General features: G+C 71.0%; 52 protein-coding genes and 11 pseudogenes (2 of these 63 cut by a window edge). 30 read left to right on the top strand and 33 right to left on the bottom strand.

The annotated features are described in order from the left end of the window. The 6 genes from LG395_RS32145 to LG395_RS32120 all read right to left on the bottom strand — a co-directional run. Positions 1–431: the 5' portion of a hypothetical protein gene (locus tag LG395_RS32145; RefSeq protein ID WP_225812183.1), read on the bottom strand. Its footprint begins 232 nt before the window's first position; the window shows 431 of its 663 coding nt (coding positions 1–431); the start codon lies at positions 429–431; its stop codon lies beyond the left edge, outside the window. A gap of 50 nt (positions 432–481) precedes the next feature. Then, positions 482–799, bottom strand: coding sequence for a hypothetical protein (locus LG395_RS32140; RefSeq protein ID WP_225812182.1), 318 nt, complete (start codon positions 797–799; stop codon positions 482–484). Positions 800–842: 43 nt separating this feature from the next. Next, positions 843–1244, bottom strand: coding sequence for a hypothetical protein (locus LG395_RS32135; protein ID WP_225812181.1), 402 nt, complete (start codon positions 1242–1244; stop codon positions 843–845). 11 nt (positions 1245–1255) lie between these two features. After that, positions 1256–1534: a hypothetical protein gene (locus tag LG395_RS32130; RefSeq protein ID WP_225812180.1), complete on the bottom strand. Its 279-nt coding sequence runs from the start codon at positions 1532–1534 to the stop codon at positions 1256–1258. Positions 1535–1539: 5 nt separating this feature from the next. Further along, positions 1540–1746, bottom strand: coding sequence for a hypothetical protein (locus LG395_RS32125; protein ID WP_225812179.1), 207 nt, complete (start codon positions 1744–1746; stop codon positions 1540–1542). Between the two features lie 410 nt (positions 1747–2156). Then, positions 2157–2738, bottom strand: coding sequence for a hypothetical protein (locus LG395_RS32120; protein ID WP_225812178.1), 582 nt, complete (start codon positions 2736–2738; stop codon positions 2157–2159). A 118-nt stretch (positions 2739–2856) separates the two neighbouring features. Between LG395_RS32120 and LG395_RS32115 the strand changes: the two genes are divergently transcribed. The 7 genes and pseudogenes from LG395_RS32115 (at position 2857) to LG395_RS32080 (ending at position 10331) form a co-directional block, all read left to right on the top strand. Continuing rightward, positions 2857–3933, top strand: coding sequence for a fatty acid desaturase family protein (locus tag LG395_RS32115; RefSeq protein ID WP_225812177.1), 1077 nt, complete (start codon positions 2857–2859; stop codon positions 3931–3933). Positions 3934–3956: 23 nt separating this feature from the next. Continuing rightward, a pseudogene (locus LG395_RS32110) lies at positions 3957–4400 on the top strand (transposase); the annotation flags it as partial. A 101-nt stretch (positions 4401–4501) separates the two neighbouring features. Further along, the gene (locus LG395_RS32105; protein WP_225812176.1) at positions 4502–6514 is read left to right on the top strand and encodes a S9 family peptidase; all 2013 of its coding nucleotides are present in this window, start codon (positions 4502–4504) and stop codon (positions 6512–6514) included. 657 nt (positions 6515–7171) lie between these two features. Continuing rightward, positions 7172–7744 carry a GNAT family N-acetyltransferase gene (locus tag LG395_RS32095; RefSeq protein ID WP_225812175.1) on the top strand — a complete coding sequence of 191 codons (573 nt, stop codon included), beginning with the start codon at positions 7172–7174 and terminating at the stop codon, positions 7742–7744. 452 nt (positions 7745–8196) lie between these two features. Beyond that, a pseudogene (locus tag LG395_RS32090) lies at positions 8197–8582 on the top strand (sigma factor-like helix-turn-helix DNA-binding protein); the annotation flags it as partial. A gap of 124 nt (positions 8583–8706) precedes the next feature. Then, the gene (locus tag LG395_RS32085) at positions 8707–9030 is read left to right on the top strand and encodes an effector-associated constant component EACC1 (protein WP_308071455.1); all 324 of its coding nucleotides are present in this window, start codon (positions 8707–8709) and stop codon (positions 9028–9030) included. Continuing rightward, on the top strand, positions 9027–10331 hold the full coding sequence (locus tag LG395_RS32080; RefSeq protein WP_225812173.1) for a caspase family protein: 1305 nt from the start codon (positions 9027–9029) through the stop codon (positions 10329–10331). Before LG395_RS32085 ends, LG395_RS32080 begins: the two co-directional genes overlap by 4 nt. Here the strand turns inward: LG395_RS32080 and LG395_RS32075 are convergent. The 6 genes and pseudogenes from LG395_RS32075 to LG395_RS32050 all read right to left on the bottom strand — a co-directional run. Further along, positions 10302–10681: pseudogene (locus LG395_RS32075) on the bottom strand (hypothetical protein); the annotation flags it as partial. The gene LG395_RS32080 and the pseudogene LG395_RS32075 sit on opposite strands and share 30 nt — an antisense overlap. 31 nt (positions 10682–10712) lie before the next feature. Continuing rightward, on the bottom strand, positions 10713–11312 hold the full coding sequence (locus tag LG395_RS32070) for a DUF6058 family natural product biosynthesis protein (RefSeq protein ID WP_225812172.1): 600 nt from the start codon (positions 11310–11312) through the stop codon (positions 10713–10715). 436 nt (positions 11313–11748) lie between these two features. Next, positions 11749–12015, bottom strand: a pseudogene (locus tag LG395_RS32065) (IS481 family transposase); the annotation flags it as partial. A gap of 598 nt (positions 12016–12613) precedes the next feature. After that, complete coding sequence (locus LG395_RS32060) at positions 12614–13516, bottom strand: glycerophosphodiester phosphodiesterase (protein ID WP_225812171.1); 903 nt, start codon at positions 13514–13516, stop codon at positions 12614–12616. A 492-nt stretch (positions 13517–14008) separates the two neighbouring features. Then, the gene (locus LG395_RS32055; RefSeq protein WP_225812170.1) at positions 14009–14584 is read right to left on the bottom strand and encodes a GNAT family N-acetyltransferase; all 576 of its coding nucleotides are present in this window, start codon (positions 14582–14584) and stop codon (positions 14009–14011) included. A 399-nt stretch (positions 14585–14983) separates the two neighbouring features. After that, entirely contained in the window at positions 14984–15694 is a 711-nt protein-coding gene (locus LG395_RS32050; protein ID WP_225812169.1) for a DUF4232 domain-containing protein, read from the bottom strand. 321 nt (positions 15695–16015) lie between these two features. Here LG395_RS32050 and LG395_RS32045 point away from each other — a divergent pair, with 321 nt between their 5' ends. Beyond that, a complete protein-coding gene (locus tag LG395_RS32045) occupies positions 16016–18325 on the top strand; it encodes an ATP-binding protein (RefSeq protein ID WP_225812168.1) in 2310 nt (769 codons plus the stop codon). A gap of 216 nt (positions 18326–18541) precedes the next feature. Here LG395_RS32045 and LG395_RS32040 read toward each other — a convergent pair whose 3' ends face one another. Both LG395_RS32040 and LG395_RS32035 read right to left on the bottom strand, forming a co-directional pair. Further along, positions 18542–19186: a dihydrofolate reductase family protein gene (locus LG395_RS32040; RefSeq protein WP_225812167.1), complete on the bottom strand. Its 645-nt coding sequence runs from the start codon at positions 19184–19186 to the stop codon at positions 18542–18544. Positions 19187–19851: 665 nt separating this feature from the next. Then, positions 19852–22041 (bottom strand): MMPL family transporter, encoded by a 2190-nt coding sequence (locus tag LG395_RS32035; protein WP_225812166.1) that lies wholly within the window; start codon positions 22039–22041, stop codon positions 19852–19854. A gap of 257 nt (positions 22042–22298) precedes the next feature. Here LG395_RS32035 and LG395_RS32030 point away from each other — a divergent pair, with 257 nt between their 5' ends. Next, positions 22299–23561 (top strand): sensor histidine kinase, encoded by a 1263-nt coding sequence (locus LG395_RS32030; protein WP_225812165.1) that lies wholly within the window; start codon positions 22299–22301, stop codon positions 23559–23561. Next, positions 23558–24265: a response regulator gene (locus tag LG395_RS32025; RefSeq protein WP_372463497.1), complete on the top strand. Its 708-nt coding sequence runs from the start codon at positions 23558–23560 to the stop codon at positions 24263–24265. The genes LG395_RS32030 and LG395_RS32025 overlap by 4 nt, the downstream gene beginning before the upstream one ends. A 575-nt stretch (positions 24266–24840) precedes the next feature. Here the strand turns inward: LG395_RS32025 and LG395_RS32020 are convergent. The 4 genes and pseudogenes from LG395_RS32020 to LG395_RS32005 all read right to left on the bottom strand — a co-directional run bounded on the left by LG395_RS32020 (position 24841) and on the right by LG395_RS32005 (position 26155). Further along, the gene (locus LG395_RS32020; protein WP_010040284.1) at positions 24841–25044 is read right to left on the bottom strand and encodes a cold-shock protein; all 204 of its coding nucleotides are present in this window, start codon (positions 25042–25044) and stop codon (positions 24841–24843) included. 347 nt (positions 25045–25391) lie between these two features. Beyond that, positions 25392–25622: a hypothetical protein gene (locus LG395_RS32015; RefSeq protein WP_225812164.1), complete on the bottom strand. Its 231-nt coding sequence runs from the start codon at positions 25620–25622 to the stop codon at positions 25392–25394. After that, positions 25600–25824 (bottom strand): annotated as a pseudogene (locus LG395_RS32010) (transcriptional regulator); the annotation flags it as partial. The pseudogene LG395_RS32010 and the gene LG395_RS32015, both read right to left, overlap by 23 nt. Positions 25825–25852: 28 nt before the next feature. Continuing rightward, positions 25853–26155 carry a DnaB-like helicase C-terminal domain-containing protein gene (locus LG395_RS32005; protein ID WP_225812163.1) on the bottom strand — a complete coding sequence of 101 codons (303 nt, stop codon included), beginning with the start codon at positions 26153–26155 and terminating at the stop codon, positions 25853–25855. On the opposite strand from LG395_RS32005, the pseudogene LG395_RS32000 reads away from it, so the two are divergent. Further along, positions 26147–26239, top strand: a pseudogene (locus LG395_RS32000) (IS5/IS1182 family transposase); the annotation flags it as partial. The gene LG395_RS32005 and the pseudogene LG395_RS32000 sit on opposite strands and share 9 nt — an antisense overlap. A 37-nt stretch (positions 26240–26276) precedes the next feature. Here the strand turns inward: LG395_RS32000 and LG395_RS31995 are convergent. Then, positions 26277–26759, bottom strand: a complete 483-nt coding sequence (locus LG395_RS31995; RefSeq protein ID WP_225812162.1) for an SRPBCC family protein — start codon at positions 26757–26759, stop codon at positions 26277–26279. Positions 26760–26848: 89 nt separating this feature from the next. On the opposite strand from LG395_RS31995, the gene LG395_RS31990 reads away from it, so the two are divergent. Next, positions 26849–27583: a TetR/AcrR family transcriptional regulator gene (locus LG395_RS31990; RefSeq protein WP_308071454.1), complete on the top strand. Its 735-nt coding sequence runs from the start codon at positions 26849–26851 to the stop codon at positions 27581–27583. 128 nt (positions 27584–27711) lie between these two features. Next, positions 27712–28094 (top strand): annotated as a pseudogene (locus tag LG395_RS31985) (transposase); the annotation flags it as partial. A gap of 238 nt (positions 28095–28332) precedes the next feature. Here LG395_RS31985 and LG395_RS31980 read toward each other — a convergent pair. Then, the gene (locus tag LG395_RS31980) at positions 28333–28911 is read right to left on the bottom strand and encodes a TetR/AcrR family transcriptional regulator (protein ID WP_225812161.1); all 579 of its coding nucleotides are present in this window, start codon (positions 28909–28911) and stop codon (positions 28333–28335) included. Between the two features lie 86 nt (positions 28912–28997). Here LG395_RS31980 and LG395_RS31975 point away from each other — a divergent pair, with 86 nt between their 5' ends. The 3 genes from LG395_RS31975 (at position 28998) to LG395_RS31965 (ending at position 31372) form a co-directional block, all read left to right on the top strand. After that, positions 28998–29879 (top strand): SDR family oxidoreductase, encoded by an 882-nt coding sequence (locus LG395_RS31975; RefSeq protein ID WP_225812160.1) that lies wholly within the window; start codon positions 28998–29000, stop codon positions 29877–29879. 549 nt (positions 29880–30428) lie between these two features. Beyond that, entirely contained in the window at positions 30429–31037 is a 609-nt protein-coding gene (locus LG395_RS31970) for a DUF6232 family protein (RefSeq protein WP_225812159.1), read from the top strand. After that, complete coding sequence (locus LG395_RS31965) at positions 31034–31372, top strand: hypothetical protein (RefSeq protein ID WP_225812158.1); 339 nt, start codon at positions 31034–31036, stop codon at positions 31370–31372. The genes LG395_RS31970 and LG395_RS31965 overlap by 4 nt, the downstream gene beginning before the upstream one ends. Positions 31373–31548: 176 nt before the next feature. Here LG395_RS31965 and LG395_RS31960 read toward each other — a convergent pair whose 3' ends face one another. Continuing rightward, positions 31549–31731, bottom strand: a complete 183-nt coding sequence (locus LG395_RS31960) for a hypothetical protein (protein ID WP_225812157.1) — start codon at positions 31729–31731, stop codon at positions 31549–31551. A 96-nt stretch (positions 31732–31827) separates the two neighbouring features. Here LG395_RS31960 and LG395_RS31955 point away from each other — a divergent pair, with 96 nt between their 5' ends. Then, positions 31828–33075, top strand: a complete 1248-nt coding sequence (locus tag LG395_RS31955; RefSeq protein ID WP_225812156.1) for a tyrosine-type recombinase/integrase — start codon at positions 31828–31830, stop codon at positions 33073–33075. A gap of 148 nt (positions 33076–33223) precedes the next feature. Beyond that, the gene (locus tag LG395_RS31950; protein ID WP_225812155.1) at positions 33224–35488 is read left to right on the top strand and encodes a tyrosine-type recombinase/integrase; all 2265 of its coding nucleotides are present in this window, start codon (positions 33224–33226) and stop codon (positions 35486–35488) included. Positions 35489–35525: 37 nt separating this feature from the next. Here LG395_RS31950 and LG395_RS31945 read toward each other — a convergent pair whose 3' ends face one another. Continuing rightward, entirely contained in the window at positions 35526–36404 is an 879-nt protein-coding gene (locus LG395_RS31945) for an acyl-CoA thioester hydrolase/BAAT C-terminal domain-containing protein (protein ID WP_225812154.1), read from the bottom strand. Positions 36405–36500: 96 nt separating this feature from the next. On the opposite strand from LG395_RS31945, the gene LG395_RS31940 reads away from it, so the two are divergent. After that, positions 36501–36995, top strand: coding sequence for a diguanylate cyclase domain-containing protein (locus LG395_RS31940; protein WP_225812153.1), 495 nt, complete (start codon positions 36501–36503; stop codon positions 36993–36995). A gap of 554 nt (positions 36996–37549) precedes the next feature. Here the strand turns inward: LG395_RS31940 and LG395_RS31935 are convergent. Continuing rightward, positions 37550–38458, bottom strand: coding sequence for a LysR family transcriptional regulator (locus tag LG395_RS31935; protein ID WP_225812152.1), 909 nt, complete (start codon positions 38456–38458; stop codon positions 37550–37552). Positions 38459–38553: 95 nt separating this feature from the next. Between LG395_RS31935 and LG395_RS31930 the strand changes: the two genes are divergently transcribed. Continuing rightward, positions 38554–39711: a nuclear transport factor 2 family protein gene (locus tag LG395_RS31930; protein WP_225812151.1), complete on the top strand. Its 1158-nt coding sequence runs from the start codon at positions 38554–38556 to the stop codon at positions 39709–39711. On the opposite strand, the gene LG395_RS41770 is transcribed toward LG395_RS31930, so the two are convergent. The 4 genes from LG395_RS41770 to LG395_RS31915 all read right to left on the bottom strand — a co-directional run bounded on the left by LG395_RS41770 (position 39706) and on the right by LG395_RS31915 (position 42359). Continuing rightward, positions 39706–40113 (bottom strand): SDR family NAD(P)-dependent oxidoreductase, encoded by a 408-nt coding sequence (locus LG395_RS41770; protein WP_372463496.1) that lies wholly within the window; start codon positions 40111–40113, stop codon positions 39706–39708. The two genes, LG395_RS31930 and LG395_RS41770, sit on opposite strands and share 6 nt — an antisense overlap. Then, complete coding sequence (locus LG395_RS41765; protein WP_372463495.1) at positions 40077–40466, bottom strand: SDR family NAD(P)-dependent oxidoreductase; 390 nt, start codon at positions 40464–40466, stop codon at positions 40077–40079. The genes LG395_RS41770 and LG395_RS41765 overlap by 37 nt, the downstream gene beginning before the upstream one ends. 359 nt (positions 40467–40825) lie before the next feature. Beyond that, positions 40826–41599 (bottom strand): XRE family transcriptional regulator, encoded by a 774-nt coding sequence (locus tag LG395_RS31920; RefSeq protein WP_225812150.1) that lies wholly within the window; start codon positions 41597–41599, stop codon positions 40826–40828. A 211-nt stretch (positions 41600–41810) separates the two neighbouring features. After that, positions 41811–42359: a hypothetical protein gene (locus tag LG395_RS31915; RefSeq protein WP_225812149.1), complete on the bottom strand. Its 549-nt coding sequence runs from the start codon at positions 42357–42359 to the stop codon at positions 41811–41813. A gap of 290 nt (positions 42360–42649) precedes the next feature. On the opposite strand from LG395_RS31915, the pseudogene LG395_RS31910 reads away from it, so the two are divergent. Beyond that, positions 42650–42793 (top strand): annotated as a pseudogene (locus LG395_RS31910) (NADP oxidoreductase); the annotation flags it as partial. A 597-nt stretch (positions 42794–43390) separates the two neighbouring features. Here LG395_RS31910 and LG395_RS31905 read toward each other — a convergent pair. Together LG395_RS31905 and LG395_RS31900 are read right to left on the bottom strand one after the other, a co-directional pair. Further along, positions 43391–43717, bottom strand: coding sequence for a hypothetical protein (locus LG395_RS31905; protein ID WP_225812148.1), 327 nt, complete (start codon positions 43715–43717; stop codon positions 43391–43393). 286 nt (positions 43718–44003) lie between these two features. Continuing rightward, complete coding sequence (locus tag LG395_RS31900) at positions 44004–44717, bottom strand: SDR family oxidoreductase (RefSeq protein WP_225812147.1); 714 nt, start codon at positions 44715–44717, stop codon at positions 44004–44006. A gap of 70 nt (positions 44718–44787) precedes the next feature. On the opposite strand from LG395_RS31900, the gene LG395_RS31895 reads away from it, so the two are divergent. Continuing rightward, the gene (locus LG395_RS31895) at positions 44788–45603 is read left to right on the top strand and encodes a helix-turn-helix transcriptional regulator (protein ID WP_225812146.1); all 816 of its coding nucleotides are present in this window, start codon (positions 44788–44790) and stop codon (positions 45601–45603) included. A 539-nt stretch (positions 45604–46142) separates the two neighbouring features. On the opposite strand, the gene LG395_RS31890 is transcribed toward LG395_RS31895, so the two are convergent. The 3 genes and pseudogenes from LG395_RS31890 to LG395_RS31880 all read right to left on the bottom strand — a co-directional run bounded on the left by LG395_RS31890 (position 46143) and on the right by LG395_RS31880 (position 48183). After that, complete coding sequence (locus tag LG395_RS31890; RefSeq protein ID WP_225812145.1) at positions 46143–46676, bottom strand: VOC family protein; 534 nt, start codon at positions 46674–46676, stop codon at positions 46143–46145. Positions 46677–46877: 201 nt separating this feature from the next. Then, positions 46878–47078: pseudogene (locus tag LG395_RS31885) on the bottom strand (hypothetical protein); the annotation flags it as partial. Between the two features lie 40 nt (positions 47079–47118). After that, a complete protein-coding gene (locus LG395_RS31880; RefSeq protein WP_225812144.1) occupies positions 47119–48183 on the bottom strand; it encodes an aldo/keto reductase in 1065 nt (354 codons plus the stop codon). A 123-nt stretch (positions 48184–48306) separates the two neighbouring features. Between LG395_RS31880 and LG395_RS31875 the strand changes: the two genes are divergently transcribed. From LG395_RS31875 to LG395_RS31840, 8 genes and pseudogenes are all read left to right on the top strand, one after another. Then, positions 48307–49152, top strand: a complete 846-nt coding sequence (locus LG395_RS31875; RefSeq protein ID WP_225812143.1) for a helix-turn-helix transcriptional regulator — start codon at positions 48307–48309, stop codon at positions 49150–49152. Between the two features lie 606 nt (positions 49153–49758). Continuing rightward, positions 49759–50325 carry a TetR/AcrR family transcriptional regulator gene (locus LG395_RS31870; protein ID WP_225812142.1) on the top strand — a complete coding sequence of 189 codons (567 nt, stop codon included), beginning with the start codon at positions 49759–49761 and terminating at the stop codon, positions 50323–50325. Between the two features lie 87 nt (positions 50326–50412). Then, positions 50413–50880, top strand: a pseudogene (locus LG395_RS31865) (MFS transporter); the annotation flags it as partial. 73 nt (positions 50881–50953) lie between these two features. After that, the gene (locus tag LG395_RS31860; RefSeq protein ID WP_308071452.1) at positions 50954–51898 is read left to right on the top strand and encodes an MFS transporter; all 945 of its coding nucleotides are present in this window, start codon (positions 50954–50956) and stop codon (positions 51896–51898) included. Between the two features lie 75 nt (positions 51899–51973). Further along, positions 51974–52414, top strand: a complete 441-nt coding sequence (locus LG395_RS31855) for an SRPBCC family protein (protein WP_225812141.1) — start codon at positions 51974–51976, stop codon at positions 52412–52414. Positions 52415–52455: 41 nt separating this feature from the next. Further along, entirely contained in the window at positions 52456–53829 is a 1374-nt protein-coding gene (locus LG395_RS31850) for a carotenoid oxygenase family protein (protein WP_225812140.1), read from the top strand. Positions 53830–53927: 98 nt separating this feature from the next. Continuing rightward, on the top strand, positions 53928–54512 hold the full coding sequence (locus tag LG395_RS31845) for an SRPBCC family protein (RefSeq protein ID WP_225812139.1): 585 nt from the start codon (positions 53928–53930) through the stop codon (positions 54510–54512). Between the two features lie 277 nt (positions 54513–54789). Continuing rightward, positions 54790–55167, top strand: a pseudogene (locus tag LG395_RS31840) (LLM class flavin-dependent oxidoreductase); the annotation flags it as partial. A 168-nt stretch (positions 55168–55335) separates the two neighbouring features. Here LG395_RS31840 and LG395_RS31830 read toward each other — a convergent pair. Continuing rightward, positions 55336–55430: the 3' end of an NAD-dependent epimerase/dehydratase family protein gene (locus LG395_RS31830; RefSeq protein ID WP_225812138.1), read on the bottom strand. Its footprint extends 760 nt past the window's final position; the window shows 95 of its 855 coding nt (coding positions 761–855); the start codon falls outside the window, past its right edge — the gene reads right to left on this strand; it ends in the stop codon at positions 55336–55338.

Below are 55430 nucleotides of genomic sequence, written 5' to 3'. Positions count from 1 at the left end.
AGTACGAGCCGGGCCACCACCCGTTCGGCGAGTGCCCCGGCCGCCTCCCGCTCCAGCCCGCTCTCCACGGCGAGCCGGGCCACCCGGGACCGTACGGCTTCCAGTTGTTCGGGCGTCAACGGCGGGAGTGGACGGGACTGTGCCGGCTCTGCCGGCCGGCGCCTGATCCGGCGCAGCCACGGACCTGCCCGCCGGCCGGCGGAGGCGACGGTGGTCGACACGACTTGCCGTGCCGCTTCGTCCAGCGCCATCCACACCACGGGAGTCAGCAGGGTCGCGGCCTCGCCCAGCCCGAATCCCAGAGGGTCCCGGTGCCGACCGCGGGCGAGTCGCCGCAACGCGGTGTCGTCGTCCACCAGAAGCAGAGCGTCGAGCACGATCAGCTCATGCGGCGCCAGCTCGGCGACGATGTCCCGGACGACGTTTCGCACCGGTGTGCCCGCAGGCGTTTCCGGTCCTCCGTTCATCACATCCCCCGTCGTCACTTCCGTTGCACCAGGGCCAAGGTAATGCAGGAGGGCGTCCGGCTGGCCAAAATCGCCCACGGCGAGGGCCAGTTGACGTGAATTGCTCTCGCAGGAGGAACGGCGGCCAGTGCGACGGGCGGAGGCAGTTGGGTGATCTGCTGTGGGCTGCGCAAGTGCATGATGTCGTCGTGCTGGGCGGCAAGGCGGGACAACGCAAGCTTCTTGAACGCGGCCAGTTCCTCGAGGTTCTTATCTCTCTCGGCAACGCGGTCCTCCAGTTCGGTGTTCTTGGCCTTCAGGCGCTCGATCTCGGCGTCTCTGGGGTCTGGCACCTCCCCGGCCTCCTGGAGGGCCGCCAGACGGCGTACGAACTCGTCACCGAGGTGCCGGTAGGGCCCTTCTCGGACGGTGCCGTCGCGGTCCTTTCTTCGGATAGAAGCCGGTGCGGGTCACTCCCGCCTCTGCCGCCAGGGTCTTGAGGTTGCAGCGGCCACCGGGCGGGAGTTCGCCACGAAGGAGCCGGTCCATGGCGGCCCGGATCGCTTCCTCCTTTCGGACCGGTCGGTGCCACTGATCCTGCCCATGCACTCCTCCAGTGACGGTGGTCAGGGCCGCATCGATGGCGGCGACGACGTGGTCGGCCCGCTCGGCCTCGGCCGTGAGTCGTGCCTTCTCGCCTTTCTGGAATCGGCCGATCTCGCCGATGAAGGTCCTGCTGCTGGCGGTGGCCGACGCCAGACGGGCCTTTGGCAGGGGTGGTGGGTGGCTTGCGGGCATCGGGACTCCCATCACTCCAGGAGGCAGTCCAGCGCGCGCACCGCCGGGTGAGCGTCCAGCAGCCTGCGGGCAGCTCCTGTTCCTCCCCGGCCGCGCGGCCGGCGGCGGGCGGCCGGGCGGCCGGGCGGCCGGGCGGCCGGGCCGGTGGCGGGCGTTGCCGGAGCGGCCGCCGCCGCAGTCGGCGGCGGGGCGGCGGGGTGGGTGAGCGGCTCTGTGAGGTCGTGCAACTGGTCCAGGACGGCCGGCAGGTCACCGCCGAGATCGCCGAGGCCGTCACCGGTGCGCCACACGAAGGTCAGCAGGCCGGACCTCGCCCGGCCGGCGTACTCGCCCGCGTTAGGGACGTCGGGTCGGCGGGCGCGGGCAGGGCGCGGCTGAGCGCGAGGGCGGCGAGCACGGCCTCGGCCGGGCCGGCGGGGAAGTCCTCGGAACGGCGCGCGGCGGCTGCGGCGGCGGCGAGGTGGAACGCGCCGAACTCCGGCAGGGCGAAGGCGGCGAGCACGACGGAGACTGATGGCGCGACCGCGGGCGGACGGCACTGCGCGGGTCGGGCGGGCCCTCCGGCCGGGCCCGGCGCAGCGCGGCCAGCAGCGGAGCGAAGCCGGCCAGCAGCGGCACGGGCAGGACCGGTGACCAGGCCCACGCCCGCAGCCAGGACGCCGGCGGCTCCACGGCCTCACCGGCCCGGCCGCACTGCTCGCCCAGGCCGGCGCCGGGCAGGACTCGGTCGATCCCTTCGACGGCGGGGGCCGGGCCGAGTGCCGCGCGGGCCCGCTGGGCAGTCCGGCGGCCCGGCCGGGCGGGCAGGTGTCCAGCACCAGAGCGGCCGGCCGGGCGCCTTCCGGCGTCGGGCGGCCCGCCAGCAGCCGGACGGTGGCCTCGACCGCCAGGTCCCACCACTGCTGTGCCCCTTCATCCCCGGCGTTGGGGGGCGGCGGGTGCGCGGCCAGGTGAGGCGGCGAGCACCCGGTCGGGCACACCTGCGTCCGCAGCCGCGATCCTCGGCCACGCCCGCAGCCGGTCGGCCAGCGGCAGGCCGGCCGCGGCGTCCGCCGCGGCGAGGTCGAGGACCGCGCGGGCCGGCAGCGGGCCCATGTCCAGGGCCGGGCCCAGGAAGACCGTGGCGTCAAGGACACGGACCTCGTCCAGGTCGACGTACACCGGCCAGGGCCGCCTGTCGGACGTCTCGATGTCGCGGCGCAGCAGGTCCGCCAGCGCGCCGCGGACAGCGCGGTCCCAGCGGAACGGGCCGCCGGCGTCGGCGTGGACGGTCACCACCGGCTCGCGCAGCAGGCCCGTGATGTCGTGCTCGGGCAGCCGGGCCGCCCACTCCCGCCAGAGGACCTCGGTCAGCTCGGGCAGCGGCCGCTGCTCGGCGTGCGCGCGCCGACGCTCATCCCGGTAGGCCCGGGAACCGGCGTGCCCCAGGTCGACGGCGTCCTTCAGCAACTCCTCGGCGACCAGGACCCAGTCCCCGTCACCGGCCCCGGGCATTGCCCCCAGGGCCGGTGGGCCTCGGGGCAGCACCCACGCCCTCCTGGGGTAAACCCCCTGTGCGAGAGGGTGACTGGCAGGCTGTTTCGGCTGGTCGCAGGCGCGGAGACTCGGTGGCATGACGATTTCCCCGCAGGCCGTCGCGGCCACCGTGCCCGGCGCCCGACCCCGTCCCTCCGGTGCCGGAGCCGGCAGTGACTTCGCGCGGCTGTCCCGTCGTATCACCGAGGCGGGGCTGATGAGACGCCGTCCGGGCTACTACACGACGCGCCTCGGTCTGGTGATCGCGCTGACGGCGGGCGGATGGGGAGCCTTTGCCGCGCTCGGGGACACCTGGTGGCAGATGGCGACGGCCGCCTTCCTGGCGCTGATGTTCGGCCAGATCGCTCTCGTTGCCCACGATCTCGCGCACCGTCAGGTGTTCCGGCGACGCCGGCCGAGCGAATTGTGGGGCCGGCTCTTCGGCAATCTCGGGATCGGCATGAGCTACGGCTGGTGGATGAACAAGCACACCCGTCACCACGCCAACCCCAACCACGAGGAACTCGACCCGGACGTCGCCCCGGACATCCTGGTGTGGTCCACGGAACAGGCCCGCGACGCCCGGGGCCTGGCCCGTCTCATCGGCGGTCACCAGGCGGGGCTGTTCTTCCCGCTGCTGACGCTGGAGGGCTTCAACCTGCATGTGGCGAGCCTGCGGGCGCTGCGCTCACCGGGCATGAAGCACCGGACGCTGGAGGCGGCGCTGCTCCTGCTTCACCTCGCGGCCTATCAGTCCGCCCTGTTCCTGGTGCTCTCCCCGGGCAAGGCGGTGGCGTTCCTCGCCGTGCACCAGTGTCTCTTCGGCGTCTACCTCGGGTGCACCTTCGCGCCGAACCACAAGGGCATGCCCACGTTCCGCGGCGACGAACGGCCCGATTTCCTGCGCCGCCAGGTGCTCACCTCACGCAACGTGCGCGGCGGACGGCTGACCGACGTTCTGCTCGGCGGGCTCAACTACCAGATCGAGCACCACCTGTTCCCGAGCATGCCCACGCCCCATCTGCGCCGTGCGCAGACCGTCGTCCGAGCCTACTGCGCGGAGATCGGAGTGCCCTACCACGAGACCGGCCTGATCCAGTCGTACCGCGAGGCCCTCACACATCTGCATCAGGTCGGTGAGCCGATCCGGCAGCAGCGCCGAAGGGGCGCCTGACGTCGTCGGTGCAGTCGACGGCGTGGAGTAAGCTCAACGGCCTGCTCAGGCGGCTGCTGAGGGAGAAGGAGGGGCGGGATGCCGAGCCATCGGCCTGTGTGATCGATGCCCAGAGCGTCAAGACCTCCAGCAGCGTTCATGCTTCCAGCCAGGGCGTGGACGCCGGGAAGAAGATCGTCGGCAGGAGACGGAGCATCGTCACCGACACCCTCGGTCTCCTGCTTGCCGTGCTGGTTACCGCGGCGAGCGTGCAGGACTCCGTCGCCGGCACCCGTCTCCTGGACCAGGTCGCCGCCGAACACCCCGGCATCCGCAAGGTGTGGGTCGACGGCGGTTACCGCCAGCACCTCGTCGAGCACGCGGCCACCCTCGGCATCGACATGGAAATCATCGCCCGCACCCCTGGGACCAGGGGATTCACGCCGATCCCGAAACGCTGGGCGGTCGAGCGGATCTACGGCTGGCTGACGCTTCTCTGCGTTTCGCCGGACGGGCGGCAGGCACCCCTTGGCGGGCGGCGCCCGTAATCCGCTGTTCACCGCCTCCTTCGCGAGCAAGAATCGTCCGCATGTCTGCGATCCCCGGTGGCACGACCGCCTTCCACGACCTGCCCGCGTTTCTCGCCCAGCCTCGCGTCAACTCCCTTGCGCTGTCCGCCGACGGTGGCCGTCTCGTCGCCACCGTGCAGACGCTGTCGGAGGACCGGACCAGGTTCGTGTCCGGGCTGTGGGAGATCGATCCGGCCGGGGAGCGCGAGGCGCTGCGCCTGACCCGGTCGGGCAAGGGCGAGTCCGGGCCCGCGTTCGGCCCGGACGGGGTGCTGTACTTCCTGTCGGAACGCGAGGACGACAGTGAGGAGGACAAGCACGAGGGTGCCGCGCTGTGGGCGCTGCCCGGGCGTGGTGAGGCCGCCGTCGTGGCCCGGCACCCGGGCGGGATCACCGCGTTCACCGTCGCCCGGGACTCCGGCGCGCTGGCCCACACCGCCGGGCTGCTGCCCGGGGCCTCCGACGCCGACGCACACGGCAAGCTGCGCACGGCGCGCAAGGACGCGAAGGTCACCGCGATCCTGTACGAGGCCGGGCCGACCCGCGCCTGGGACCGCGATCTCGGCCCCGAGGAACAGCACACCTTCGTGCGCGCGGGGACCGATGGCGCCGTGGTTGACGCCGGCGGGCAGGGCGTCGGCCTCGAGCACCCCGGGGACGTGGCGCTGTCGCCCGACGGGACGCGAGTGGCCTATACCCGGTTCGTACCCGGCCGGGTGCCCGCCGAGAACCGCACCGCCGTGGTAGTGGCAGACGCGACCACCGGCGAGGAGGTCTTCGTCCTGGGCGATGTGGAGCACCTCTACGAGGCGCCGGTGTTCACGCACGACGGCTCGGCGGTCGTGTGCTCGCGGATGACGTGGCCGACTTACGACGAGTCGATGGACATGACGCTCGTCCGGGTCGGCGTGGACGGCGGCGCGGCCGTCGATCTGCTGCCCGGGTTCGACAACTGGCCTGTCGGCGCCGTCTGTTCGCCGGTCGACGACGCCCTCTTCTTCGTGGCCGATGTCGAGGGACACGCGCCCGTCTTCCGGCGGGACGCGGACGGCACCGTGACCCGGCTCACCGCCTCGGGCGCGTACGGCTCGCTCTGCGTGGCCCCCGACGGGCTGACGCTGTACGCGCTGCGCAACGCGATCGACTCGCCGCCGCGGCCGGTCAGGTTCGAGGCCGGCGTTGCCGACCAGACGCCGGTCGAGCTGCCCGCCCCCGGTGCGTTCGACGCGCTGCCGGGCACCCTCACCGAGGTGCACGCCAACGCGGCGGACGGGTACCGGCTGCGCGGCTGGCTCGTGCTGCCTGAGGGCGCGTCGGCCGAGAACCCCGCGCCGCTGCTCGTCGCCGTGCACGGCGGGCCGCAGGGCAGCTGGAACGGCTGGACCTGGCGGTGGAACCCGTGGCCGTTCGCGGCCCGCGGCTACGCGGTGCTGCTGCCCGACCCGGCTCTGTCGACCGGGTACGGTCAGCAGGGCCACCGGCGCGGCTGGGGGCAGTGGGGCGGGGTCCCGTACACGGACGTGATGGCGCTGACCGACGCAACCGAGGCCCGTGACGACATCGATGCCGCGCGCACCGCGCTCGGGGGCGGCTCCTACGGCGGCTACATGGCCAACCGGGTCGCCACGAGCACCGATCGGTTCAAGGCGATCGTGAGCCACGCGGGCCTGTGGGACCTGCGGTCCTTTCAGGGCGACACCGACGCGCCCTGGTACTTTCAGTGCATCTTCGGGGACCCGGTGACCCGGCCCGAGCGGTACGAGGCGCACTCCCCGTACCTGGACGCCGCGAAGATCCGTACGCCGATGCTGGTCATCCACGGCGCGAAGGACTACCGCGTGCCGGTCGGCCAGGGCGCCGCGCTCTTCCAGGATCTGCAGCGGTTCGAGGTGCCTGCGAAGTACCTGTACTTCCCGGACGAGAACCACTGGATCCTCTCCCCGGGCCACATCCAGGTCTGGTACGAGGCGTTCCTGAACTTCCTCGACCACCACGTCCTTGGTCACGAGTGGCAGCGGCCCGGACTGCTGTGAGCGCGGGCGGGCGTCGGCCTTCGACGAGGTGGGATCCCTGCTTTTGGGCAGGAACGGACGCCGGTTCACCGCGGCCGACACGTTAGCGGACGCCAGGTGCAGCGACACCCCGACCCGGCGGTTGGTGACCTCGCCCGCGACGCCGGTGTACTGCCAGGGCACGCGGGTGGCGATGTCGACGGAGTGGTGGGACGGTTCCACGCCGACGAACGTGTGGCCGGCGGGGCGCGGGGCGGCTGCTGTCGTCAGCGGCCGGTCCGGCGGGCCCGCGAGCGGCGGGCTTCCTTCTGGGCTGTGCGAGAGGTCTGGGTGCAGGGCTGGAAAGCGCTGCGGTGAGGAAGGCTCGCGCTTCTGCCATTCGATTGTGCGTTCGACACCCTGACGGTGAGGAAGGAGGCGGTGGGGCATGACGATCGACCAGGCATCAACAGCAGGGCGGCTCCACCGTGATGCGAGTGCGCTGTCCGGACCGTCTGCCGGAGCAGCCGTACCGCCTCGTCCTCGAGCAGCTGGCCGAGCTCACTACGCGCTCCTCGGCATCGCGCGCCTTCACAACCTCACGCTGAGCAATCCGTAGCCCGGCTCCTCAGGCAGACGTCAGCCCGTACACGCAGTGATGACGTTGCGCGTTACCTTCGAGGCAGGAATAGTCCACGAATGGCACAAGCACCGAGTCCGCAGCCCGTCCTGCGCCCTGGCGACGTACCCGAGCGCATCGTGATCGAGGGCCTGTTGCTGCGGCGTTGGCAGGCCGGGGATCGCGAAGCAAGATACCGCGCGATCGTGGCTTCCTTCGACCACCTGCACGCCTGGATGGATTGGGCTGACAACCCGCCGACCGAACACCAGCACGCGGAACGCTTCGAAGAAGCGTTGAACTGGCCGAGCGACCGTAGCTACAACTTCGCCATCTTCGACGAGCAGGAGCAGACGATCCTCGGCATGGCCGCCATCCACGACAACCTCGGCGGCAAAGCCGTTGAGATCGGCTACTGGTGCCACGTCGATCACGTGGGCCGCGGGGTCATCACCAGGTCGGCTCGCGCGCTGACCCAAGTTCTGCTCCGCCTGGACCAGCTTGCCCGAGTCGAGATCCACTGCGACGAAGCCAACGTCCGCAGTGCCGCGGTCGCGCGACGCCTGGGTTACCGCCTCGACCGTATCGAGGAGGACGGCATCACGGCGCCGGCCGAGTCTGGCCGCGGCATGATCTGGGTCAAGGAGTGCTGACGGTCCCCGCCGCCCGGTGGGCAATCCGTGCAGCCGGGGGCCTACTGACGAAGTAGCCGGCTGAGCGTGCCGGGCCTTTGACTTGGCCGTACTTTCTCCAGTTGCGGGACAGCCCTTAGTTACGGCAACGGACGGATCGCCGGCTACAACTACCGGACCTGCAACTGAGCCCCGCGCGCCTCTCTCGTGCGGCCTCGCGGTTGCACAAAGGGGTGACAGGCCGGTACGTGCCGCTGTGTGCCTGGCTCGCCGATGCAGAGGACATCGCGAGCCCGCGACGAGTTTTTCTCAGCCAGACCGTACGACGCGCGGCCCGATGTCTTACGGGGGCACGCATCGGCCGCGGCGCGGCTCTCCTGCCCTTCGTAGCCATCCACGAAAGGCATTCACCGTGCATGCGCGTACCCGCCCTGACCCGGTGCTGGACTTCGACGAGTACATGCGTACGCGGCACGGAAGGGTGGCGGGCGGGCCAGAAGCTGCAGGACCTCCCCATCGAGCAGTTTCCAGAAGCGCGTCGGGGACTGCGCCGAGCAGTAGGCCGACCGCGCGCTTCTGCTGGACATCATGTGAGTGCCGGCGCCCCGACAACGCAGCGTCGTGGTGCTGCGGCACTGGGAGCAGATGACCACACAGGGGACGGCCGCCGCCCTCGGCATGGCGCCTGGAACGGTCCAGAGCACTCTTCACCGTGCGCCGGCCCGGCTTCGTCAGGAGTTGCAGCGCCGCGACCCCGACTCCGCTTCGGCGGCGGCCGCCGGCTGTGGATGCCCACCGGCCGGCGGCCGGGCACGCTGACGCGCGGGCCGCACCGCATCCCCGGCGCCAACGGATGTGAGGTCTCCGGGGCGTTGAGTCGCTGTTGTTGGCACCATGGCCTCATGGAGAAATGCGAGGACAGCGAAACGCCGTCCCAACACTGCACTTTGAGGGTGCGGGTATCCGCCGGGCCAGGTGAGGCGGTGGAGACGCATCTGGTGTCGCTGCGGGACTGGTTGGCTGCGGAAGAGGCGTTGCGCGGCCGGGTGGAGCTGCTGACCCGGACGCCGCAGCCGGGGCAAATGGGGGCCGCGCTGGACGTACTGGCGGTGGCGCTGGGCTCCGGCGGAGCGGGAGCTGTGCTGGCCCGTTCTCTGTCGACCTGGCTGGTGCAGCGCCGTGCGGACGTCACCGTGCACGTGAGCCGCGGCGACGGGCGGAAGGTCACCGTGGAGGTCCGCCGGACAAGCGATCCGCAGGCGGTGATCGGGGCGGTCGGGGAGCTGCTGGAGGGCGGGGAGGAGTGAGGCGGAGCGCGCCGCGCTTCCCCGACGGTGCCGCTTCCCGGGTGGTCCTCATCGGGTGCAGCGACTTCGACGACATCGATCTGCCCGCGATTCCCGCCGTCAAGGCCAACCTCGCGGACCTGCGCTCCACGCTCACGGATCAGACACACGGAACCCTGCCGCCGGAACACTGCCGGGTGCTGGCCGATCCGGCCGATCACCGCAGCGTCGGCATGGCACTAGCCCAAGCCGCACGCGAGGCGGAGGACCTGCTGCTCGTCTACTACACCGGACACGGACTGCTGGACGAGGACGGGCTGCTCCACCTCGCCCTGTCCTCCACGGACCCCGATCACGTCGGCTTCACCGGTGTCCCGGCCGATCTGGTCAAGCGCTACCTCGGCCGGGCCCGGGCACGTCTGCGGGTCCTGGTGCTGGACTGCTGCTTCTCCGGCCGCGCGGTGGCCGCCATGACCGAATCAGGCAGCCTGCTGTCGGCTCAACTCGACATGAGCGGCACCTACACCCTCACCTCCACCACGGCCACCGCCCCCTCCCACGCACCGCCCGGGCAACGGCACACCGCCTTCACCGCAGCCCTGTTGGATGCACTGAACCAGCCACAGCCGCTCACCCTGGACGACATCCACCAGCACATCGACACTGTGCTGCACGGGATGGGGCTGCCGCGGCCTCAGCGACGCTCCGTCAACGCCGCCGGGTACGTCGCCCTCGTCCGTGGCCCGGTCCAGCCGCACGCAGCACCGCCGACCGGCAACCAGGAAGAGATCCGTTTCCGTCAGCCGCCGCCCGCCCCGCCGACCAGGCGCGACACCATCAAGGCCGGCCTGCTGCTGACCGCCGGCATTGCGGTCATGACGCTGTTTGGTGAATGGCGCGTGACCTTGATCTGGGGCGGCGTTGCAGCCCTCCTTCTCGGTCCGGTCATCGTTGTGAATCTCCACCGAAGAAATGTCCACCACGACCTTGTCGTGGACGGGGACGGGTTGAGCACCCAGCACGGGACGCGTTCGGCTCACGTGCCGTGGAAGGACGTCGAGTGCGTGGGCGTCCTGCGCAGGCCGGGGACCGTACTGGGCCCCAACGTCCTCATCGTGCGGCTGAAGGCCGACGCGCCGTACCCGCCAGGGTTCCACAAGAAGCTCAACCAACGTCTCCCGGACCGGCACTACGTCATCGCGGGAATGCTGGGTACCTACGGCGCCGACCCCGTGCGCCTGCGCTCGGCGATCGAACACTTCGCCGGCGGCATCTACCGCACCGGCCAGCAGTTACTGGAGATGGACCCACGGCTGCGCTAAGACGTCGTTTCGGTTGGAGAGTCGGCGGTAGCCGATGAGGGCTGCGGCTGTGCCGACGCAGGCCAGGAAGTGCTCGGCCTTGCGCTCGTAGCGGCGGTGCAGGCGTCGGCATCCGGCCGGCCAGGAGAGCGTTCTCTCGACGACCCAGCGGTGTCGTCCGAGTCGCGTGGAGGACTCGATGCCCTTGCGGGCGATGCGGTGGAGGATGCGACGCTCACGAAGCGACTCCCGCAGGTGGTCGTGATGGATTTTCGATCCCGGCTTGCCGCGGTCGGTCGGATTCGGTCCGGTCAGTGGCCCCCCTTTGCTGCCCGGACGCTGACGGAGTCGATCGCGCACAGCGACCAGTCCGATCCGTAGAACGCCACCTACGGCTCTGGGTCACGGGCGCGGGAAGCGGGCGCGCATGGCGTCGATGCAGGTGTCCCGGGACGTGGGTCCGCCGAACCGAAGGCGGTCATAGGCCGTGAACGCCGGCTCAAGGGTGTCGAGTTCGTCGACCAGAGCGTGCAGCCGCTCAGACCATTGCGCTGAACCGGCATCCGGCTCGTTCACTGCGGCACCGATCGCGGTCGTCAGGTAATCCTTACGCTGAATGGTGGCCGGGGTCACCGAGTGCAGACACACGTACTGTCCGCTGAGATACGCGTTCCACTCCGCCTTCCCGGTGATCGGCTCGGCCCAGTGAGCGGTGAACCACGCCTCGAGGAGGTCTACGCCGCCGGCCTCGTGGGCGAGAGCGAACAGGTCGGCCGGCACCATCTCAGCACCGTCGGAGCGCAGATATCCCGGAAGCGGCAGACGCTGCCTCAGCATCAGCCGGCGGACCGCATCGGCTTCGCGGCCGTGGACTGCGCACAGTTCCTCCAGGGCAACGAACTGCGCGCTGACATATTCGTCATCCGCGTCGGTCATCGGATGGTCGCCGTTGACCTCCTGGAACCGCTCGACGAGCTGCTGCTTCAGGGTCGTTTCCGGCATAGGGGGCCTCCGGCGTCATCAGCGCGGGCATCTCCCGCACAGGCCTCCGCACGCTACAGGCCGGACGGTTCGGCACCCACCGAACTATCGGTGGAACGGTCACACGCGTAGATGCCCGAGGTCGGCGGATCCGGCCGGGGGTGGAAAACCCGGTCGTTGTCCCGGCTCAGTGGCCTGTGTACGACGCGGACCGGAAGGCCGCGACCGGAAGGTGCGGTGCGGGCAAGGCGCCGCGGCGGACCCTTCGCCACGCAGTCGCGTAGGTGCTGCCAGCGTCCGCGCCGCGGGTCCGGCACATCCCCGGACGGTGGGAGTGGGTGCTGCGGCTCAGCTCATCGAGCATCCTCGTTGAGCGGTGACCCGTCCCCTTCTCCCCGGCTCGTGTGTCCCGGCGGCCTAGGTGTGCTGTTCGGAGAGGTTGGTGACGCGGCTGGCTGGTGTAGGCGAGGCGGGTGTGGTCGTCCAGTGCGGTGTGGAGGTAGGCGTAACCGGTGCCGTCGCGGCGGTCCTTGTTCGGGCTGCCGGCCGCCCGGCCGAGGACTTTGTGGCCGCCGCCGGGGATGCGGCCGAGTTTCTTGACGTCGATGTGGACCAGTTCGCCGGGCCGGGAGCGTTCGTAGCGGCGCATGGGCTCGCCGGTGGCCCGGTCGCAGGCGGCCAGGGCGTGCAGGCCGTGCCGGACCGGGATGCGGTGGGCGGTAGAGGCGGCGGCACGGAGACGACGACGGTGCGGGGAGTGCTCATGAGGCTGCCGCTCGGCGAGGATGAGGTGAGCGCGGTCCTCGCCCACCTCGACCAGGTCCGCGAGGACGTCGCCGCGTGGGAGGAGCGGACCCGGCTGACCGGTTTCGACGCCTGATCCTCGCCGTGCTTCAACGGCGGTGGCGAGCTTGGTGGACGTCGGACGGCGGTCCCCGTCGACCCGTAAGGGGCCGGGAACCCCCTGCCGTTGACCAGGGCGGGCGCCGCCAGGTGTGTTTCGCGGCGACAGGCCGAAGGTCTGTACACACGTGAAACGGGGGACGGGCACCCGGTCCTCACCGGCCCCCCGGCGGCCGGTACTGGAGCGGTGAGGCGCGCTTGGGAACCGGCGGCCCGAGATCGCGGGGGCCCGAGCATCCGGCTGTATCCCGGATGCCGCTCGCCTTCCCCGGCCGTCAACCGGTGCTTCGTGTCCCGGCCCTCTTTCCGGCAGCGGGCCGAACAGCTGACGCCGGCTCCAGCCCCCTTGGCTATCGAGCGCCCGGACGCGGGCGGCGGAACGGGCCCTGAAGACCGCCGTGGGCGTGACGGTCAGGGTCTCAGTTCGCGGCGCCGTCGGTGAAGCCCGCGTCGACAAGACCCTGCTGCACAAGATCGGGGCGGTTGCTGATGAACCCGTCGGCGCCACCGCGGGCGAACTCCACCGCGCTCTTGGGGTCGTCCACCGTCCAGATGAAGACCTTCAGCGGCTGCCCGTGCGGGCCCGTCAGGGCATGGGCCGCCTTGAAGTAGGCAGGAGTCACCTTCAGGTACTTCATGTTGATCTGGTCGGCCACCTTCGCGTATCCCGCCAGGTCCTTCACCCTCGGTTCACGCGACAGCAGGGCAGTGCGCGCCTCGGGAGCGCGAGCGCGCACGGTTCGCAGGGTGCCGGTGTCGAAGGCCTGGATGACCAGCCGGTCGGTCGCCCGGTCGCCCTCGAGCCAGCCCAGCCGGCCGAGTTCCTGCACCGTGTCCTCGGCGAGCCGCGGATAGATCTCCGGCCACTTGATCTCGAGGACCAGCTTCTGGCCGTTGCTGTCCAGGCGGCGCATGTACTGCTGAAGGGTCGGTATCCTCTCCCCCGCCCACCGCTTGCCCTTCCAGCCGCCGGCGTCCAGCGTGGATATCTCCGCCCAGGTGAAGTCCCCTACCTTCCACGGCGCACGCTGCGGGAACTTCTCCTCGACATCGGTGGTGCGGGCCAGGGTCTTGTCGTGAATGACCACCAGCGTGCCGTCCTTGGTGCGCTGGACGTCGTTCTCCAGCCAGTCGATTCCCTGTGCCCGCGCCGTGTCCATCGCGGCCAGGGTGTTCTCCGGGGCCGCGTGGGTGCCGGCCCTGTGGGCCACACTCACCACACCCTCGCGGCTCGTCGCGTCGGTCTCCGTGGACGTCACCAGCAGCACCGCGACCAGGCTCAGGCCCAGTCCTGCCACGCACAGCAGAACGCGCGCGAACATCCACTCTCCTCATGGGTCGACGGCACGGACTTCCACGGCGTAGTCGGGACGGCGCCGATCGTGCCAGGAAGAGGAGAGACTACCTACGCCCGCCCAGGCGCCGACGGGTGGCCGAGACGATCGCTCTCGCCCACACCGGCAGCGCCGTCCTGCTTGTTGCGGATCATCACCTTGTGGATCCAGTCGGCGTAGGCGGGCGCGCTGCTGTAAAGCCCGGGGCCCTCGCTGCACCGTACGTGCACGACCAACTGAGGAGGAGTGTTTTCGTCGTATGTGCCGGGAACACCAGCGCCGGTGGCCCGCCTTAGCGGGAAGCGCCAGGCACTTGGCCGGGAGCGCCAGGAACCGACGGCAACCGCGGCCGTGGCCGGCCGGTTTCGTCTGAGGCACCGGGTGGACCGAGGAAGATGCCGGCGATGTGGAGCCGGTCAGTCAGATGACCGCGGTCTTCTTGTGGGGGTGACGACGACGGACCACGGGAGGCGCACCGACTTACGATCTCCCCTGGGTCGGCGTGCCCGTCGGGTGCCACTCGCGGCGGAGGAGGCCGAAGACCCAGGAGTCGGAGACGTCGCCGTTGACGACGCAGTCCTCCCGGAGGGTGCCTTCGCGGACGAAGCCGAGCTTCTCCAGGACTCGGGCGGAGGCCACGTTGCGGGTGTCGGTCTCGGCCTGTACGCGGTTCAGGTCCAGGGTGTCGAACGCCCACCGCAGGACGGCGTGCGCGGTCTCGGTGGCGTAGCCGTGGCCCCACGCGGCGGCCTCGAAGACGTAGCCCAGGGACGCGCTGCGGAAGTCCGGGTTCCAGTTGGTCAGGCCGCACCAGCCGATGAACGCGCCGTCGGCGACGCGGTCGACGGCCATCCGCGCTCCCGTGCCTTCCTCCTCGATCGTCCGGCAGGTCGCGATGAAGCGCTGGGCTCGGGCCGGTTCGGTCCACGGCGGGGAGTCCCAGTAACGCAGCACGTGGGTGCTGCTGTGCAGCGCGTAGAGCGGCGCCGTGTCAGCGTCGGTGAACGGCCGCAGTCGCAGGCGGGCAGTGTGCAGCTCGGGGGTGGGCAATGCCATGCGGAGCATCCTGCCGCGTCACGCGCGCCCCTGACCATCCGTTTGTCCGGACGGTCGGGGCGCGAGTGCGTCCGCGGTGACGCCGGACGCGCCGCATGGGCGGTGAGTCCGCGCCACCTTGCCGGCGCGGCGGGCAGACGGCGGCCGTACTGGCGTACCCCCGGGACGCCGACGAGCCTCGTCTCGCCGGTCCCCAGCCCTCGCGCGGAGCCGGACACCGCGCAAGCGGCATTGGCAAGGGGAGCCTCGTGAACGGGGATCGAGCCGGCCCGTGGAGAAGCCGAGCGCTGGTTCGCAGCCGGAGGCCGAGGCCCGGACGGTCGCACCGGCGTGGGTCCGGTGCCGGTGCGACCGTGTCCGCCGAGAGGGGCGCGGGGACGCCGTTCGGTGTGGCGGGGCTCAGAAGTCGTCGGCGCCGTTGCGGAGTTCGGGGGTCCAGTAGCCGGTGAGGGCCTTCGCCGGGTCGACGGCGACGCCGTCGCTGCCGGGCGCGGTGACGGCGATGACCGTGGAGTCGCCCTCCAGCATGACGGAGAACGCGGACACCGGTTCGTTCGCCTCGTCGACCCCGCCGTCCGACAGCTTCACCAGGGCGTAGGCCGGGGCACCGGCCGCCAGCACCACGGGGGTGGCCGGTTTGCTCTTGGCCACGGCCGGGACGTCCTGCTTGTGGCTCTCCAGGAACTGGATGTGCGGGAAGCCCGTCAGCCGGCAGGAGCGCCGGGAGGTGTTCTTCGCGGTCAGGACGATGTGGGTGTAGGGCGGCCCGTCCTGCCTGGCGGCGGTGACGCGTACGTCCCCCGCGGTGCACACCGGTGACGCAGCGGTCACCTGTCGGCCGGACGCGCCGGTCGAACCCGTGGAGGCATCGGCGGAACCGGCCGACGCATCCGGTCCCTTCGACCCCGCCGAGCCGGCCGATCCCGCCGAGCCGGCCGACTCCTTCGCGTCGGAGGTGCCGGCGGCGTCCGGGGACGTCGCCACCGTGGCCGCAGGGGCCGTCGCGGACGAGGACGGGGTGTCCGCGTCGCTCTGGCAGGCGGTGAGGGACAGCGTCAGGGCCGTGCCCGCGACGGCGAGCAGCAGGGAGGAGTGGCGGAAGGTGGTCATGGAGGGATCCCCCGTGTGGTGCGGGGCCGCGGCTCGGTGCCGTCGGCCGGTATCGGTCTGCTTGCTTGGCTTCTCGGGCGGTCGGTCGCCCGTGCCCGGCGGCCGGCCGCAGGGCGGGTCGGTACATGCGGCGGATGGTCGGTGCCGCTGGCGCGTCCCGCGTCTGACTTCATCGGTGCCGCCGGCGCGTCCCGCGTCTGACTTCAGTTGATCATTTCCGGTCACCCTCGCCCAGGCGGTTCTCCCGGCAGAAGTAACGTCGTCCATACTTCTGCCGGGGGGCTCGCATCCGGACGGGCCGGATGATCGGGGACTTCGACGGTGCGGGACGGCACGCCTTGCGCGGAGGAATTCGGGCAGCAGTTGCGGGATCTTCGGCTCCGCTCGGGGATGAGCCAGGAGGCGCTGTCGCATGCGGCCGGGGTAAGTGTCAGAGCGCTGGCCGACATGGAACGCGGGCGTACCCGGGGCCCCCAGCGCCGTACCGTGCAGGCGCTGGCTCAGGCGCTGGGTGTGGACGAGGCCGGGGCGGCGCGCCTGGAGCAGTCCGCCGCCGCCGGCCGTCCGCGTCCCCGCGCGGCCACCGGTCCGACGGGCTCCGGCACCCTGGCCCTGCCACGCGACATACAGGACTTCACCGCGCGCGGTGACGCCCTGGCCCGGCTGGCGGAGCTGGTACCCGACGCAGGCGCCGGCCTTCCGGCGGTCACCGTGGTCGCCGGGCAACCGGGCCTGGGCAAGACCGCGTTCGCGGTGCACGCCGCGCACCGCCTGGCCCCGCACTTCCCGGACGGGCAGTTCGCCCTGGACCTGCACGGCATGGATGCCGAGCCGACCAGCCCGCGGGACGCGCTGGCCCGGCTGCTCGGCGCGATCGGGGTCGCCGACGCGGCGATCCCCTCGGGCACCGACGACCGGGCCGGCCTGTGGCGGTCCCTGGCCGGCGAGCGGCGCCTGCTCCTGCTGCTGGACAACGCGGCCTGCGAGTTCCAGGTCGAGCCGCTGCTGCCGGGTACCGGTGCGTCCTTGACGATCATCACCAGCCGTCAGGCGCTGGCGGGTCTGGAGTCCGTCCACCGTACCGACCTGGCCCTGCTGCGGCGCGAGGAGACGGTGGAACTGCTGAGCCGCATCATCGGCCCGGACCGGGTCGGCGCCGAAGCACAGGCCGCACGTGACCTCGCCGGCCTGTGCGGGCACCTGCCGTTGGCCGTGCGGATCGCCGGCCAACGGCTGCTGAGCCGGCCGCACGAACGCCTCGGCAAGCTCGTCGCCCGGCTCGCCACCGAGGCCCGCAGGCTGGACGGCCTCCAGGCCGGAAGCCTGGGGGTGCGCGCGGCCTTCGCGCTGTCCTACCGCCAACTGCCGCCCCGCTCGCAGACCCTGCTACGTCGCGCCGCGCTGGCCGCCGGAGCTGACTTCAGTCCCGAGACAGGCGCCCTCCTGGCCGGCCTGACCTGCGACGAGGCGGCCGTGTGCGCGGACGAACTCACTGACGCGGGGCTTCTCCAGAGCGATCCCGCCGGGGAGCGGTACCGCTTCCACGATCTGCTCAGGCTCTACGCCGCCGAGCGGATCGACGCCGAGGACGGCCCCGACGTCCGGGATGCCGCCCTGGACCGGACCGCGCACTGGATGCTGCGCCGGGCCACCGCCGCCGCGCTGCACTTCGACGTCGACCACGAGCAGACCGCGTCGCAAGGCGACCCGGACCCCGCCACAGCGCCCGTCGGCCGGGAAAGGGCACGGGCCTGGCTGGAGGCCGAGCGGGCCGAGTGGCTCGCGGCGCTGCGCCGGGCCCACGGCACCGGCCGGCACCGGCAAGTCCTGGACACGGCGCAGGCGATGCACTGGTTCTCCGATCTCAACCAGCACTGGGAGCAGTGGGTGGAGGTCTTCCGGCAGTCCGCCGACTCCGCCCGAGCCCTGGGCAGCAGGCAGGAGGAGGCCGTCCACCTCAACTACCTCGCCTGGGCCTACAACCTCTGTGTGCACGACCCGCGTGCCGCGCTGACAGCGGCCGACAGTGCGCTGGCGGCAGCCCGCGAGTGCGGGGACGGGCTCCAGCAGGGCTGGGCACTCGGTTACGGCGCGGGCGCCCTGCACCGGCTGGGCCGCACGGAGGAAGCCCAGGAGCGCTTGCGGGACAGTGCCCGCTGCCTCGCCTCGGAGGAATCCCCGCACGGCCGGCTGGCCGAGCTGACGATCCTGAACAGCCTCGGCACCCTGCTGCGCCAGGCCGGCCGGGCGGCCGAGGCCCTGGAGATCCACCGCCGCAGCGAGCGGATCTGCCGGGCGGGGATACCGGGCCGCACGGTCGAGGTGGTCGAGCTGTATCACGCGGTCGCCCGGCAGCAGATCGGCAACGACCTGGCGGCCCTGGAACGCTGGCACGAGGCCGAAGCGCCGCTGCGGCAGGCCCTCGCCGCCTTCGACGCCGCGCAGATGCCGGCCTGGTCGGAGCAGGCCCGGCTCGATCTGGGGCGGGTACTCGGCGCCACAGGGCATCCCGAGGCCCGCGCGACGCTCCTCGCCGCCCGCGACGCCCTGGCCGCGCTGCGCGACCCGCGGCAGGTCGAGGCCGCCGAGGCACTGGCCGCACTCGACGTGAACGGCGCCTGCACCGCCTGACCCCGCGGCGGTTGCGGGCCACCCGTCATGCCGGCCCCGACGACCCGGTTGCCCCGCTCTGCGGGTCGGCGGTGAGCCGGCGCAACGCCAACGCCCGCCGCCTCGGCGTACTCGCTGCCCAGCGCGGGGAACGGGCCCGCATCCGCAGCGAGATGGGAATCCGACGGGACGGGCGCCCCCTCGCCACCGCGGCCCGAACTCCAGTGGGCCCTCGCGTCACCTCCGCCAGAACAGGTGGTGCGTCACGCCGCTCGGGCTGGGCACGACCTCCAGGTGGAACCGGTCGAGCAGTTCATCGGGGGACTCCCAGAGTCGTAGTCCGGACCCGAGCGTTACCGGCGACACCACTACATGCATGGTGTCGACGAGGCCGGCGTCGAGGAACTGCCGGATGGTGGTGACCCCGCCGCCGAGCCGGACGTCCTTGCCCTGCGCCGCTTCCAGTGCCCGTTCGAGGACCGTGGCCGGGTCGCCGTCGACGAAGTGGAACGTGGTATCGGAGAGGGTGAAGGACGGACGCGTGTGGTGGGTCATGACGAACACCGGAGTGCGGAACGGGGGTTCCTCCCCCCACCAGCCGCGCCACTCATGATCGTGCCAGGGCCCGCGCTGGGGCCCGAACTTGTTGCGGCCCATGATCTCGGCACCGATGTTGCGTGCGAAGTCCCGGGTGAAGTAGTCGTCCAGGCCCCGGCTGCCCCCGGGATCCGTGCGCATGGGCCAGCTCGCCGTGGCGCCGGCCCAGGCCAACAGTCTCTCGGGATGATCGTGGCCGAACGGCCGCTCAAGACTCTGGTGCTCACCGGCACCGATCCCGTCACTCGAGATGCTGAAGTTCATCACTCTCAGCAGCTGATCCACGTCTGTCCTCTCGGTCCTGTCGCGTCATCGTGGGGCGAGGCGCCGCACACCATGACGTCGAACGGGACGTGGCCGGATCGACAGCGGCCCCCAACCTTCTTCCGAGGCGCGTCAGGTAGCGGTCCCGTCGGCGAGCACTGGCCCCGGCAGCGCGGGGCAGCGTGACGAGCGTCCACGACCCGGCTCGTAGACGAGTCCGACCGCGTAGGGACCGAGGCTTCCTCTGCCCCCTTCCGCCGAGCCGTACCTGGTGTGGTGCAGGGCGTCCAGCCGGGCCAGGCCGTGGGGCGGGCCCTGCGCACGGACCGCTTCCCACCGCGCCTGCTGCTGCCGGTGGTAAGACCAGCCGCCGCCGGCCCACACCGCGAGCGCGCCGACAACGGCCAGGATCCACCAGGGCGACGGCGAGTCCCCGACCGTACCCGGCCGTCTCCCGGAGCCCGGTGCGGGCTCGAGGAGACGGCCGCCACCGCCGGGACCAGGCCGGACGGGCGAGCGGTCCAGGCGTGCGGCCTGCGGCGACCGCGCTACCGCGGCCTGCTGAGGGCACGCTTCCAGCACCATCGCCATGCGCCGCGGGAAGTGCCACCAGACCGAATAGGCCGACAGCGTCTCGGGCGGCGGACGTCCGGGGGCAGGCGGAGCGCCGGCCGTAAGTGAGGCGGTCAGGGGATGCGGACGCGAGTCGGGGGCGGGGTGGGGGCGGTGGGGCGCTGGTGACTGGTGGGGCGCAAGGGCCACCAGAGGGCGCGGCCCAGGAGGGTGGCCAGGGCCGGGACCACGGCGAGCGAGAGGACGACGGCGGAGAGGAGGATGCCGAGCGTCAGCGCGAAGGCGATCTGTGCGCTGCCGGGGGTGGTGGCGAGGGTGGCGAAGGAGCCGGCCAGGACCAGGCCGGCGGTGGCGACGGCGGGTGTGGTGTGGCGGACGGCGCGGGCCACGGCGGCGCGGGCCGTGCCTGGGTGGTGCATCTCCTCGCGGATCCGGTCGGTGATGAGGATGTTGTAGTCGGTGCCCAGCGCGACGACGAACAGGAACAGCACCAGCGGAAGGGTGAAGCTGACGCCGGGCTCGTCCAGCACGTGCTGGAACAGCAGGGTGGAGGCGCCGAGGGTGGCGGCGAAACCGAGCCCGACGGAGAGCATCAGGACCGCCGGGGCGAGAAGGCTGCGCAGGAGCAGCAGCAGAATCAGGGCGATCAGGGCGGCGGCGACCGGGAAGACGATCGTCAGGTCGCGGTCCACGGCTACGGAGATGTCGGCGAAGATCGCCGCCGTGCCGCCGACATGGGCGCTCGTCCCGGCGGGCGTGTGGGCGGCGACGGCGGCGCGGACGGGACCGGAGGCAAGGTCGCGGGCCCGTGCGCTCTGCGGGTCGGCGGTGAGGAAGAGGTCGATCCGGGCGGCGTGGTGGTTCTTGTTCAGGACGGTGCCGCCGACCTGGCCTACGCCTTCGGTCTCGGCGAGGGCGCGGGAGAGGCCGTCGAGCCGGGCGGGGTCGAGGGTCCCGCCGTCCGTGGTGGTGACGTAGACGGTGGTCGGGTCGGACACGCCGGCCGGCAGGGCGCGTGCGATCTCCTTGGCGGTGGCCGCGGCCGCCGTCCCGGAGTCGCCGCCCTGGCCGTAGTCCATCCGTATCCCGGTCATCCCGGCGGCGAGGGCGCCGAGCAGCGCGACGGAGCCGAGCAGCAGGACCGTCGGACGACGGGCGACGAAGGCGCCGTAGCGGGCGGCCGCGCCCGCCCGCGGCTCCCGGTGCAGACTGCGGGAGGGCCAGAACATCTTGCGGCCGCAGGCGGCGAGCAGGGCCGGCATCAGGGTGAGGCTGCCCAGCAGCATGATCAGGACGGCGACGGCGATCGCCGGGCCGAGCGAGCGGAACTGCCCGAAGCTCGCCACGCCCAGGGTGGCGAAAGCGGCCACGATGGTCAGCGCGGCCGAGGTGATCGCGGTGCCGACCCGTCCGGACACCTCGGCGGCCGCCTCGCGGGCGGGCCGGCCGGGCCGGGCGCGCAGGTGCTCGCGGAACCGGAAGAGCAGGAACAGCAGGTAGTCGACGCCGATGCCGAGCAGCACCACGGAGATCAGGCTCGGGGTGGAGACGTCCAGCCGCAGGCCGGTGAGCGTCGCGGCGCCGGCCACGGCTCCGGCGGCCACGGCGCCGATCAAGGTGACGGCGAGCAGCGGCAGCACGGCCGCGAGCACGCTGCGGAACACCAGCACGTTGAGCAGGACGATCAGCACGGCGACCAGACTGCTGCCGATCAGCGCGGCGACCCGGTTGTCGTCCGCGCTGTCGGCGGCCTCGGCCAGTCCGCCGGTGAACCCGGTGCGCATCCCGACGGCGGCGAACTTCGCGCGCGCGGAGTCCCGGAAGGTCCGGTAGACCTCCTGGACGCCCTCGTCCACGGCGCTGCCGGCCAGTTCGACGGAGAGCAGCTCGAAGCTCCGGTCGGGCGCCGTCATCGCCGGGGCGATCCGGGGGGTCTGCGAGCGGTCGGGCTTGAGGAACGCCGGCTCGTTCTCCTCCCTCGGCATGGTGACCCGGCGCTTGCCGAGCTCCGCCGCCTCGACCTCGATCCGCCGCCGGTCGCCGTCGGTGAGCGCCTTGCCGTCGCTCCGGGCGACCAGCACCGTGACCGTGGTGGCGTCGGGCTTCACCCCGAACTCCTCCTCGGCGATCCGCAGGGCGGCGGCCGAGTCGTAGCTCTTCGGCAGGAAATCACCGGTCTGGGACTGGGTGACCCGGCCGAGCAGCATCGGGCTCAGCGCGCCCAGCGCCAGTCCCAGCACCGCCCAGAGGGCGATGACCTTCCAGGCGTGTCTGGTGGAGAATCCGGTCAGTGCGCGGATCACGGTGCCCTCCGGCTGATGGACGCGAACGTCGGCCTTGTCGCCGGGGGTTCCCGGCAGGCTTACAGACCATCAGGCGAAGAGGGTGCCGGGCGTCCGGACAGCGGACGATCCGGACCGGGGCCCCCGGTCCCCCGGCGGGCCGGAACCGGGACCGTGCTCCTAGTCCGCCCGCCCTACCTCGGCCGGAGGGACCATCCGGCGCCGGGCGGGCCGGTGCCAGAATGAGGCATCAACGCTGGTCGGCCGAGAGGACGAGGATGGACGGGCGTCAACACCCCGGCGCGGCCGTGGACGAGGCTCCGCAGAACCGCACCGATGGCCTGCCGTGGACCCAGGCGGACGCGCTGGTGGCCGTCGGAACCGGCTCGCTGGACCTGCTCGCCCACCTGGTCGTCAGCGAGGTGGAGGGCACCCGTGGCGTCGGCGTGCCGGGCCTCGTCCTGCTCGTGCTGTCGGGCCTGCCGCTGCTCGCCCGGCGCCGCCGCCCGGTGCAGGCGCTCGCCGCCGTCTTGGTGCTCCAGTCCGCGATCGACCTGTCGACCCCGATGGGCACCCACTTCGGGGTCGTCCTGATGGTGGCGGTGTACTCGGTCGCCCGGAACCGCGCCTGGCCGGTCACCGCAGGCGCCGCCGCGGCTACGGCGCTGGTGACGATGCTGAGCCAGAGTGACTTCCCGGTGCCTTCCGCGGAGGCGGGCATCGCGGCCGTCGCCTCCACCGCGCTCGTGGCCGGCAGCGGTCTCACGGCCGCCCGCTGGCAGCGCCAGGTGGACGCCAACCGCAGGCTGCTGGCCGACCGCGCGGTGGCCGAGGAGCGCCGCCGCATCGCCCGGGAGTTGCACGACATCGTGGCCCACCACATCACCACCATGCAGCTGATGGCCGGTGGCGCCCGTGCCAACCTCGCCCGTCCGGAGGTGGTGCGGGAGGCCCTGGTCACCCTGGAGTCGTCCGGGCGGCTGGCCCTGCGCGAGATGCGCCAGCTGCTGGACGTCCTGCGGGCTGGTGACGAACCGGACGCCGCCCCGGCCTCGCCACAGCCCGGGGCCGACGACCTCGGCCGGTTGGTGGACGAGTCCCGCCAGGCCGGACTGCCGACCGCGTTCAGCGTGCACGGGCCGCGACGGCCGCTGCCGCCGACCGTCGGCCTGACGGTGTTCCGGATCGTCCAGGAGGGCCTGACCAACGCGCGCAAGTACGCGGGGCCGGCCAGCGCGTCCGTCGTGCTGACCTACCGCGCGGACGGGATCACCGTCGAGGTGCGCGACGACGGCCGGGGCGTGCCGGCCCAGGACGCGAGGCACGAACCGGTGCGCAGCGGGTACGGCCTGATCGGCATGCGCGAGCGGGTCGCCCTGCACGGCGGCACCCTGGAGGCGGGGCCGCGGCCGGAGGGCGGCTTCGCCGTGGTGGCCGAGCTGCCGCTGGCCGCTGAGGAGACGGCCGAGGCGGCCGTCCAGAGCGGGGAGCCCACCGAGCGCGTCGGCGGCGGGCTGCGCGGGGAGGCGATGTACCGGTGACGGCCGTGACGCCCGGGATCCGGGTCCTCATCGCGGACGACCAGCCGCTGGTCCGGCGCGGTCTGTCGCTGATCCTCTCGCCGGACCCCGCCTTCGAGGTGGTGGGCGAGGCGGAGGACGGCGCGCAGGCCGTCGCGCTCGCCCAGCGGCTGAGCCCCCACGTCGTGGTGATGGACATCCGGATGCCCGTCCTGGACGGGGTCGGCGCGACCGAGGAGCTGGCCCGCACGCTGCCCGGATGCCGGGTCCTGGCGCTGAGCACCTTCGACATGGACGAGTACGTGGTGGCCGCGCTGCGCGCCGGCGCGTACGGGTTCCTGCCCAAGGACGTCTCACCGGAGGACCTCGCCGCGGCGATCCGCACCGTCCACACCGGGGAGGCGGTGGTCGCCCCGCGCCTGCTGACCCGGCTGATCTCCGCCTACGTCCGGGCGCCGCTCGGCACCCCGCCACCGCCCGTCGTCGTGGCGGGGGAGCTCACGCCCCGGGAGGTGGAGGTGTGGCGGCTGATAGCCACCGGCCTGGACAACACCGCGATCGCCCGGACCATGGACATCAGCCACTCCACGGTGAAGAACCACATCACCAACCTCTTCGGCAAGCTCGACGTGCGCGACCGCGCCCAGGCGGTCATCGCGGCGTACGAGTCCGGCCTGGTCACCGCCCGGTCGGGGGGCGGCGACCAGGCCGGACGGCGGGCTTAGGCGAGAAGGGGCAGGGCGGCGCGGCGCAGGGGTCAGGGCTCGGCGTGCGCGCCCCGTCCTTCTGCTCGTCAAAGACCCCACGCCTCGCTTGACGAAAGACAGAGAGGCGTCCCCGGTGCGGACGCCACGTCTGGGCGTGAGAGACGTGGCGGCTGAAGGCCCGCCGGTAGGCGGTCGGCTGGTGTCGAGTGCGTGCCGGAAGCGCAGCCCCAGGTCGGCGGCCGAGCCCAGGCCGGAGTCACGAGCCGCCGGGCCGATCGAGTGGTCCGTGGACTCCAGTAGTTCACGTGCCGGCCCAGCCGTGCCCCCACCAGCCGTCGCAGGGGTCGAACGCATACGCGGAGCCAACTTCGCGAGAACGTGGGCCGGCCTGCGTGGTGGAGGGGGCTTGTGCGGCGGGCAACCAACTGCTCACGGTTGTGTGCGTCGGACAACCCGACTGTCAAACAACGGGTGTCCGTTTCGCCCGTCCCAGGCCGGCGCCCCGCCGCCCCGTAGTCAGATGAACCGGCGTGCGACGGTAAGGGCCCGGCGTCCCGAAGCCGGGATGCCGGGCCCCCCTTACCGGGGCGCGATCACGCGGGACGGATGTTCTCGGCCTGCGGGCCCTTCTGGCCCTGCGTGACGTCGAACTCGACCTTCTGGCCCTCCTGCAGCTCGCGGTAGCCCTGGGCGGCGATGTTGGAGTAGTGGGCGAAGACATCGGGGCCGCCGCCCTCCTGCTCGATGAAGCCGAAGCCCTTCTCGCTGTTGAACCACTTCACTGTGCCCTTTGCCATGACTGTCTCCTTCGAGGGAAACCGGGCACGCACGCTGCGCGACCGGGAGGTGATCGCCCTGGTCCGGAGAGATGCTGAACAGCGAGAACGCCCGTGAGGCGATCACGGGCGAACGGAACTTCGGAACCACGACTGCTGATCACAACGCTATAACGGCATGACGGAAGCCGCTAGCGACAACGCGCCATCATCCGGCCCGGAACGAAGGGCTGGATCGCCCGTGAGGCTCGGCCGATGGTGATCAAGCAGCTTCGCGCCCTTCCGCACGAGGCTGCGGCGAGGCATGGCCTCTCCCCGCCGCCGACTGTTCTCCACCCACCGCCGCCGGCCGCTCACCAGCCCCGTCATCATCGACGCCCGAGCCGCGGCCCGGCAGGACGGTCCGCGGTTCCGGCGGCGGCCACGCGAGCATCGAGGTCGGGCACACCCAGACCGACGGTGCCGGAGCCGCCGGGGTCGACGAGGCACATCGCCTCGCCGTGGGCGGCCGGCAGGTCCGCGAGGGAGTCGGTGGTGCGGGCGACGGCCCTGTCGCCGCGCTCCAGGGCCGCACCGCGGGGACGGAGCCCGTCGCCCATCGAGCCGAGCCCTCAGGGTGCGGTCGGTGACCGTCAGGCCCGCCTCGCGGGCGGCGGCGCGGGCCCGGTCGGTGCGGATGAGGTAGCGCAGGTGGGCCGGCAAGCCGCGCCGGACCGTGACGGGCGTGGCGATGAAACCGGCGAGCGCGTCGAGCTGCCGGGCGGCGGCCTCACGGCCTTGATGCCGCGGGCATTCACGCAGGCCGTCGGCCCGAACCGGTTCTTGTCGATCACGAGGTCGACCCCGCCGGCCCGCGGCGACTCCGGCTCTCCGCGTCCGGCCGCTCGACCTTGATCACGACGGAGGCGTCGATCCTGATCGCCCGGGACTCGCGCTTCCGGCTGTCGTCGTTGAGCTGCGACAGGACGATGACGTGGCAGTCGAGCTGCACGGAGAGGTTCTTCAGGCCGCGGGAGACCGACGCTCCGGCCTGTTCCTGGGTGATGGTGCGGGACTGCTCGACCTCGACCAGCTGGAGGTAGTCCACGACGAGGAGGTCGAGGCCGCCGGCGCGGGCGCAGGCCCGTGCCATCGACGCTACGAACGCAAAGCCGAACACTTCCTCGCTTTCGCCGGCGCCGCTAGCGCCCTCATCTGCTACCGCCGCAGCACCGACCAGGAGGTCGGATGCTGTGGGCGGGGTGCCGTAGGTGTCACAGCGCCTTGGGGCGCAGGGTGCTGTCGGGGCGCAGGGTGCCGGTTTCGTCGAGGTCGTCGAGGACGACGGGCAGGCCCTGGGTGAGCATCTTGGTGCGGACGGTGCCGAGGATCTTGGCCATGAAGTAGCCGCCGATGCCGGTGAAGCCGGTGTGGTCGTACGTGAAGCGGGTGCCGCCAGCGTGCGGTTCGAGGCGGTAGGCGACCTCGGTGGTCTCACCGCCGCCCTCGTCCTGCCAGGAGTAGCGCAGCACGGTGGGTTCGCGCACCTCCAGGACCGTGCACAGGACGACGCCGCTCCAGCCCGGCTTGGGCTTGGCGACGTACCGGAAGTCGGCGCCCTCGACGGGGGTGAAGCCCTCCATGCGGGCGCCCGCGCCGGTGGCCGTCCACAGGGGCACGAGCTCGGGGTCGGTGACCGCGCGCCAGACCGTCTGTAGCGGGTGGGGGTAGTCGCGGACGATGCGGATGGCACTCATGGGGTCCTCCAGGGCTAACGACTAAAATTACCGTAGCAGTAATTTTGCAGTCGCAGTAAAAATTCCCCAGGATGGCTATGCTCTCGACCATGACCATGAAGACGGTGGACTGGACGGCCCTGCGCCCCCAGGAGGAGCCGCCCGCCGCCGAGGGCCTGCGCGAACGCAAGAAGCGCCTGCTGCGCCGTCGGCTCTCGGACACCGCCACCGAGATGTTCATCGAGCGCGGCTTCGACGCCGTGCGGGTGGCCGAGGTCGCCGAGGCGTGCGGCGTCTCGGAGAAGACGGTGTTCAACTACTATCCGACCAAGGAATCACTGGTCCTGGACCTGGGCGAATCCACTCTCGCCTCCCTGGAGAAAGTGCTCGCCGACCCGCGCCTGCCCGCCGTCGAAGCGGCACAGTTGATCCTGGCCGAGCAGCTCTCGGCGCTGACCGCATGGATCTTCGGCCAGCCCGACCTCACCCAGGCCAAGGACACGCTCAGGCGCTTCGCCGGCCTCATCCGCTCCACCCCCTCCCTGAGGGCCCACCACCGCGACACCACGGACCGCCAGGCCGCCGCCGTCGCCGCGATCCTGGCCGCACGAGCCGGCCTGCATCCTGGCGACCCCGAACCCCAGATCGCCGCAGCAGCCCTGCTCGCCCTGTGGCCCATCCAGTTCCAGTCACTCCACAAACACCTGGAACCGGCCCGCACCGCAGCAGACCTCCACGCCGCCGTCACCGCCGACGTCCACCGCGCAGCACGCCTCATCAACACCGGACTGCACGACCTCGACCGCCCACCTCTCGAACAACCCGGCGAAACGCCGACCCTCTGACCGGCACCCACCCGCACGGACAGAGCCATCCGGGCAGCGATCGCACTGGATGTCCATGCAGCGACAGCGCGCCAATGGAGACGAGTTCGTAGTCGAACAACACGAGACCCCCGGGCCGTGATGGCCCGGGCGAACTTGCAGGTCCGAGCCCCGTGGACCGGGGCAAGCCCGATCCCGGATGCACGTCCTGTCGGATGCGAACGGACTGCCTCTACGCGTCGGACTCCCCGCAGCCAACACCTACGACAGCCTCGCCCTGAAGCCGATGCTGTCCCATGTCCACATGGGACACGAATCCCATGCGAACGATTCCAGGCCCGGGCGTCTTCACGCCGACAAGACGTACGACACCCTTCACCTGCGGCGATGGTTATGGGGCAAGCACATCGGCCTCCGCATCGCACGCAAGGGCATCGAGTCCAGCGAACGGCTGGGCCGCCCCCGCTGGGTCATCGAGCGCACGATGTCGTGGCTGACCGACTACCGACCTCTCAACCACCGCCACGAGCGCGCACATGCCGAACGCCACCGCGGTGCATGGCGGGCTGGTCGCAGGGGAGGTGGGCTGGCTCGCCTGCGAGCGGCTGCAGGACTGGCTGCAGCGGCCCGTGGCCGCTGGACTGGCAGCGGCACTGCCGCGTCCTCGCGGACCTGGTCGACGCCGATGGCAGCCTGCCTGAGATCCAGCTCGGGCTGCTGTGATGGGGATGCCCGAAATTGGCTCCGTGAACGGCGGGTGACGTTGCCGGTCAGCCCAGCGAGGCGCTCGCTGCACGCAGTTCGTCGAGGGCCGCCAGGGTGTACCCGGCGAGCTCGTCCTTGCCGTCACGGTCGCCCTCGGACCATTGGGCGTATCCCCGTTTGAAGGCGAGGAGGCCCAGCTCGCCCGCCAGAGCCGCGGTTGGATCGGGTACGCCGCGGGCGACCAGAGCGGTCGTCATCGCGGCCGCGAGGCTGACGCTCTTGAGGGCGTCACGCTCTTGAAGTTCGGCGCTGGCGGCGACGGCCGCCTTCAGACGAGGCGCGAGTTCGCGGCTCACGGGGCCCATCGCGCTCGATGCGCGCTCCAGACCGGCAGCGACCGCCTCGAGCGGGCTGGCGCCAGCGGGCGCGTCGGCGATCCCCTCGGCCAGCAGTCGGCTCAGCGTCTCCTGTCCGGCGACCAGCAATTCGCGCTTGTCGGGGAAGTGCCGGAAGAAGGTGCTCTTGGTGACTCCTGCGCGCTCGGCGATCTGCGCGACCGTCGTGGCGTCGTAGCCCTGCTCGGTGAACAGGTCGACGGCAGCCACGACGAGGCGTTCGCGTGCGCCTGGTTCCCATCTGCCCATGGTCACCATCCTAAGTGATGGGACTCTTGTCCCATCACTGCGGTAGAGTGATGGGACAAGAGTCCCATCACTCCTGGGGGTTTCCCATGCGCGTTTTCGTCACCGGCGGCACCGGCCTGATCGGTTCCGCTGTCGTCGCGGAACTGCTCGACAACGGCCACACCGTCCTCGCACTCGCTCGCTCCGAGGCAGCCGCGCAGGCCGTAGAGGCGGCCGGCGCCGAGCCCCTGCGGGGAGCCCTCGCCGACCTGAACACCCTTCGCGCCGGCGCCGCCCGGGCCGACGGGGTGATCCACCTCGCGTTCGACCACGCCTTCAGCAGCCCCGACACCCTCGCGAAGTCGGTCGCGGAGGAAGGTGCCGCCCTCGCGGCCCTCGGCGAGGAACTCGTCGGCAGCGACCGTCCCTTCGTCACTGTCTCGGGTACGCCCGCCGTGCCGGGCCGCGCATCCCTCGAAAGCGACCCGCTGCCCACCGACGGGCCGGTCGGCGGTCGCGGCCGTGCGGTCACGTCGGTCCTGGGCCTGTCCTCGCGCGGGGTCCGCAGCAGCGCCGTACGCCTGCCGCGCACGGTGCACAACCAGGGCTCCGGCGGATTCGCCGGCCTGTTGGCCGGCATCGCACGCCGGACCGGAGTGTCCGGTTACCCGGGCGACGGCGCACAGCGCTGGCCGGCCGTGCACGCGCTCGACGCGGCAGTCCTCTTCCGGCTCGCCCTGGAACAGGCGGAAGCGGGTACCTCCTGGCACGCCGTGGCCGACGAGGGGGACAAGGTTCGCGATATCGCCACGGTCATCGGCCGACGGCTGGGCCTGCCGGTCGAGTCGGTACCGGCGGAGACCTTCGGCCCCCTCGGCCAGATCTTCGCAAGCGACCAGCCCTCTTCCAGCGCGTACACCCGGCAGGCGCTCAGCTGGGAGCCCAAACACCCCAGCCTTCTGGAGGACCTGGAGAACATCCAGCCCTGACCGGCGACCGGGACGTTCGGGCAAGTCCCCTGCCGAAGCGGTCCCTGCTCCCGCCCCTGATCCGTGAATCTCAGGGCTGGGTGGGGATGCGGGTCCGGAGGAGTTCGAATGAAGCCCGGCCATACATCGCCCTCTTCAGGCGGTCAGTCTGAATGTGGCCTGGTCAGGGTTGGGGCAGAGGCGTTCGTGTTCGCGGGCGGTGTGATAGGTGAAGTAGGCGTCGGCAGACGGCCGCGGACTTTGAAGACGGCTTCAGCGCCGCCGACGGGACGACATCGATACGCCGACGTGAAAGCCCTCGTAACCGGCTGCCTGGTCCGGACAGAGGGCCGCACGGACGCGGACCTGGCGGCGCTGGGGCGGGTCACCGAGATCGTGTACGAGTACTGCGCGCGGGCTGAGTCCCCGGCACGCCGTGTACCGGCACGGGGCCGAGGACCGGCGCGACGGCGCTCCGAATGGCAGCTTCCTGTCTTCCATGGAGGCATCCGGAGGTGCTTAATGGTGCACCCGGTACGCACAGTGAGCTGCCATGGACACGGGGGGCGCATGAACGGCACGGGGAACGTCGGCGCATCACCGCCCGACCCTCCGAGAACGCCCGCACCGCCGCGACCGCAGGAACCGCCGGTACTACTCACGACACCCGCACGCTCCGAGGACAAGCGAACCCTGGTTCTCAAGGTCAGCCGCCGCATGCTGTGGGTGGGGACAGCGGCACTCCCGCTGCACAACATCACCAGTGTCGACGCCTTCAAGGCGAGGACTGACTGGGGCAAAGCGTGCATGCGTTTCCTCACGGGGCTGTTCGGTGCTCTTCTTCTCTTCGCATGGCTGAACCGCGCGGGGGACGGCGGGGATCACCTCGGGGCCCTGCTCATCGTCGTCGTGATCGCCGCGGCCGGGTTCGCCTTCAAGGACGTGTTCAGGCCGAGGCCGGTGCTGACCATCGAGACGGCCAGCGGTTCCAGGGTGACCCTGACCCTGCCGAGCATGGACGAGTTGCAACAGATCGCCGAACGGATAGCACAGGCCATCGACAACCCGGAAGCCGAGTTCAAGACGCTCGTGCAGCAGCTCAACAGCAACAACACGAACAACTACGGCCCCGTCGTCCATATGAACGGCGGCCGCGGAAACACGGGGTTCAGACTATGAGCGATGCGTCGAACTACTACGGGCCGGTGGTCAACATGAACGGCGGCCGCGAGAACGTCGGCATCAACTACGGCACCGTCGGCGGTGCCCAGGACGTCGAGGTCCGTGCCGCCGTGGACGAACTCAGGTGCCTCCTGGGCGAGTTGCGTCCACACCTCACCCGGGAACAGGATCGCACCGTCGAGGAGGCCCTGCCCGAACTCACCCCGGACCGCGAAGCGTTGCGCAGTCGGGGTCTCGTCCTGGCCTCCGTCGCCCAGATCGCGTCGGCCGTCGGCGCGGTGGGCCAGCCCGTCGCCGAGGCCGTGGGACGACTGCTCGCTCTGCTGGGCTGAGCAGCCGTCCCACGGCGCGACGCCATCCCGGCCGATGAGCAGCAGCCGCGGGCTTTCCTGGCCGGCTGCGCCATCCCGCCCGAGCGGCACGCGCCGTGGCCGAGTGCCTCCACCAAGATCACCCGGCGCTCCCCGGCGGCTGCGGCCGGCGAACTGCCCGGTGAGTGGAACCGGCTTCACGGCCAGGCCGCGCTGCGGTGGCTGCAGCGTACGTCCTCCCAGTTGCTGACTGATCCGTCGACGGCGCAGCCCAGGCACACCCGGGCCTCCTGCGCCGCGACTCCTACACCGCCCGCGCCCGCCGGCTCCTGGCCCGGCACGGCGACGACACGGCCGTGGTCATCGTCGACCAGGACCATGTTGACCGGACTAAGGATGGACAGCTCCGTGTGTCGCGCTTTGCGCTGATCAGTGGTCCGGTACGAGACATGCAGCTAGTTCGAGGGAGGAGCCGCATGTCTTTATCCGACGAGGTCCCCAGGGATCTTCAGTCGATCCGTCTGGCTCGCTGGGGGCGGGTCGTGCCTGCCGAGGGCGTGATCCCGTACATGGTCGTGGACCCGGAAGGGAGCGCGGTCGAGCCGATCCGGCGGTTCCTGCGCGACATCGTGGCCCGCGGCCACTCGGCGGGCAGCGTCCGCAGCTACGCCTTTGACCTGCATCGCTGGTGGCGGTTCCTGCACGCTATCGACGTGTCGTGGGACAGGGCCACGTCCGCGGAAGTGCGGGACTTCGTGCTCTGGATGGGGCAGGCGAAGAAGCAGCAACGGGCACCGCGGACGAAGTCGGCCGCCACCGCTGGGCAGGTCAACCCGATCACACGTAAGCCGTATCCCGGTGACGGCTATGGCGCCCGGACGATTCGGCACAGCAACGCGGTGCTGCGCTGCTTCTACGAGTTCGTCATCGAGGCCGGGGACGGGCCGCTGGTCAATCCGGTGCGCCGGGACCGGGGCCGACGTGGCCGGGCGAACGTCCATCACAACCCGCTGGAGCCGTTCCGGCCGGAGGGTCGGCTGCGGTACAACCCCAAAGTGTCCAGGCAACGGCCGCGGGCCATGCCGGATGAACGCTGGGTCGACTTGTTCTCGGCGATGCAGTCCAGTCGGGACCGGGCGATCCTGGCGCTCGCCATGACCATTGCAGCCCGGGCCAGCGAACTGCTGGGCATCCGAGCCGTGGACGTCGACTGGGGCGACCAGTTGGTGCAGGTCCGCCGCAAGGGCACGGGTGCCCGGCGGTGGCTGCCAGCCAGTGCGGAGTCGTTCGTCTGGCTGCGTCTCTACCTGGACGAACTCAAGGACCTCGGCCCTAACGATCTGGTCTGGTGGACCCTGCGGCGCCGGACGAAGCCGGGTGAGGGCCTGACGCGACGCCCGCTGAACTACGACGCCTGGCGGGCGGTACTGCGGCGGGCCAACGATGCGCTCGGCACGAACTGGACCATGCACGACTTGCGGCACACCAGTGCCCTGCGCATGGTCCGGTCGCAGAAGCTATCTCTCAGGGACGTGCAGGTCATTCTCGGGCATGCCCACCTGACGACCACGCAGGTCTACCTCGTTGAGGACGACGACGAGGTCCTGCGACGGGTCCATCGCTACCTGGCCGACCGCAAGGAGGCCGCCGCGGGCCCGGAACCGGTGGCCGTCGGCTATGACGCGGACGATCTGGCCGTCCTGCTGGGAGGCGTTGCGCCGTGAACTCCGATGTCACCACTGTCGTTGCTGTCCCGCCACCGCGGGCGTTGTCGGAGGAAAACCCCTTCGGGCACCCGCGCTGCGGGTGGGGCCGCTCGATCAGAGTCCGTCTGCGGAGGTCCTGGCCGCGACTGTCCAGCACGCGGAGCGGATGGGCTACAGCGACAAGCGTCGGCGTGATCTGCGGCGCGGGGTTCCCCTCATCCTCGACTGGCTGGCGTCCCATCCGGGAGGCGGATGGCAGGAGCGTTGGCTGGCCGCCGGCGCGGACGCCGACCTGGGCCGGCTCAGCAGGGTTCCAGTCGGCTCCACCGCCGGGGTGGTGCTGCGGCGGGCCACCAACGTTGCCGGCGTCGCGAGCCTGCTGCTGAACCAGGTGATCCTGCCCAGCCATGGCTTCCTCGCCGCCTACAGCTCGCTCACCTTGTTCCGGGACGTGTGGCGATCGATCCAATCTGACGTCTTCGACCGCATCCTTCAGCAGGCCAAGGACGACGGCATGGCCGAGCGGCGCCTGAACGAGGACATGAACGTGCTGTCGAAGCTGGTGCTGCACACCGGCCGCGGTCCCGATCAGCTCACGCCGGAGGACTTCGAGGAGTTCCGGCACTGGGGCCTGGCGAAGAACGGACTACTTCCGCATGGCATCTACCCGGCGTGGGACCTGCTGCGAGGCGTCGGCATCCTGCCCAGAGCCGTGTCCTACAAGGCCTTCCAGCACCAGGGCCAACGGCCCACTGCTGAGCTGGTCGACCGATATCGGCTGCGGTGCAGGCCGGTCCGCGACGCGCTGGTCCGCTATCTCGAAGAGCGCCGGATAGGCCTGGACTACGTGTCGTTCCAGCATTTGATCATTCATCTCGTCTCCTGCTTCTGGGCCGACATCGAAGCCCACCATCCCGAGGTCGACAGCCTTCAGCTGCCGGAGGAGGTGGCCATGGCCTGGAAGGAGCGGATGAAGTACGTCACCAAACGGACGGACAAGCCCCGCCCGCGCAAGAACTACCTCCACATCCTGGTCCAAGTCCGCAGCTTCTACCTCGACATTCAGGAATGGGCCCTGGAGGATCCGAGCTGGGCGCCACACGCTGTTCCCAGCCCTGTGCGCCGCGGCGACACCGACGGAATGCAGAAGCACCGGCGTCGCACCCGGGCCAACATGCACCAGCGGGTCCGAGAACGGCTCCCGCACCTGCCCGTGCTGGTTGCTGCAGCCGAACGGCACCGCGCCAGTCAGGAAGCACTGCTGGCCGCAGCACGAGCCGTCCCCGTCGGCGAGCGGTTCGAGCACGACGGCATCCCCTACCTGCGGTTCATCTGCAAAACGTGGGCGAGGAACACGCACCGCTCCCGCCCGGAGGCGGTCATGGTCGAGAACCTGGCCACCGGTGAGAAGACCGATCTATTCCAGACTGAAGACGATGTGTTCTGGTCCTGGGCGATCATCGCGACGCTCCGGCACACTGGGATCCGCCGCGAGGAACTGCTGGAGATCACCCACCTGGCGCTGGTGTCCTACCGGCCGGCCGACACCGGCGAACTCGTTCCCCTGCTGCAGATCGTGCCGTCGAAGAGCAACAAGGAACGGCTGCTGCTGATCAGTCCGGAGTTGGCGAGCGTCCTGGCCACCGTCATCACCCGCCTTCGTCGGGCCAACGGCGGGAACATCCCATTGACCAGCCAATACGACCCTCACGAACGGACCTTCGGTCCGATGCTGCCGCACCTGTTCCAGCGCCGGACGCGGGGTCACCGCAACGAGGTCATGTCCCACACGACAGTCCAGAACCTGCTGGACAGCACCCTGGCGCGCACCGGTCTGCGGGACGCCACGGGCAAACCGCTGAAGTTCACCCCGCACGACTTCCGCAGGATGTTCGCCACCGAAGCGGTCACCGGCGGCCTGCCTGTCCATATCGCCGCCCGGCTGCTGGGACACGAGGACCTCATCACCACCCAGGCCTACCTGGCGGTCTTCCAAGAAGACCTGATCCGTTCCTACCGCTCCTTCCTCGATCAGCGACGATCCCTACGGCCGACCGCGGAATACCGTGACCCGACAGATGACGAGTGGCGCGAGTTCCAGCAGCACTTCGCATTGCGCAAGCTCGAACTGGGCACCTGCGGGCGGCCCTACGGGACTCCCTGCAAACACGAACACGCTTGCATCCGCTGTCCCATGCTGCGAGTCGCCCCCGCTCAACGGGCCCGGCTGATCGAGATCATCCGCAGCCTGAGCGAGAGGATCGCGGAAGCCAAGCTCAACGGCTGGCTGGGCGAAGAAGAAGGCCTCCGGGTCAGCCTTGAAGCCGCTCACAACAAGCTCACCGCCATGGATCGCATCCGGAACCAGAGCACCACCCGGATCGCTGATCTCGGGATTCCGCAGATCAAGAACCGAGAGGGGACCTCTTGATCACCGATACGAATCTGTGCTTCAGTCTGCTTCGCGATCAACCGGCAGGAACCAGTGAGCTTTCGCCGCCGAGCACGTCGAGGATGTGGGGCCACGCAGCCTTGCCCAGGAGCACGTCAGCTTCAGGTGTGCCCCCGTACTTGAAGTGCGGGGAGGACGCCGATGCCGGGCTCTCGCCAGGAAGGCGCGGTCGGTGGCCGGCGTCGTCGCGGGCGATCAGACGCACGGTCGCCCCGGCCGAGCGTCGACGCTGAGCTAGCTGCTCGGCGAAGGGAAGCGACGGCCACATCGCGTCGTCGCCGCCCGCGACCAAGACCAGATCGGCTCTGGCCGCTTCCACGGGAATCTCCGCCGACGAAAGCGAGTGAGCGAAGGTCCGCTCGCTCAGTTCGTACCATCCGCGGATCGCGACGGGGCCGCTGTCCGGCTCCGTAGGAGTCCAGGAATCATCCATCGGGACAAAAGGCAGGGGCTGCTCCCGCCAGGTCCAAGACGAGCGATACGGATGGTGCGCTCCGTCGCGTCCCGGGCCGACGTTGCACCAGACCCGCGAGGTGGGCGACAGCGCGATGGCCACGTCCACGCGCGGGTCGTGCACCGCCGTGAGCAAGGCGGCTTCAGCGCCCTTGGAGGTGCCGAGGATTCCGATGCGTTGCGCTCCGCCCAGTCGGAGGAAGTCGACGGCGGCGGTGAAGGTCTCCAGGGGAACCTCGCAGATTCCAGGGGGCTGCCCGGGCCCGCCGAACCAGCGGATCGCCAAGGCTGTGAAGCCTTGCTGAGCGAGGATGCGCGCTCGCTCACGTTCGATGCGCCCGCTGGATCCTGCCAGGACCAGAACGCCGACGTCACTGCCGCGAGCTGGAGCGGTCAGAACGCCTTCCCAAGGATCGGCCAGCTCACGCTCAGTTATGTCCACGCGCTCTCCCTGTCGTCACAACTCTCAGAAACCCCTGTCCAGAACGCGGGGTGCGACCTACCTACCACAGCAACGTCGCACCCCGCCTCCACTCACATGGAGGTCTTCATCATGACGCCCCATACGCCACCTGAGTTAGTCCGGGAAAACCAGTTCAAAGCCGTCAACGACGACTTCGGGCACACGGCCGGGGACGCCGTCCTGGCCGCGACCGCCGCGTGGCTCACCGCGTGGGCGGTCCCGCGCGCCTCCGTCGGCCGCCTCGGAGGCGATGAGTTAACCGTCGTTCTGACGGTGTCCGTCGGCCGTCTGGCGCAGCGCCTGGCGCAGCTGGTCCGCATGCTGCACACCCCTGTCGTCCTCGAGGACGGGCGCATTGCCGACATGGCCGCCTCGGTCGGTGCAGCGACCCCGCACACGGTCGGCTCCCGCGGCCTGAGCTTGTTGCAGCAGGCCGCCGACGCGGCGCTGCACGACGGCAAGCACTCGGGTGCGCCGCTGTCGCCTCGTCCGCGCGCACCAAGGTGCCGTCCACCAACGGCCGCCGCGTCGGGCGCCCGGGAACGGCTGGTCGGGGGAAGGGCAGCATGAGCACCGCGACTCTCCCGCAGGGCGGCCGGATCCGCGGCATCAGCGTCCAGCAGCCACACGCCACCTGCATCCTGACCGGCGCCAAGGGCATCGAGAACCGCCCGCGGCCTTGGTTTGTGGACAGCTCAGCAGTGGTTCATGGAGTCCGACCCGGTGTCTCCGTGGTGGACATGTCCGTGACGGGTCCCTCCTCACGGAATTGGTTCTGATGTTGTCTGCCTGGCACAGAGCCCGACTGTCCCTGAGTCAGCTCAAGGTTCGGTTGAGGAGATCTCGGCCATCATGGTGATCGCCGGGGTCTCCGTCGCTTCCGCCGCACGGTTGGAGGCGTGAACCGCCGAAGGCCACAGCGCGACCTCGCCCGCCACCCTGAAACCTGGCCCGAAGCCGCCTCATGGACCCGGTGCCGCCGCCGTCCAGCACATCGCCCGCGCTCTGAGCGCGGTTACGAGTGGGCGGCGCCGAGGTGCTCCCGGCCCGGCACGGCGACGACACGGCCGTGGTCATCGTCGACCAGGACCAGTTCAAGCGGCATGGTCACCCTTCTCGGTCCGCTAATGAAGGGTGTGGGTAGGACGGACCGAGGCGAAGGCCGTGGCGAGCTGGTCGAGCAGGGGCGCTGCGGAGGGGTGGGGGTTACGGCGTGGTGTGATCGCGTAGATGCCCCGGGTCGGAGGATCGACGAGGGGCACGGTGGTGACGCCGGTCCGCAGGGCGCCCGTCAGCACGCCTGGTATCAGCGCGATGGCGTGACCGGTTGCGACTAGCGCCAGCTTGCCGACCAGATCGGCTGCGGTGAGGTCGATGCGGGCGCTTACCCCGGCGCGGGCGGCGTGCTGGCGCAGAAGTACCGCCGAACCGTCGTTGTCCTCGACCCAGGTCTGGTCGGCCAGCGTCTGCATGTGCACTGGGCCTCGCCCGGCCTGCGGATGGCCGACGGGCAGTGCGACGACCATGTCGTCCAGCCCGAGGAACCGGCGTCCGACCCGGGGGTCATGGGGCAGCCCTGGTGGTGCATCGGTGACAACAGCGATGTCGAGATCGCCGGCGATCACGCGGTTGTGTAGTTGCGCGCTCAGGTCCGGCAGCAGGCTCCACCGGATGGATCCGGCTCGCTCGAGCAGCCCCCGGATGGCCTCGGGAACGATCCCTGCGGCCAGCGATGGTGTCGCGCCAACAGCAAGCGGTCGATCGAACGTCCCGTCACGGGCGTCTCGTACGGCACGAACAGCGCGATCCGCCTCGTTGAGTGTGGCCACGGCGTGGTGCCGGAACACCTCGCCGGCAGGCGTCGGACGCACACCGCGCGCATGGCGTTCCACCAGAGGCACGCCGAGTTGCCGCTCCAGCCCGGCGATCTGCCGTGAGACGGCCGACTGCGTGTGATTGAGCTCGGCGGCCGCCGCCGACAGTGACCCGAGTCGGCACACGGTCACGAAGGTCCGCCACACCGTCAGTTCCATGGCATCAGTATGCGCGGCCGGCATGCGTCTCCCGCATGGCCGGCCTGCGTAATCTGCGCTTGTCGCAGTCCTCCCGGTGCGGAACTCTGGCGTGCATGACCACACCGCACACGATCGCCGTCCTCGGCTTGGGGCGCATGGGTGCCGCGATCGCGACTCGACTCACTGCCCAGGGCTGGGACGTCGTGGGCTGGACACGCTCAGGGCGCACATCAGGCGCCGTCAAGACGATCGGCGATCCGAACGAGGCAGTGGCAAAGGCCGACCTGGTGCTTCTGGCGTTGTTCGACGGCCCGGCCTGCCGGCAGGTCCTCGACGACGTCCGTGATGCGCTGCGACCGGACACGATGGTGCTGAACACCAGCACCATCGCCCCTGCCGAAGCGTCGGATCTGGCCCGGCAGCTCGGCCCGTCCTACGTCCACGCGCCCGTGCTCGGTTCCGTGCCGACTGCCGCCGCGGGCGCTCTGCAGATCCTCGCCGCCGCCGACCAGGACGCGCTCGATCGAGCTCGACCCGTTCTGGAAACACTCGGCACCGTGCGGCGCGTCGACGACGCTGCCACCGCCGCCGCGCTCAAGCTGATCACCAACAACAGCCTCGCCGGCGCCGTCCTCGCACTACGCGACTCACTGCGGCAAGCCGACGCCCTCGGCCTGCAACGCGCCCAGGCGCTGGACGTCCTCGAACTCGGGCAGCTCGGTGGGCTCGTGGCCCGCAAACGCTCCTTCCTCGACAGTGAGTCGCCCGTCGGCGCCGCCGACTTCACGATCGGTGCGCTGGTCAAGGACATGACTCTGCTGGCCGACGCGTCGAACACGCCTCTGCGCAGCGCCGTCGGTCTGGCTGACACCCCTGCCGCCCCCGAGGCCGACATCGCCATTGCCGCCACGGTCCCCGCTGCGTCGGACGCCGTTCTCGAACCGCTCCGCGCCTACATTCGCGGACATGCCACTGGCGAGCCCACCCACTTCCGCGGCGCGTTCCTGCCCACCGCCCACATCGAGGGCATCCGTGGCGGCACTTTCGTCTCGTGGCCTCTGGATGAATACTGCTCTCTCTTTCACGGCCGCCCGGCCCCGGACGAACCGAGCCGCTCTCGCCGGATCGACACCGTCGACGTCCACGGCACCATCGCGACCGCGACCATGACGCTCCAGCATGGCGCGGACACCTTCACCGACATCTTCCTGCTGGTCCGCGTCGGCGAGAGTTGGCGCATCGCCAACAAGGCTTATCACCGACACTCATGAAACAGCGAGAAGCGATCCCTCGCCCGAGGACTGGATCAGCAGGGGCCGGACGATGGCAGTGAACGCGATCCGGGCGCAGGGTTTGAAGGTCTCCACGGCACCATGGGAGCCCTGGGTGTCCGCGCCGCCGGGATGTGCGGCGACCGCGATCGTGCCGTGGCGGGCCGGCAGGCGGCGCTGGAGTTCATAGGTGAACATGAGGTTCGCCAGCTTGGAGTGGCCGTACGCGAGGGTTCTGTCGTACTCCCGTGCCGGCCAGTTGAGGTCGTTCAGGGCGAGGGGGCCGCTTCGGCGGTGATCCGCGCTGCTGACGGTGACCACGCGCGAGCCCAGGACGTCGAGCATCCGGTCGAGCAGCAGTCCGGTCAGGGCGAAGTGGCCCAGGTGGTTGGTGAAGCGCAACTCGAAGCCGTCGGCGGTTGTCCGCCTTTCGCGTGCATCACCCCCGCGTTGTTGATGCGGAGGTCGAGGCGGGGGTGAGTGGCACGTAGTTCCTCGGCTGCCGCCCGCACCGAGTCCAGTGACGCGAGATCCATGCGCTGCACCACCAACCACGCGGGCGGTACGGCGTCGAGGATGCCGGCCCGGGCTCGGGCGCCTTTGTCCATGTCTCGTACCGCCAGCACCACGGTCGCCCCGCGCGCGGCGAGGACACGGGCCGTGTCGAGGCCTATGCCGGAGCTCGCGCCGGTGATGACGGCGGTACGACCGCGCTGGTCGGGCACATCGGTGGGGGTCCGGCGCTCGCGGGGCATCATTCCTCCGGAAAGCAGAGTGTCGTGTCATATGGCGAGCACCGCGGCACCTTCCGGGGCGCTCGGGCCGCCTTGGGCGGACATGAAGAGGGTGGTCACCGCGGTCACGGCGCCTGTCGGTGAAGAGGCCGACCGAGGCGCGCGGACTCGAACCGCGGCTTCGTGGCTTATGCGGTCCCGGGGGCTGGCGATGCGGATGCACGGTGGTCACGTGCGTGTCAGGGGCGCAGTCGCATGACCGACGGTCGTGCGGACGGACGATGCCGGTCCAGGCTGACGGCTCTTGAAGGAGGAACTGCCGGCCCGAGGGCATCGTGGGAGCTCGGCGGGCGGACCGTCGTCCGCCCCCGGGCTGGGGATCAGCCCTCGTCCGGATCCTGTACGTCCATGCCGGTGCAGGCGAGTTGTTCGGCCACCTCCGCGCAGGCCTCAACGCCTCGGGGGGAGCCTACGGTGAGCATCGGGCTCGTGTAGCCGGTGGTGTCGTCGGCCGGGTAGGTCGTGGAGAGGACGTCCCGGCCCGCGCGTACCGAGACCTCGCGGGCGTGCGGGGAGCGCACCCGCACCTCCGACCAGGCGGCACCACAGGCCGGGGAGTAGCGCAGCCGAACGGTGTAGGCGGGGTCGGTGACGGTGCTGGTGGTCCGCGCGTCGCGTGCGCAGGCCGTCGCGTCGGGCAACTCGCCCCGGCAGGAAGGGCTGTGGCAGTGCGGGACCGCCATCACGACCGGCGCACCGGGCGAACCGCTCCGGTCGTGCGCGGCGACGGCGCCCACCACGGCCGTCGCCCCCGCCAGCGCGAGCACACACAGTGGCAGCCACCGCCGCCCGCCCGAGCGCCGGGGTCCGATCCCGTCCGGGGTGCTCGCGGGCGACGGCCGGTCGTCGGTGTGCTCGGTGGCCTCCCACAGGGCCAGTACCGCGTCGGGATCGACGCGGGCCAGCCGGGTGAGCGCCTCCACGGCCGCCCGCGGTGGCCGCTGAGCACCGGTCAGGTAGCGGTGCCAGGCGGACTTGCTGTACGGGGTGCGCGCTGCAAGCGCCGCCAGGCTCAGCCCCGTACCGTCCTTCAGTTCGCGCAGTCTGACCAGCAACGGTTCGTCGGACGCGGTCGGTTTTTCGGGGTGGGGCATGGTGCGTCCCTCGGCTCCTCTTCCACTATGGGCGCTTCGCCCTTGATGCCGGAATGGCTTCCCGAGGGGAAGGCGGTTGCAACACTCAGTGAGGGGTGAGGAGGGTGAGGCACATGAGCGCGTCGAAGGCCTGTTCGGGGATGCGTGGTCCTCGAACAGGCCTCGACGGCCGGGCGGGCGGTGGTTCAGGGCGTACGGCGGTGGGAGGCCGTCAGCACCACGGGAGCGTGGCGCCGACCCTGACGTAACGGGCGGAGACGTAGCCCCTGTGGTGGGACAGCCGGTACCACGTGTGGTTGCCGAACACCCCGGTGCCGTAGCGCCTGCAGGTGAGGGCCACGAGCCGGTGGTGGTGCCGGTGGCCGACCACCCGGTAACCGGTGCCCGGGCCGGAGCGGACGTTCAGCGTGAGGCGGTGCGTGACCACGCGGCCCACGGCGGGGATGCCACGCCGGTACGACGCGGTCTGCACGATGACGCGGCGGAGCCGGTGGGTGCGGTGCGCCGACTGGAGGCGACGCCCGGCGTGGTACTGGCGGTGCACGCGGTGGACGCTGCGGTGGTGGCGAGCGGTGCGGTGCTGCGCCGACCGGGGCCGGGTCGGAGCGGGCAGCAGCGAGGGGAGGGTGTGCTGGACGCCGGCGGCGGGCGGGGAGTACGGGGTGGTGCCGCCCGCCGGGGCGGCACCGGCCGCCGTGGGCAGGATGGCGAGCACCGCGACCGCGGCCAGCAGGCCGCTCTGCAGGGTCCGTCGGATCATGAAAACCTCCGGGCTGTCGTTCTCGTGACCACGCATCGTGATCACGACAGCCAGCGTTTCCATGACGAGCCGTCAGGATGCCGTTCCCACGTCCCGTGGGACACCGGGACGTCCCGGGGAACGGGCGGGGCCGCGGGGGAAGAGGCGCCGGCGGTGCCGAGCCGCCTCGGCACGCCGACGCGGCGACGCCGTCCCAGGTCGTGTCCGCAGAGTCATGGCAGCCAGAGTTGTAGGCAGGTGAGGGTGATCGGGCTTGGTGGTGGCGGGCGCGTTCGTCGTAGCGGGTGGCCATCGAGAGCCTCGGGCTGCGCCCGCTGGACGTCGGCGACCTGAGAAAGGCGCACTGGTCGGAAGGAGCGGAAGTGGTCACGCTGGGCCTCGCCAACCACGGGGTGGGGAACTTGAACTTCGCCCTCGGCATCACCGACTGCCCGTTTGAGCAAACGATCGACCGAGCCTCCTCGGAGCGGCTGCCGACCGGGAGACGGAGCCGGCGTGAAGGCGATAGCGCAACGCACAAGGCTCCCGCGCTGTTTCTGCCACACTCGACCTCCCACACACACCCTGATCGAGTTGGGCACGATGCTCATCGCCCCGACTGTGTGACGACGCCAGCGCACTGGACATCTACCTGCCACCGCGCCTAGCGGCGCTCGCACGGAGAATCGCCGAAGTGCTGGAAATGGCACAGCCGGCCATCGCAGGCCATCGCATGAGGCAGGGGCCGCAGCGTCGTTGGACGGTGCGGCCCCTGAGCCGAGCTCCGGGGACGTCAAGAAGCCGAGGCATTCGCCGCCGGCCTGCCCGACGTCGCCGCGACTACACGCCGTCGACCGCCAGCTGTACACCAAGACGATCTGGGCCGACTGGCTGTGCGGCTGGCACAAGCCGGGCCACGGGCGGCGGGGCTCGCAGAGTTCGCGGCCGGGATCGCGGACGGCACGGTCGTGGCGAAGGGACCCGACCCGCCGGCCCATAACCGACCCGATCCCCTACCGGTTGCCGGGCCAGGTGGCCAGCACAACATCTGCTCAGGGGCAGATGTACACAAGATTGCCCGGCGGAACGAGGTCGTCCGGGCCGCCGTGGAACCAGCTACTGTTGTCATAGAGCAGCTTGTAGACGTTGATTCCGAACCTCGCCGCATACTGGGAGAAGGTGCCCCCGGCCCGCGAAGTGATGCGGCTGCAGGCCGCCGGGTGTGCGGTGCTCTGGGGGGCCGATTCAGCAGAGGCTTCAGTGGCCGCTCCGGTCAGAGTGCCGAGCACGATTCCTACGGCCACACCGAAGGACGCGATGACGCGACGCTTGTGCATGATCTCCCCCATGGGCCTGATGGGCGACTTGGTCGTGAGCACGGTTGCACAGTGCACAAGGCGTAACAACGGTGCTAATGAGCCATCGGTACTTCAGCCTGTCCAGCTCCATTCCCGCTTCCTCGGGACCCGGCGTGAGGAACGACCTGAATGCAAGGGCAGCAGCCCGGCGTCGACGCGGGGCTCGCTCAAGGCGCCATGCCGACGCGCAGTTCAACCCGATGAACACCGATAAACCGTTGATGTCCACGGACACGAACGCCACCGGCGCCAAGCGCTCCCACGCGGTCGGCGGATCGATCCGGGGCACGGGCGTTCCGATGACTGATCACCAGGGCACGGGCGTTCCGTCCCAGGAGAAGAAGCCGCCGGTGGGGCCGTCATCCGGCAGCATGGCCAGGCGGAGGGCACCCTGCGCGGCCTCGGCCGGGTCGCCGCCGGCAGCGGCGGCCCGGGGGTTGAGATCGGTGGCCCGCAGGCCGGGGGCGAGCGCGTTGACCTTGAAGCCGTCCTCGGCCAGCGTCTGGGCGTAGAGGACAGTGAGGGCGTTGAGGGCGGCCTTGGACGACCGGTAGGCGGCGGCGCCGCTTGCCGGGGTGAACTGGGGGTTGGGGGTGGTGCTCCAGGTCAGCGACGCGGTGCCACTGGAGACGTTGACGATGCGCGGGCGCGGGGACCGGCGCAGGGCGGGCAGGAAGGCGTTGGTCACCGCCACTACCCCGAACACGTTGGTCTCGTATGTGCGCCGGTACTCCTCGACGCCGGTGTCGGTCGGCGGGGCGAGTGACGGCGAGATGCCGGCGTTGTTGACCAGCACGTCCAAGCGGTCCACCTGAGCGGCGGCCTGTGCGATGCCGTCGGGATCCGTCACATCGAGGACCAGCAGACGGGCCTCGGCCCCGATCTCCTCGACGGCCCGCTGCCCGCGCCCGGGATCACGGGAGCCCACGTACACGGTGAGGCCCTCGGCGGCGAGCAGCCGGGCGATATGCTTGCCGATGCCCTTGTTGGCACCGGTGACCAGAGCTGTGCGTTCGTTCATGGCAACCACACTTCCCTGGTCGTGGGTGCCCTGCCAGGGACAGCCTGTACCAGGCAGGGGAGGAGACGACATGGCGCGGCAGGAGCTGGCCCACTACCTGCGGGACCGCCGGGCGGCCCTGCGTCCGCACGAGGTCGGCCTGGCGGCTACGGGTACCGACCGCCGCACACCGGGGCTGCGCCGCGAAGAGGTGGCGGAGCTCGCCCACATGTCGGTCGACTACTACACGCGGCTGGAGCAGGCCCGGGGGCCGCGGCCATCGACCCGGATCCTGGACGCGCTGGCCCGCGCGCTGCGGCTCACGCCGGCCGAGCGCAGCCACCTGTTCCGCCTGGCGGGTTCGAGTGCGCCGCCCGGCATCAGCGCCGTGCGGCGGGTGCGCCCGCACGTGGCCCGGATGCTGGAGCGGCTGCCGGATACCGGTGCCATCGTCACGGACGCGGCGTACGACGTCGTCGCCTGGAACCCCCTGGCCCGGGCACTGCTCGGCGCCGACCTTGGAGGCGGGACGACGAACCTGGCCCGACGCCGCTTCCTGAGCCGGGGGCGGATGTACGAAAGCTCCAGCACGGAGGAATTCGGGCACATCGTGGTGGCGCGGTTGCGCCGTGCCGCGGACCGCTACCCGCATGACCCGCAGCTGGCCGCGCTGCTGGCCGAACTGCACGCCGGCAGTGGGGAGTTCCGCCAGATCTGGGAGGCGCGTCCAGTCCACGCTCCCGGGCACCGCACCAAGACCCTGGACCATCCGGATGCCGGTGCGCTGCGGTTGAACTGCGACGTCCTGCTCGTGCCCGAGGATGACCAGGAGGTTGTCCTGATGACGGCCGACCCCGGAACACCGTCCGTGCGGGCCCTGCGCAGGCTGGCCACGCAGGCGACCTGAAACGAAGGATGCGCACAGGTCTCGCCCGCGGTCACAGACCGTCGCAACTCCATATTCATGGGAGCCGGTACCCACCTTGATACCGAGGCTTTCCACGCACGCCCATCTGCGCAGGCTCCAATCCGACCGTGAACCGCGGCTTCACGGAGCTCCGCGAGTGCGGACCCGCCTGGAGGGCTCACCGTTGTCGCGTCTGCGCTCACTGTCCGGCACTCGCTCGCCTGAGAGGCGGGCACCAAGGGCGCCCTGATCACTTCCGCGGCGCTGCTCCTCCTGAGCCTGGGAGTGGCGCGTCCAGTGCTCGACTTCCCGAACGTCGATGGCAGCAGCCTCGCCGGTGCAAGTGCCGGCCAGAAGCGGGCGGTTGAGGCTGCTGTCGAGGAGGCGTTCGGTGACCATTTTATGCGGCTTGCGTCTGCACCAGATCGCCGGGGAAGTCGATCGCGTCGACGAGGGGCGGGCGGCGTACCCGGAAGCCGTCGCGCAGGCTTACGCGGCCTTCGCCCGCCCTCCGGACTGCCGGGAGCATTCAGGATCCGTCAGCTGGTTGCCCTGACCGGTGCACTGCTGCGCCCGTGCTGTCGACCGCTGAGTTCAGCGTCGAGTGTCTCCTGGGCCACGCGCATGGCGTCCGCGTACACGGGCTCCTGCAACCGCTTCCACATCTCGTTCTCGGAGACGTCCTCGACGCAGCTGACCACCCACCAGATATTGCCGAAGGGGTCCTTGACACGCCCTCCGCGCCGCCCGAAGGCGTCGTCCGCCAGCGCAGTCACGACATGACCGCCGGCAGCGACGGCGCGGGAGAACGCCTTGTCCGCATCGGCCACGAACACGCGCAGCAGGCTCGGCATGGTGGGCCAGTCCGCGTGCCGGTCGAAGGCCAACAGGATGGTGTCGCCGACCCGGATCTCAGCGTGACCGATCAAGCCGTCGTCGGTCGACACCCGCCCGAGTTCCTCGCCGTCGAACGCCTGGGTGACGAAGTGGAGGAAAGCCCCCGTGTCGTCGGTTACCACCCAAGGGGCAACGGTGGTGTAGCCCTCCGGCGCGGTGCTGGTCTGCTCGGACATAGCCGTCCTCTCACTGATGTCGGGTGCCAGCCGCGACAGTAAGGGTGGAATAGGTCCGTTCCTGTCCTAGATCCCGACGGTTGACGCCGGCCTCGCCATGCCTTCGTCCTCCACCTGGCCACAGCAGCCTGAGGCTGGAAAAGGCTCAGTGGCCGGCATCCCGGCCGCGGTGCGGTCCGGGCTCCTGCAGGCGTAGTGGTGACCGGTCCACCGCTCCGGAGCCGTGGTGGCGATGCTCGCTCCGTCGGGGCGGTCGGGAGTCGGCTGGGCCGGGTACCGGCAGTGGGCCGGCGTCCAGGTGTCCTGCCGGGCCACGGCCAACGCGGCCGGCAGATCGAGGTCGAGCACGGTGGTGCCCGGCGGCACGGCCAGGTGGCCCGCCGTGCCGGGCAGGGCACGGTCGAGGACGGTGGTGGGGCCGTCCTCGACGTCGGCCTGGGACTCAGCGGCGGGTCGGTATCTTCAGCTCGCCCCGGGTCACCGCGCGGATGTGGTCGCCGGCGAGCAGATCGTGCGGGTATCCGAGGCTGACCGCGCTGATCTGGTCGAGGCGGGCCAGTTGGGCGGCGGTGAAGTCGACCTCCAAGGCCCCCAGGTTGTCCTTCAGTTGGGCCCGTGTGCGGGCGCCGATGATCGGGGCCGTCACGCCGGGGTTCCGCAAAGTCCAGGCCAGTGCGATCTGGGCGGGGGAACGGCCGGTCTCCTCGGCGACCTCACCGACGACGTCGGCGATGGCGAGGTTGCGCTCGGTGACCGTGCCGAGTGCGACGTTGAAGGACCTGCGGGTGCCGTCGCCGGCGCCGACGTCCGCCCCGGTCAGGTCGGCACGGCTGTACTTGCCGGTGAGGACGCCGCCGCCGAGGGGCGAGTACGGGACGACGCCCAGCCCCATCTCACGGGCCATGGGAATGAGGTCGCGCTCCCCGGTGCGCTCGATCAGGTTGTACTCGATCTGCAGGGCGACCAGCGGTGACCAGCCGCGCAGGTCGGCTGTGGTCTGCATGCGCGAGACCTGCCAGGCGGGGGCGTTGGAGATCGCCACATAGAGGACCTTGCCCTGCCGGACGAGGTCGTCCATGCCGCGCAGGATTTCCTCGACCGGTGTCGTGAAGTCCCACACGTGCAGGTAGAGGAGGTCGATGTAGTCCGTGCCCAGCCGTCGCAGACTCGCCTCCACCGAGGCGAACAGGTTCTTGCGGTGACTGCCCGAGGAGTTCGGGTCGCCGGGGCGGCGCAGCGTCGTGTACTTCGTAGCCAGGACCAGGCTCTCGCGCCGGTCCCGGGCGAACTCGCCCAGCAGGCGTTCCGAGGTGCCGCCGCTGTAGGTGTCGGCAGTGTCGATGAAGTTTCCGCCGCGCTCGACGTACAGGTCGAACAGTGCCCGTGCCTCCTCCTGTCCGGCGCCCCAGCCCGATTCGGTGCCGAAGGTCGCCGCGCCCAGTGCCAGCGGTGAGATCCGGAGCCCTGAGCGGCCCAGCAGCCGGTAGGTGTCGAGGGTGAGCGGCATCGCGTCCTCCTGTGTACGTGATCGTGATCGGTGCCGAGGACAAGGCTGTGACGGAGGCGGGGCCCGCGGTAAGGGAGGGATCATCCTGGGAAGGCCGGTCCTACCCTCGTTGTTGCAACGGTCATGACGAAGCACACCGCCGCCACGACCGTGGACCCGACGCAGGAGCTGGCCGCGTTCCTGCGGACCCGGCGAGAGCGGCTGGATCCGCGTGACGTCGGCCTGCCGTCGCGCCGCCGGACCCGGCGGACCCCGGGACTGCGCCGTGAAGAGGTCGCCGAGCTGGCCGGGGTCAGCGTCGACTACGTCGTACGGCTGGAGCAGGCCCGCGGGCTGCGGCCCTCGGCGGAGGTCCTGGAGGCGTTGGCGCGGGCGTTGAGGCTGGGCTCCGACGAACGCGCTTACCTCTTCGACCTGGCCCGGCAACGGGCTCGCGACGTCGACGGCCCGGCCACCACCGCGGCACCGCCGCTGGCCCGGCTGGTCGCCGACCTCTCACCGATGCCCGCCATGCTGATGAACCACCGCACCGACATCCTCGCCTGGAACGAGGGGATGGCGCGGCTCCTGCTGGACTTCGGCACTCTGCCACCGGAGCACCGCAACGCGATGTGGCTCTGCCTGATGCACCCGCAGACCCGTGGCCTCTACGTGGACCGCGAGCGGGTCCTGCGGGAGGGTGTCGCTCATCTACGGGCCGCGTGGGCCGCGCACCCCGACGACCGGGTCCTGGCCGGTCTCATCGCGCAGTTCACCACGCATGTCGACGGTTTCGCCCACTGGTGGGCCGAGCACGACGTGACCGGCAACGGCCGCGGCAGCAAGGAGATCCGGCATCCCGAGGTCGGTCCGCTCGCCGTGCACTTCGAGGTGCTGACGCCGATGCAGAACCCGGACCAGCGACTGATGATCTGCCGTCCGGCGGACGAGCGGAGCGAGGCGTCCTTCAGCCTGCTGGTCGCACGCTGACACCGGAACCCCTCACAGGCGCCCAGGCGGGCCGGGCGGTGGGGTACAGGGCGTCCGTCGAGAGGTTCGGCAGGCGACTGGCGTCGGCATCATGTTCGGGCCGGGGAGGCCGATGAGGCAGGCGGCGCTGTCTTCGGCACCGAGGTCGCGACGCAGGTCACCTGCCGCGCGGCCGGCGTCGAGGACCGTGGTGAGGGCCGCCAGTAGCTCGGTCCGGGGTCCGCGCACGGGCGATCTCGCCCGACTCGACCATCACCAGCAGCATGCCGGGCGTGCCGTTCTGGGGCGCGATCCAGCGATCCAGTCCCCGGACATGTCCATCCACTGTCATGCCTCGGCGCCGACGGGGGCGACCGCACCGGCCGACTCACCGGCCGACTCACCGGACGATCGCGCCGCGGTGGAGGACGTGAGATCCGCTGGTGGCCGCGACGCCCGCGCGGCGGCCGAGCCCGCGCCCTGCTGGTGGCCGCGACACCCGCGCGGGCTCGGCCCCCGCGCGCCCCCGCGCCTCCGCGCCCCGCCGAACCGCAGCGCGCGCCCTGGCTCGTGCGCCCCTGACTCGGACTGGTTGACACCCAAGAGTGTGAGTGGTTGAGTACTCACATGAAGAACGAACGTCCCCGTCAGCTATCCACGGCCGAGGAGCGTCGTGAGACGGTGCTCCGCACCGCGATCGGCGCCTTCGCCGCCCGGGGCTACTGGGGCACCACCACGACCGAGGTGGCCAAGGCGGCCGGCATCTCGCAGGCGTACGTCTACCGCCTCTTCCCGAACAAGGAACTGCTGTTCACCGGGGTGGTCGAGCACTGCTTCGTGCAGGTGCGGGCCGCCCTGGAACGTGCCGCGGCCGAGGCGAAGGGCAGCTCACCAGAGGTCGTCCTGAGCGCCATGGGGGACGCCTATGCCCGGCTGATCAGCGACAACGACCTGATGCTGATCCAGCTCCACGCCCAGGCGGCGGCGGTGTCCGAGCCGGCCGTGCGCGAGGCGGTCCGCCAGGGCTATGCCCGGCTGGTGGAGTACGTGCGCGGTGCCTCCGGCGGTACGGAGGAGCAGGTCCAGGAGTTCTTCGCGCTCGGCATGCTGTGCCACCTCATCGTCTCGATGGGGGCCGACGAGGTGGACGCCCCCTGGACCCGGACGCTGGCGGCGGGCATCAGGCACTACTGACGCCCGTCGCGACCGCGCGACTGGACACGCAGGCGGGGCGCACAGCCCCGCCATCCTTTGACTCGCAAAGTGAGTGGTTAACCACACATGGGGGATACCGTGAAGCCCATCGCCGACACCGATACCGACGCCGACCGCAGTCCCGGAGCGGCGCTGGCGGCCCTGGCCGGGGCGCAGTTCACCGTCATGCTGGCCACCTCGATCGTGAACGTGGCCCTCCCCCAGATCCGCGCCGGAGTGGGCCTCTCGGACGGCGGCACCACATGGGTGGTCAACGCCTACGGCCTCGCCTTCGGGGCACTGCTTCTGGCGGGCGGCCGGGCCGCGGACCTGCTGGGCCGCCGCCGTACGTTGCTGGCGGGACTCGCGGTGTTCGGGGTCTCCTCGCTGGTCGCGGGCCTGGCCACCTCGTCCGCGGCGCTGATCGCGGCCCGGGCGGTACAAGGGCTGGGCGCTGCGGCGATCGCCCCCGCCGCGCTGGCCCTGGTGATGGGCCTGTTCCCGCCCGGCCCCGGCCGGGGCCGCGCCCTGGGGGTGTGGGGAGCGGTGTCCGGCGCCGGAGGCGCGGCCGGGGTCCTCCTCGGTGGCGTCCTGACCCAGGCCTGGGGCTGGTCCTTGGATCTTCTACGTGGTCGCGACCGGCGCGTTCGCGGTCCTTGCCGCTGCTGCCGCGACCGTGCCGACGGCGCGGACCGCCGAGCCAGGACGGTTCGACGCGCTCGGTACCGCCACCGTGACTCTGGCGCTCACCGCCCTCGTGTGGGCTCTGACGTCGGCTCGCAGCTCGGGCTGGACGGACACCAGGGTCCTCGGAGCCTTGGCCGTCACCGCCGTACTGCTGACCATGTTCGTCCTGGTCGAACACCGCCACCCGAACCCGCTGCTGCCGCCCCGCCTGTTCCGCACCGGACGGGTCACCGCCGGCAATGTGCTGATGGCGCTGCTGGGCTCGGTGTGGATCGCCCTGTTCTTCTTCCTGCCCCTCTACCAGCAACAGGTCCTCGGCCTGAGCCCGCTGGTCACCGGCCTGGGCCAACTCCCGCTGGCCTTCGCCAACATGCTCGGCTCCACGCTGGCACCGCGGATCGCCCGTCGTACCGGCCCCGCCGCGGCCGTCGCCGGCGCGCTGCTGACCGAGGCCGCCGGACTGCTGTGGCTGGCCGGCATCAGCGCCCACGGCAGCTACCTCGCCGACGTCCTCGGCCCCAGCATCCTGATCGGCCTGGGCCTGAGCGTCGCCTTCGTCCAGCTGACCGGCCTCTCCGTCGAGGGCGTCCCCCCGCAGGACGCCGGGCTGGCCGGCGGCCTGGTCAACACCACGCGGCAGGTCGGCGGCGCGATCGGACTGGCGGTGCTGGCCACCCTCGCCGGCACCACCACCGCCCACGCGGCCACCCACCACTCGCACCTGGAGGCGCTCACGGCCGGCTACCGCACCGCCTTCGGCATCTCCGCTGCCGTCCTCGGGGCCGCCGCTGCCCTCGCCCTGCTCCTCACCCGCCGCAGCGCGGCCGGCTCCGCCGGCGCGAGCCCGCAACCGGTCCCGCAGCCCGCGGCCCGCGATCACCACTGACCGCCGGCCGAAAAACACCCGACAGCACATCAACCAGCACGTCAGTCAGCACATCAACCGAGAGGAAACCCAGCCGTGTTCACCATCGACGAGACCGCCCCCGTCATCGTCCGTCTGTCCACCGTGATCGACGCCCCGCTGGAGCGGGTCTGGTCCCTGCACACCGACATCGACGCCTGGGCCGGCTGGAACGCGGACGTCGACCAGGCCAGGCTCGACGGTCCGCTGCTGCCCGGCACCTCCTTCCACTGGAAGACCCACGGGCTGGACATCACCTCCACCATCCGCGAGATCGTCCCCGGTGAGCGCCTGGTCTGGGGTGGGCCTGCGAACGGCATCGAGGGCGTCCACGTGTGGACCTTCGAGCAGACCGGCGACCAGGTCACCGTCCGCACCGAGGAGTCCTGGGCCGGCGCCCCCGTCGAGGCCGCGGCCGCCGAACTCGGTCAAGCTCTGTACGCCTCCCTGACCACCTGGCTCGCCGCCCTGAAGTCCCGCGCCGAGCAGACCGCCTGACTGCCCTCCCCACGCACCCTTCACGGAAACGAGGTTCTGCCATGACCAGCACCGACAAGCCCTACCTGATCGGCCACTACACCCCGGCCGTCGACGAGATCACCGCCACCGGGCTGACCGTCGAGGGCACCCTGCCCCCGGAGCTGACCGGCCGGCTGATCCGCAACAGCCACAACCCCAAGCCCGGTGTCACCCCCACCCACTGGTTCAAGGGCAGCGGCATGGTCCACGGCATCCGGCTGCGCGACGGCCGCGCCGAGTGGTACCGCAACCGCTGGGTGCGCACCCCCGCCCTGGACGGCGCCCCTTACATGACCGAGCACGGCCCTGACCTGACCGCCAGCACCGCCGGCACCCATGTCATCGAGCACGCCGGACGCCTGCTCGCCCTGTGCGAGGCCAACTTCCCCTTCGAGCTCACCCGGGACCTGGAGACCGTCGGCCCCTACGACTTCGACGGCAAGCTGCGCAGCGCGATGACCGCGCACCCCAAGACCGACCCGGTCACCGGGGAACTGCACTTCTTCGGCTCGTCGCCGTTCCCGCCGTACCTCATGTACTACGTGGCCGACGCCAAGGGCCAGGTCACCCACAGCTTCGAGGTGCCCGGGGCCACCGCCTCCCTCAAGCACGACTTCGCCCTCACCCGCCACTACGTGGTCTTCGTCGAGGGCACGGTCACCTTCGACCCGCAGGAGCACTCCGGCATCCCCTACGGCTGGAACGACGCGCAGCCGGCGCGGATCGGCGTGATGCCCCGCGGCCCGCAGGGCCCCGGACAGATCCGCTGGTTCGCCATCGAGCCGGGCAACATGCTGCACGCCGGCAACGCCTACGAGGACGCCCAGGGGCGCATCGTGCTGGAGGGCCCGACCGTGGACAAGGAGGGATTCCAGCTCTCCTGGAACTGGTGGGTCGGCGCCCCCGGCCGCGGCACCGAGCCCAACACCCGGTCCTACAATCGCCGTTGGGTGATCGACCTGACCGTCGGCAGCGTCGACGAGCAGGTCATCGACGACCTCGCCGTCGAATTCCCCACGCTCAACGAGGACTTCCTGGGCTCCGAGAACCGCTACCAGTACGCCGTCTCCTTCCCCGACCAGGAGGGCTACGGCGGCTACGGCATCGTCAAGTACGACCGCACGACCGGCGCCCGCCGTATCCACCAGGCCGGCGACGCCCGCCTGCCCAGCGAGGCCGTCTTCGTCCCCGCCGCCGGCGCCACCCGCGAGGACGACGGCTACCTGCTCACCGTCATCTCCGACCTCAAGCAGGACGCCTCCCAGCTCCTGGTCCTGGACGCCTCCGGCCTCGACCGGATCGCCACCGTCCACCTCCCGCGCCGGGTCACCGGCGGCATCCACGGCTCCTGGATCCCCGACAGCAGCGGTGACGCGGACGCCTCGGACAGCTGAACCAGTCGCCCGGGTCCGGGGGGACCCCGCTCCCCGGACCCGGTGCGCACCGAACCCACTTGCCCCCTGAAATACCGACTTCGAAAGGCCCAGACATCATGCGTACGCCGACCGTGGCGAAGTTCGCCGCCACCACCACCGCGTTCCTCCTCGCCGCCTCCGGCACCGCCTACGCCCTCACCGACGACCAGCCCCTCGGCGCCCGTGCCGTACTCGCCGCGCACACCGGCGACGTCCAGATCGACGAGAGCGCGCCCGTCATCACCCGCGAGAACGTCCTCATCCACGCCCCTCTCCACACCGTCTGGAAGATCCAGACCGACGTGGAGAAGTGGCCCACCTGGCAGCCCGACGTCGCGACGGCCGTCAAGGACACCCCCGGGCGCCTGCGCCCCGGCTCCGTCTTCCGGTGGGCCACCGAGGGGCTGAGCATCACCTCCACCGTCAGGCAAGCCGACTACGGCAGGCGCCTGGCCTGGGGCGGCCCCGCCCAGGGCATCACCGCCATCCACGTGTGGACGTTCACCCCGACCCGCGACGGCATCCTCGTCCACACCGAGGAGTCGTGGACCGGAGCGCCTGTCGTCGCCGACCAGGCCGCGCTGCAGGCCGCCCTCGACAACTCACTCCACAACTGGGTCAACAACCTCAAGCACCAAGCCGAAGCCCAGGTCGCCAAGTAGCCCACCGGGGTCCGGGCCTGGCCTCAGGTCCGGACCCACAGCTCGCGGGCCGTGTGTCGGGAGGGGAGGCGGGAAGCGGGAACGGCCGCCGGGGAGTGAGCCACGGCGCCCGCGCCGGCTGAAGGCGCCCGGTAGACATGGCCTCTACGCCCGCCGTCAAGGCGGGCGTACGCCGGGCGTGGGCGGCGCGCGGTGGATGTCGGCCTGCTGCTGGTAGGCGGCCGGCCCGATGGGGAATGTGATCGCCCCTTCGCGGCCAGCTGCGCATCCTGCTGAGATGCGCTTCTCCGTCAACGTTCCCGACTTCGGTGACTTCGCCGACCCCCGTAACGTCGCAACCGTGGCGGCCGCCGCCGAACAGGCCGGCTGGGACGGGCTCTTCGTCCGGGACCACGTACTGCACCGACAACATCAAGGGCGTCCCTTCGGAGACCCCTGGATCCTACTGACAGCGGCCGCGCTGGCGACCTCCCGGATCCGACTGGGCACCCTGCTGACGCCGGTCCCCCGTTACCGTCCGCAGCAACTCGCCCGCCAGGTGGCCACCCTGGACCACCTCAGCGGCGGCAGGGTGATCTTCGCTGCCGGCCTGGGCGATCCGAACGAGGACGAGTACCGCAGTTTCGGCGACACTGCGGAGCCACGCACCCTCGCCTCAACATGGCGAACGCGCTGCCGCAGGTCGCTGCGCCCGCCCTTGCCGCGCCGAGTGTGACGTACCTGGTGCTACCGGGCGCTGTACCTGGTGGTGGCGTGATCACGGTGGCGGGGCCGGTGCTGGTGGGGCGGATCAGAGGGGCGGATTGGCCGGGCGCAGCCACCGTCACAGGGCTCCGGCGTCCCGGGCCGTCCAGACACTCGGGTAGATCGGCCGGAAGCCGAGTTCCCGACGGATCCGGTGGTTGGACGTGATCCCGT

The sequence above is a fragment of the Streptomyces spinosus genome, assembly GCF_020400655.1.
GTDB lineage: Bacteria > Actinomycetota > Actinomycetes > Streptomycetales > Streptomycetaceae > Streptomyces > Streptomyces argyrophylli.
The sequence above is the reverse complement of the archived record's forward strand: the minus strand, read 5'-3'. Positions and strand labels throughout refer to the sequence as shown.

Bases quoted from the DNA above. Each gene is read 5' to 3' on its own strand.
- LG395_RS32050 (WP_225812169.1), bottom strand. From the start codon at position 15,694: ATGACCACCTTCCGCCACTCCTCCCTGCTGCTCGCCGTCGCGGGCACG.
- LG395_RS32060 (WP_225812171.1), bottom strand. From the start codon at position 13,516: ATGTTCGCGCGCGTTCTGCTGTGCGTGGCAGGACTGGGCCTGAGCCTG.
- LG395_RS31935 (WP_225812152.1), bottom strand. From the start codon at position 38,458: ATGGAACTGACGGTGTGGCGGACCTTCGTGACCGTGTGCCGACTCGGG.
- LG395_RS31900 (WP_225812147.1), bottom strand. From the start codon at position 44,717: ATGAACGAACGCACAGCTCTGGTCACCGGTGCCAACAAGGGCATCGGC.
- LG395_RS31950 (WP_225812155.1), top strand. From the start codon at position 33,224: ATGGGCTACAGCGACAAGCGTCGGCGTGATCTGCGGCGCGGGGTTCCC.
- LG395_RS31965 (WP_225812158.1), top strand. From the start codon at position 31,034: ATGAGCGATGCGTCGAACTACTACGGGCCGGTGGTCAACATGAACGGC.
- LG395_RS32120 (WP_225812178.1), bottom strand. From the start codon at position 2,738: ATGCCCGGGGCCGGTGACGGGGACTGGGTCCTGGTCGCCGAGGAGTTG.
- LG395_RS31870 (WP_225812142.1), top strand. From the start codon at position 49,759: ATGAAGAACGAACGTCCCCGTCAGCTATCCACGGCCGAGGAGCGTCGT.
- LG395_RS31895 (WP_225812146.1), top strand. From the start codon at position 44,788: ATGGCGCGGCAGGAGCTGGCCCACTACCTGCGGGACCGCCGGGCGGCC.
- LG395_RS32070 (WP_225812172.1), bottom strand. From the start codon at position 11,312: ATGCCGGAAACGACCCTGAAGCAGCAGCTCGTCGAGCGGTTCCAGGAG.
- LG395_RS32020 (WP_010040284.1), bottom strand. From the start codon at position 25,044: ATGGCAAAGGGCACAGTGAAGTGGTTCAACAGCGAGAAGGGCTTCGGC.
- LG395_RS31980 (WP_225812161.1), bottom strand. From the start codon at position 28,911: ATGGGCAGATGGGAACCAGGCGCACGCGAACGCCTCGTCGTGGCTGCC.
- LG395_RS32105 (WP_225812176.1), top strand. From the start codon at position 4,502: ATGTCTGCGATCCCCGGTGGCACGACCGCCTTCCACGACCTGCCCGCG.
- LG395_RS31960 (WP_225812157.1), bottom strand. From the start codon at position 31,731: ATGGTCCTGGTCGACGATGACCACGGCCGTGTCGTCGCCGTGCCGGGC.
- LG395_RS31955 (WP_225812156.1), top strand. From the start codon at position 31,828: ATGTCTTTATCCGACGAGGTCCCCAGGGATCTTCAGTCGATCCGTCTG.
- LG395_RS31915 (WP_225812149.1), bottom strand. From the start codon at position 42,359: ATGATCCGACGGACCCTGCAGAGCGGCCTGCTGGCCGCGGTCGCGGTG.
- LG395_RS31990 (WP_308071454.1), top strand. From the start codon at position 26,849: ATGACCATGAAGACGGTGGACTGGACGGCCCTGCGCCCCCAGGAGGAG.
- LG395_RS32030 (WP_225812165.1), top strand. From the start codon at position 22,299: ATGGACGGGCGTCAACACCCCGGCGCGGCCGTGGACGAGGCTCCGCAG.
- LG395_RS31890 (WP_225812145.1), bottom strand. From the start codon at position 46,676: ATGTCCGAGCAGACCAGCACCGCGCCGGAGGGCTACACCACCGTTGCC.
- LG395_RS41765 (WP_372463495.1), bottom strand. From the start codon at position 40,466: ATGCCCCGCGAGCGCCGGACCCCCACCGATGTGCCCGACCAGCGCGGT.
- LG395_RS32115 (WP_225812177.1), top strand. From the start codon at position 2,857: ATGACGATTTCCCCGCAGGCCGTCGCGGCCACCGTGCCCGGCGCCCGA.
- LG395_RS31880 (WP_225812144.1), bottom strand. From the start codon at position 48,183: ATGCCGCTCACCCTCGACACCTACCGGCTGCTGGGCCGCTCAGGGCTC.
- LG395_RS31845 (WP_225812139.1), top strand. From the start codon at position 53,928: ATGCGTACGCCGACCGTGGCGAAGTTCGCCGCCACCACCACCGCGTTC.
- LG395_RS31995 (WP_225812162.1), bottom strand. From the start codon at position 26,759: ATGAGTGCCATCCGCATCGTCCGCGACTACCCCCACCCGCTACAGACG.
- LG395_RS31920 (WP_225812150.1), bottom strand. From the start codon at position 41,599: ATGCCCCACCCCGAAAAACCGACCGCGTCCGACGAACCGTTGCTGGTC.
- LG395_RS31970 (WP_225812159.1), top strand. From the start codon at position 30,429: ATGAACGGCACGGGGAACGTCGGCGCATCACCGCCCGACCCTCCGAGA.
- LG395_RS31975 (WP_225812160.1), top strand. From the start codon at position 28,998: ATGCGCGTTTTCGTCACCGGCGGCACCGGCCTGATCGGTTCCGCTGTC.
- LG395_RS32005 (WP_225812163.1), bottom strand. From the start codon at position 26,155: ATGGCACGGGCCTGCGCCCGCGCCGGCGGCCTCGACCTCCTCGTCGTG.
- LG395_RS31850 (WP_225812140.1), top strand. From the start codon at position 52,456: ATGACCAGCACCGACAAGCCCTACCTGATCGGCCACTACACCCCGGCC.
- LG395_RS31930 (WP_225812151.1), top strand. From the start codon at position 38,554: ATGACCACACCGCACACGATCGCCGTCCTCGGCTTGGGGCGCATGGGT.
- LG395_RS32135 (WP_225812181.1), bottom strand. From the start codon at position 1,244: ATGCCCGCAAGCCACCCACCACCCCTGCCAAAGGCCCGTCTGGCGTCG.
- LG395_RS31940 (WP_225812153.1), top strand. From the start codon at position 36,501: ATGGAGGTCTTCATCATGACGCCCCATACGCCACCTGAGTTAGTCCGG.
- LG395_RS32015 (WP_225812164.1), bottom strand. From the start codon at position 25,622: ATGGGCGACGGGCTCCGTCCCCGCGGTGCGGCCCTGGAGCGCGGCGAC.
- LG395_RS31875 (WP_225812143.1), top strand. From the start codon at position 48,307: ATGACGAAGCACACCGCCGCCACGACCGTGGACCCGACGCAGGAGCTG.
- LG395_RS32055 (WP_225812170.1), bottom strand. From the start codon at position 14,584: ATGGCATTGCCCACCCCCGAGCTGCACACTGCCCGCCTGCGACTGCGG.
- LG395_RS32095 (WP_225812175.1), top strand. From the start codon at position 7,172: ATGGCACAAGCACCGAGTCCGCAGCCCGTCCTGCGCCCTGGCGACGTA.